This is a genomic window from Allobosea sp. P4_H5 (assembly GCF_056400825.1).
Genome location: NZ_JBFUKM010000023.1, coordinates 1 through 41,012, shown reverse-complemented (window position 1 = coordinate 41,012; position 41,012 = coordinate 1). Strand labels below are relative to the sequence as shown.

Here is a 41,012-nt window from a genome sequence, read left to right as displayed (position 1 = left end):
GGCGCGGTCTTCGACAAGAGCGCGATGGGCGCCGAGAGCGACGACCCCTATGAGCAGGCGGTCGCGGTGGTCCTGCGCGACAAGAAGGCCTCGACCTCCTACATCCAGCGCCGGCTGCAGATCGGCTACAACCGCGCCGCCTCGATCATGGAGCGGATGGAGAACGAGGGCATCGTCGGCCCCGCCAACCACGCCGGAAAACGAGAGATCCTCGTCGAGACAGGGCGCGCAAGGGAAGACGAGGAGTGACGGGCCATTCCAGCAAAACTGCATAGCGGTCTTGCGTCCGGAATTGCGTGGAAGCACAGCGGCCGGTGCGGCCAAATGGCGCGAAACCGGTCCTGAAAATGCCATCAGCCCGGTGCAACCTCGTTGCCTGCTGACGCGTTGAACCCTTGCCGGCCAGCCTTGGCGGCACGATATTCCGCCAGAAGGCCGCCAACCGGACATCCGAGCTCCATGACCAGTCTCTCGCCCATGCCAGCCCTCGCAGCCGCCGCCCTGGCGCTCGCGCTGGCGTCGGGTCCGGTCTACGCCCAGCCGCTCGACATCAAGMCCTCGGCTCAGCCGCCGGCGCCGCGCACCGCCCAGCGGGCGTTCCCCTTGCCGCCGATCCGGCCGGTGGGCCTTGGCCTGCCGCGCACCGACGCCCCGGCACAGCCCACCGCTGCCGCGCCGGCACCAGCCCCGGCGCAAGAACCTGTCGTCACTGCGAACAACGAGCCGCGCGGGGCTGCTCCCGCCAGGTCGTCCAAGCCGAGTGCGCCCCTGTCAAAGGCTGAGGCTGTCGAGCGGTTGAACACCTACTTCAACAGCTTCTCGACACTGCAGGGCGATTTCATCCAGTTCGCTGCCGATGGCCGCCGCTTCGAAGGCAAGCTCTATATCCAGCGCCCCGGCAAGATGCGCTTCGAGTACCGGCCGCCCGTGACGATGGAGGTCGTCGCCGACGGGACTTCGGTGGCGATCCGCGATCGCAAGCTCGCCACCCAGGATCTCTATTCGATCGGCCAGACGCCGCTGAAGTTCCTGCTCAAGGAGCAGATGAACCTCGAGAAGGACTCGACCGTCACCGGCGTCAGCACCAAGGGTGACATCCTGTCGCTCAAGCTTGAGGACCGTTCGACGCTGGGCGGCACCTCGAAGATCACGCTGAACTTCGACCTCTCCGCCAACGCGCTCCGGCAATGGGTGGTGATCGACCCGCAGGGCTATGAGACCTCGGTCTCGGTCTACAATCTCGACACGCAGCGCCGGCCCGACCAGAAGAACTTCGTGATCAACTACGAGCGCGTGCTCTGAGCCAGGGGCATTGCGTTTCTCGTTGCAGTGAGGGAGCGAGAACCCGCCCCCTCACTCCTGTCTAGCTTGCAGCCCCAGTCGCCCGAAACCGCCAGAACAAGGCGCAGTCGGCCTCGGCCGGCAACTCGAGCACGACGATCGTGCCAGTTCCGACACGCCGTCGCAGGGCGTCCGTGCGATCCGACTTGATCCGAAGCACGCAGCGGTCCTCCAGCGCTTGCAGCCGTGCACGCGATACCGCAAATTCGGACGCCAGCAGGCGATCGAGGCGCAGACTCGTTGGCAGCGGGACGACCAGCGCGATCGCGATGGTCGTCGGGGACTGACTGTCGCGCACGATCTCCTTGGCGATGGCGACATCCGCGAACTCGTCAATGCGCGGCGATGCGCGCCTCAAGGCGCCGAGGTTGAAGGCTTCTGCCGAAGCCCATCGCGGATCGTTGGATTGCAGCGCCGCGAGAATCGCAGGATCGATCTCGCGAACGGCCCTGCGTTCGAACAGCGGCCGGTTCCAGCTTTTGTCGCAATCCGTGCAGTTGTAGATGAGCCAGGCGTCGAGCCTGCGACCATTGGCGTTGAGCCTGATCTTTCCGCTGGATCGAAAGGCTCGTGGCCCGCCACATCCACCGCAGGCGATCCAGGGCTCAGGGGCTGTCTTGGCGGTGATGGTCCATCTGACCTGAAGTGCAGCGCACATGATGTCTTGGTCTTCCTCTCGGAAGTTCACCAAGGCGGCGTGCGAGAAAGCCCGAGCGGGCGCGGTATGGCGATGCTTTAGCGGGTCGCAGAGCAGAAACAGCGAGAGCTGTGCTGGCACAACTGGACAATGCCAAACCGGTCTCGCCACCACCCGACGAACATAGTCGAGGCCGGCAGCGCGGCGCTGTCAGCCTGTACGGGTGAAACTGGATCGAGACCGGATTTACTTAGGCAAAGTCTACCTCGGCGGGACCAACGCTCTGCGCGAGCACCGATAGCAGATGATCGGCTTCGGAGGGAGCCTCACGCGAAACGCCAAGGGAGGAGCTGCTGCATGAGATATTTGTGCAACGTCATGCAGCCCGCGAGGGCAGCTCAACTCGCCCAGTGTGCAGCGCGCGGGGGAGGGCTTGCGCAAAGCCTTGCTTTTCTGGAGCTGGCGACCCAGTTTCCGGCTTCCCTTTCCGCCGGAATCCCTGCGTGCAGCTCTCCGTCACCACCTGGAACATCAACTCGGTGCGCCTGCGCATCGGGATGGTCACCGAGTTCCTCAGGAACCACCAGCCCGACATCCTCTGCCTGCAGGAGACCAAGACGCCGGACGAGCAGTTCCCGGCCAAGGCCTTCACCGAAGCCGGCTATGTCCATCAGGCCTTCATCGGCAACAAGGGCTATAACGGCGTTGCCATCGTCTCCAAGCTGCCCTTCTCCGAGAAGGAGGCAATGGCGATGTGCGAGCGCAACGACGCCCGCCACATGACCGTGGTGCTCGACAAGGGCGCCGGCGCGGCGGCCGGCATCGCCATCCATAATTTCTACATCCCGGCCGGCGGCGACATCGCCGATCCCGACGCCAATCCGAAATTCGCCCACAAGCTGCAATTCCTCGACGCCATCGGCGCCTGGGGTGTCGCCCGCAACCCGGCGGGCCGACCCAGCATTCTCGTCGGCGATCTCAATATCGCCCCCTACGAACACGATGTCTGGAGCCACAAGCAGCTGCTCGACGTCGTCAGCCACACCCCGATCGAGACCACGACGCTGGAGAAGCTGCGCAGCGAGCTCGGCTGGACCGACGCCGCCCGCACGCTCCGGCCGGAGCCCGAGAAGCTCTACAGCTGGTGGAGCTACCGCGCCGCCGACTGGCAGGCCTCGAATCGCGGCCGCCGGCTCGACCATATCTGGCTTTCGGACGCTCTGAAGCCGACGCTGCGCGACCTCACCTTCCTGAGCGAGGCACGCGGCTGGGAACGGCCTTCGGATCATGTTCCGGTGACGGTGCAGCTGGAGCTGTGAGCCACCCGTCATTGTGAGAAGCGTCAGCGCAGATCGATCGCCCTGAGCGCGGTCCCGACTGCGGCCAGCTCGCTGTTGAACGCATGCAGCCGCTCTGCGACCGCCGCTGCGATCGCCTGCGCCGAATCCGGTGATTCGCCGAGCACCCGGCGCATCACGCTGCGCGCGAGGCGCATCACCTGGGTCGGCTCGCGCGCGATCGCCGTCACCGGCCGCTCCAGCGCCGTGAACAATGCGAGCTCGCCGATCAGCGCGCCTGGCCCGACGACCTCATCGGCCGGGCGGCCGTCATCCTCGCGCTTCAGCGCCACCGCGCCGGAGATGATAAGAAAGGCCCCATCCGAGCCCTCTCCACGCCGGAACAGCACGTCTCCGGCCCGCAGGGACCTGGTCTCGGCAGCAAAAGCGAGCAGGCGCAAGGCATCGCGATCCATCAGGCCCAGCAGCGGCTGTCGGGCCAAGAGGGCGATGTCGTCGTTGAGCGACATTCAGGACTACGGATTCAGCCGGTAGCCACCGGCGTCGGTGACGAGCAGGCGCGCATTGGCGGGGTCCGGCTCGATCTTCTGGCGCAGGCGGTAGATATGGGTCTCGAGCGTGTGCGTCGTGACCTGCGAGTTATAGCCCCAGACCTCTTGGAGCAGGGTCTCGCGCGCGATCGGTTTGCGGCCGGCGCGATAGAGGAAGCGCAGGATCGCCGTCTCCTTCTCGGTGAGCTTGGTCTTCGAGCCCTTGGCGCTGACCAGCAGCTTGGAACCGGGGTGAAATGTATACGGCCCAACTTGAAAAATGGCGTCCTCGCTCGCCTCGTATTGCCGCAAATGCGCGCGGATGCGCGCCAGCAGCACGGCGAACTTGAACGGCTTCACCACATAATCGTTGGCGCCGGCTTCCAGCCCGAGCACGGTGTCGGCGTCCGAGCCCTGCCCGGTCAGCATCACCACCGGTCCCTTGAAGCCGTTCTTGCGCATCAGCTTCACCGCCTCGCGGCCATCCATGTCGGGCAGGCCGACATCCATGACCACGAGGTCGATGCGCTCGGCCTGCACGGCCTTCAGGCTCGCCGTCGCGTTCGGCGAGGACGACACCTTGAACTCGTCGTAAAGCGCGAGCTGCTCGGCGAGCGCGTCGCGCAGCATCTGGTCGTCGTCGACCAGCAGGATATGATGGATTGCAGACATGAAGGCGATTCAGCCCGTTTGCGTTGGCGCGACATTAGAGCATGTTCGGCAGAAGTGGGAGCCACCTTTGCGAAGCGCCCGCGGTCCAACATATTGAGTTCAGCGCAGATTCTGACGACCCAGCTCAAGCTGGTCAAACGGAAAGAACGCCGGGTGGCCGGAAACGACCGGCAGATCACGCAAGATGGATGAGCTGTGAAAAGACGTGATGATCGCGCTGCGGCGGGCCGGCGGCTGACGAAACTGGTGGTGGTGCGCTCGGTGCATGATCGCCGCAGGGGCTTCCTCATCGCCGGCTCTGCCGCCTTTCCCTGCGCGCTCGGCCGCTCCGGCATCATCGTCGCCAAACGCGAGGGCGATGGCGGCACGCCGCGGGCGAAGCTGCCCCTGCGCCGGGTCTTCTACCGTGCCGACCGGCTGCCGCGCCCCGCGAGCCTGCTGCCGGTCCGTGCCATCACGCCGCGCGACGCCTGGTGCGACGACCAGACCGACCGGCGCTACAACCGCCTGATCGATCGGCCGCCCGGCGAGGCCGAGGAGCGGCTCGCCCGCGCCGACAATCTCTACGACGTCATCGTCGAGCTCGGCTGGAACGATGCGCCGGTGCAACGCGGCCGCGGCAGCGCGATCTTCTGGCACCTCGCCCGGCCTGGCTTCACCCCCACGGCAGGCTGCGTTGCCGTCACCGGCGACATCTTCGGCAAGGTCCTGCCCAGGCTGGCGCGGCGCTGCACGATCGTGGTGCGCTGACCGCTTGCAAGCCGAGCCCGGCTGGAGATACTGGCTGCCGAGCACCGTCTCATCGATCGATTTCAGGAGCGCCGGATTTGAGCGGGCACCGCCCCGTTCAGGTAAGGCCAGCTCCCAGCAAGAGACTGTGCCATGACTGATTCGCCAATGACCGAGATCGGCTTCGGCCGTGTCGCCGCGATGTTCCCCGTCAAGGACATGGAACGCGCCTGCGCCTTCTATATCGGCGTCCTCGGCTTCACCAAGACCTTCGAGAACGGCCAGCCTGTCGGCTTCATGATCCTCAAGCAGGGCAAGGCCGAGATCCATCTGACCTTGCAGAAAGACCACGAGGCCGCGCCCTTCAACATCGCCCATATCATGGTCGATGATGTCGACGCCTTTCACGAGCTCTGCCACTCTCACGGTCTGCGCATCGTCAAGGGCTTGCGCGACAAGGACTACGGCTTGCGCGCCTTCGTCTTCGAGGACCCTGACGGCAACCGCATCGACGTCGGCCAGCCGATCTAGAGCATTTTCGAGCGAAGTGGGCACCAGTTCGCGTGAAGAAAATGCGATAAAACAAGGAGCTAGAGCGCTTCCGCGTTTCTCCGAATCGCGGAAGTGCTCTAGCGGGCCGACGTCACGGCGTCCTCAACCGCGCGCGCCAAAAATCGCGCTGCCCACCCTGACATGGGTGGCGCCAAGCTGGATCGCCGCCTCGTAATCGGCGCTCATGCCCATCGACAGGATCGCCAGGCCGTTACGCTTGGCGATTTTGCCGAGCAGGGCGAAATGCGGCGAGGGAGGGTCCTCGGCCGGGGGAATGCACATCAGCCCCGCGATCGTCAGGCCGTAGCGGGTCCGGCACAGCTCCAGGAAGGCGTCGGCCTCGCCAGGCAGGATGCCGCCCTTCTGCGGTTCGGCGCCGGTGTTGACCTGGACGATCAGCTGCGGCGCCTTGCCGGCGCGCTCGATCTCGCGCGCGAGCTCCTTGGCGAGGCTCTCGCGGTCGAGCGACTGGATCACGTCGAACAGTGCCACCGCGTCGCGCGCCTTGTTCGACTGCAGCGGTCCGATCATGTGCACCCTGGCCTGCGGGAAGCGCTCGCGCAGCGCCGGCCACTTCTCCTTGGCCTCCTGGACATAGTTCTCGCCGAAATCGATCTGGCCGGCGCCCAAGACCGGCACGATCATCTCCGCCGGCTTGGTCTTGGAGACCGCGATCAGCGTCACGGCCTCCGGCTTGCGGCCGAAATCGCGCGCGGCGCGGCCGATCGCGTCCCGCGTTTCCTGAAGTCTTGCCACGACATCCGACATTTCGCCCGTCCTCGCCTCGTGCGCGCCCGCCAAGCCGTTCCGAACATTGACCCGGCGGCTGCGATGGTGTCCTAGTCCGGCCCAGTCCGCTCACGCAAGAACGACACGATCAGCATGGCCGTCGAACGCTACAATCCGAAGGAAGCCGAGCCGAAATGGCGCAAGGTCTGGGATGAGCGCAAGCTCTTCGAGACCCGTAACGACGATACCCGGCCGCCCTACTATGTACTCGAGATGTTCCCCTATCCGTCGGGGCGCATCCATATGGGCCATGTCCGCAATTATGCGATGGGCGACGTCGTCGCGCGCTACAAGCGCGCCAAGGGCTTCTCGGTGCTGCACCCGATGGGTTGGGACGCGTTCGGCCTGCCGGCGGAGAACGCTGCCAAGGCCAACAAGGTCCATCCGCGCGACTGGACCTATGCCAATATCGCGACCATGCGCAGCCAGCTGCAATCGATGGGCCTGTCGCTCGACTGGAGCCGCGAGCTCGCAACCTGCGACGCCAGCTACTACCAGCACCAGCAGAAGCTCTTCCTCGACTTCCTGAAGGCCGGGCTGGTCGATCGCAAGACCGCCAAGGTCAACTGGGACCCGGTCGACGAGACCGTGCTCGCCAATGAGCAGGTCATCGACGGCCGCGGCTGGCGCTCCGGCGCGCCCGTCGAGCTTCGCGAGCTGACGCAGTGGTTCTTCAAGATCACCGCCTTTGGCGAGGAGCTGAACGACGCGCTGGAAGGCCTGACCCGCTGGCCGGACAAGGTCCGGCTGATGCAGAAGAACTGGATTGGTCGCTCGGAAGGCCTGCTTGTTCGTTTCGCTCTCGAATCGAATGCGCTGAGCCAAAGCGAGATCGAGGTCTACACGACCCGCCCCGACACGCTGTTCGGCGCCAAATTCCTGGCGGTCGCCCCCGACCACCCGCTGGCGAAGGCTGCCGCCGAAACGAATCCGGCGCTGCAGGACTTCATCGTCGAATGCAAGAAGACCGGCACGGCGCAGGAGAACATCGACAAAGCCGAGAAGCAGGGTTTCGACACCGGCCTGCGCGCTGCCCATCCCTTTGATCCCAAATGGACCCTACCGGTCTATGTCGCGAATTTCGTCCTGCTGGAGTACGGCACCGGCGCGATCTTCGGCTGCCCGGCGCATGACCAGCGCGACCTCGATTTCGTCAACAAATATGGGCTCGGCAACACCCCGGTCGTCTGCCCGGAAGGCACCGATCCCGCGAGCTTCGTCATCACCGACATCGCCTATGACGGCGAAGGGCGGATGATCAATTCGCGCTTCCTCGACGGCATGACCATTCCGGAGGCGAAAGAAGAGGTCGCCAGGCGGTTGGAGGCTGAAACCCTCGGCAACCGCCCTGTCGCCCAGCGCAAAATCAATTTCCGCCTGCGCGACTGGGGTATTTCGCGCCAGCGCTATTGGGGCTGCCCGATCCCAATCGTGCATTGCCAGGATTGCGGCGTCGTTCCGGTGCCGGAGCAGGACCTGCCGGTCAAGCTCCCGGACGACGTCTCCTTCGACAAGCCCGGCAACCCGCTCGACCATCATCCGAGCTGGAAGCATGTCGCCTGCCCGCAATGCGGCAAGCCGGCCCGGCGCGAAACCGACACCATGGACACCTTCGTCGATTCGTCCTGGTATTTCGCCCGTTTTACCGACCCTTGGCGCACCGATAGCCCGACGGACCGCAAGGCTGTCGACCGCTTCCTGCCGGTCGACCAGTATATCGGCGGCGTCGAGCACGCGATCCTGCACCTGCTCTATTCGCGCTTCTTCACCCGCGCGATGAAGGCAACCGGCCATACCGGGCTGGACGAGCCCTTCGCCGGCATGTTCACGCAAGGCATGGTCGTGCACGAGACCTACCGGGCTGAGGACGGCGCCTGGGTCGAGCCGGGCAATGTCCGGATCGAGACTGTTGGCAATGAGCGCCGCGGCTTCGACGTCGAGACCGGGGCCCCGATCGAGATCGGCTCGATCGAGAAGATGTCGAAGTCGAAGAAGAATGTCGTCGACCCCGACGACATCATCGCCTCCTACGGCGCCGACACCGCCCGCTGGTTCATGCTCTCCGATTCACCGCCGGATCGCGACGTGATCTGGAGCGATGAGGGCGTCCAGGGCGCAGCCCGTTTCGTGCAGCGGCTCTGGCGCCTGGTCGCCGAGATCGGCGAGCGCGTCGGCGGCCAGCCTGCGCGCCCGGCTTCGTTCTCGGAGCCGGCGCTCGCCCTGCGCAAGGCGAGCCACCGCGCTTTGCACGCTGTCGGCGCCGATATCGAGCGGCTCGCCTTCAATCGCTGCATCGCCCATGTCTACACGCTGACCAATGCCATCGGCAAAGCGCTCGATATGGCCGCCGAATCGGCTGACGTCCCGGCCGACATGGCTTTCGCGCTGCATGAATCCGCCATGATCGCGACGCAGCTTGTCGCGCCGATGATGCCGCATCTGGCCGAGGAGTGCTGGCAGGCGCTGAAGCTTCCGGGCCTCGCCGGCGAAGCGTCCTGGCCGCAGACCGAAACGGATTTGTTACAGGATGACAGCAAGATCCTGCCGGTGCAGGTCAACGGCAAGAAGCGGGCGGAGGTGACGGTGCCCGCCGATGCCGATACGGTGGCGGTCGAGGCGATCGTACGCGCCTCCGAGGCTGTCGCCAGGGCTCTGGAGAACCGGCCGATCCGCAAGGTGATCGTGGTGCCGGGGAGGATCGTGAATGTCGTCGTCTGAGACCGGCACCATGACGCGCCGCCGTCCATTGGCGCTTGCAGCTGCTCTCGGCTTCGCCGCGCTCGTCGGCGGCTGCTTCCAGCCGCTCTATGGCGAGGGCACGGTGAGCAAGGTCGGCGGCAATGTCCGCAACGCCATGCTCGGCATCGACGTCCCGGAGATCAAGGGCCTGGTCGGCCACTATCTGCGCAATGAGCTCGTCTTCGAGTTCGACGGCGGCGGCGCCCCCGACCGGCAGAAGATCCTGAAACTCGAAGCGACGACCAAGGAAACGCTCGAGGTGATCACGGTCGACTACGCCAATGGCCGCGCCGATTCAGCAACCCTGATCGCCACGGTCGATTGGCAGCTCCTGCGTGTCGGCTCGAACGAGGTGGTCGCCTCCGGTCAGAGTGTCGTCCGAGCGCCCTATGAGCGCTCGCAACAACGCTTCGCCTCGCTGCGTGCAGCGCGCGACGCGCAGATTCGCGCCGCCAAGAACCTGGCCCAACTGATCAAGGCCCGCGTCGCCGCTGCGCTCGTCGCCGGCTGAGCCGATGGCGATGATCAAGGCGCATGAGGCGGATCGCGCATTGGCGCGTCCCGACCCCGCCTGGCGTCTCTACCTGTTCTATGGCCCTGATGCCGGCCTGATCTCCGAACGGGCTGCCGCACTCGCACGCAGCAGCGTCGACGACCCGCAGGACGCCTTCCAGCTGATTCGCATGGACGGCGACGACATCGCTTCAGACCCGCTCAAGCTGGTCGACGAGGCCAACACCATCGGCCTGTTCGGTGGGCGTCGCGCCATCCGGGTGTCACCGACCTCGCGCCCGCTCGTCGCAGCCGTCGAGCCCTTGCTGGCAACGCCTTCGCAGGACGCGGTCGTCATCATCGAAGCCGGCGACCTGCAGAAGTCCAATCCGCTGCGCACCGCCTGCGAGCGCGCCAGATCCGCGCTCGCCGTGCCCTGCTATGGCGATGCCGCACGCGATCTCGGCACGATCGTCGACGAGATGGCAAAGGCAGCCGGCAAGAGCATCGATCGGAGCACACGCGACCTTTTGACCAGCCTGCTCGGCGGCGATCGCCAGACCTCGCGCCAGGAGATCGACAAGCTCATCCTCTATGCCGGCAGCGATGCAGCTCTGACGGCCGCCCATGTCGAGGCCATCGTCGGCGATACCGCCCAGCGCGAGCAGGCGGGTGTGGTCGACGCCGTCTTCGCCGGCCGCCTGCCGAGCCTCGATCTTGCCCTCGCCAAGCTCACCGGCGAAGGGCTCGATCAGGGTGTGCTGCTCGGCGCGGTCCTGCGCCATACACTCGCCTTGCTGAAGGCAAAACTCGCCATTGAAGGCGGCAAGCCGGCGCGCGAGGCGGTCGGCGCCATGCGCCTGCCCTATCCACGCATTGCCACGGCGGAAGCGGCGCTCAACGCCTGGCCGACAGCGAAATTGCGCGATGCCGTGACGATTCTGGGAACGGCGATGCTGGCCGTGCGCCGCGACGGCGACATGGCCAAGCCGATCGCGGCCCGGACGCTCTGGACACTCAGCCGGATGGGCGGCAAAGGCCGCTGATCAGGCCTTCAGCCGCCGGCAGAGCGCATCGAGCTGCTCCAGCGTCTTGTAGCTGATCCTCATCTCGCCGCCGCCGCTGGCACGATGCTGGATCGAGACGCTGAGGCCGAGGGCTTCCTCCAGCGCCTTCTCAACCGCACGCGTATCCGGATCCTTCTCCGGCTTCGGCGCTGCCGCCCTGACGGGCTTGTTCTCGCTACGCGCCTCATCCTGGCCGAGCCGCTCGATGTCGCGGACCGTAAGTCCTTCCTCGACAATGCGTTTCGCGACCTGTTCCGGTTCCGAAACGGCGAGCAGCGCGCGGGCATGGCCGGCCGAGACCGAGCCTTCGCCGACCATGCGCTTGACCGGCTCCGGCAGCTTGCTCAGGCGCAGCGTGTTCGCCACATGCGAGCGACTCTTGCCGATCACCTTGGCGAGGTCGTTCTGCGTATAGTCGAATTCGGCGATCAGCCGCTCATAGCCGGCCGCTTCTTCCATCGCATTGAGATCGGCGCGCTGGACGTTCTCGACGATGGCGATTTCGAGCGCCTCGCGATCATTGGCCTCGACCAGGATGACGGGGACGTCATGTAGTTCGGCCCGCTGCGCCGCCCGCCAGCGCCGCTCGCCGGCAATGATCTCGTAGGCATCGATCATGCCCGGGATCGAGCGCACGATGATCGGCTGCAGGATGCCGCGCTCGCGTACCGAGGCTGCAAGATCCTCGAGCTCGGCTTCCGCGAAGGCCTTGCGCGGATTGCGCGCATTCGGGCGCAGGAATTCGACGGGAACCTTGCGCTGTCCGCGCGCCCGTTCGAGCGCGCCGATCTCCTCACCGACATCGCCGATCAACGCAGCCAGACCCCGGCCAAGACGCGAACGCCCCTGTTCCTCGACCATTGCCATTCCTCTTGAACCTTTTCTTACCGATCAGGCGGCGCGCAGCGTGCGCTCGCGCTTGATCACCTCCGAGGCCAGCTTCAGATAGGCCTGCGAACCCGCGCAGCGCAGATCGTAGAGCAGCGCCGGCTTGCCATAGGACGGCGCCTCCGAGATCCGCACATTGCGCGGGATCACGGTCTCGTAGACCTTGTCGCCGAGAAAATCGCGGACATCGGCCATGACCTGGCCGGAGAGATTGTTGCGCGGGTCGTACATGGTCAGCACCACGCCCTGAATGATCAGGCGTGGGTTGAGCCCGGCCCGCACCTGCTCGACCGTCTTGAGCAGCTGGCTGAGGCCTTCCAGCGCGAAGAACTCGCATTGCAACGGCACCAGGACCGCGTCCGCTGCCGTCATCGCGTTGATGGTGATCAGGCTGAGCGAGGGCGGGCAATCGATCAGGATATAGGTCAGATCGCTGCAGCGCTGATCGTGAACCAGCTCGTCGATCGCCTTCTTCAATCGCAGCGCGCGGTCTTTGGCACCGGCGATCTCAAGCTCGACACCCAGAAGGTCGAGCGTTGACGGCGCCAGGAACAAATTGGGAACAGAAGTTGCCTGCATTGCCATGCCCAGGCCGATATCGCCGCAGAGCACGTCGTAGGTCGAGGCCTTGCGGCTCTTCCGATCGACGCCCAGGCCGGTCGAGGCATTACCCTGCGGATCGAGATCGATGATCAGCACTTTCTCGCCGATCGCGGCGAGGGCGGTGCCAAGATTGATCGCGGTCGTGGTCTTGCCGACCCCGCCCTTCTGATTGGCGAGCGCCAGCACGCGCGGACGCGTGGGAATGGAAATAGGCTGAGAATCGGTCATCAATCGGCCCGTTTCTCGGCGCCGCCTATCACCAGGATAGCGGCCGCCGAATCCGTCAAGGATGGAAACGTTGTGGCCTGAATCTTCCAATATTTAGACGCGGCGGTCAATTCCGCATCTAGATGTTGTCCCTTGGGAAAGACTCCCGTCACCCCGGTTCTCAACAGCTCTTTGCACCAGTCGAGCAGCAGCGGCAGCGGCGCCAGCGCCCGCGCCGTCACGGCCTCGACCTTGCCGACAAAGCCGTCGACGACATTCTCGATCCGGGCATTGTGCACTGTGACGGACGAGCCGGTCAGGCGCGCGGCATGGCGCAGGAAGGCGCATTTGCGGGCATTGCTCTCGACCAGGTCGATATGCCCGCCGAGCTCGGCAAGCCGGATGCCCAGTACGAGACCGGGAAAGCCGCCGCCCGAGCCGAGATCGAGCCAGCGCCGTGCCTGCGGCGCATGGTCGAGCAATTGCAAGGAATCGGCGACGTGACGGGTCCAGACCTCGTCCAGCGTCGCGCCCGAGACGAGGTTCTTCGCCTGCTGCCAGCGCTTGAGCTCCGCCACCAGAATGGCGAGGCGCTCCTGTGTTTCACGTGAAACAGGCGTCAAGCGAAAAGCGTGCTGCCTATCGGAGTTATCCGCCTTATCAACAGAACTCACAGGGTCATGCCTCGGCATCCGCCATTCGTGCGGCCTGATGCTTACGCGCATGCGCGGCCAGCAAGGTCAAGGCCGCTGGCGTCATGCCCTCGATCCGGCCCGCCTGCGCCAGATTGCTCGGCCAGGCCGCACGCAGCTTCAGCCGCACCTCGTTCGACAGCCCGGAGATGCCATCAAGATCGAGATCGGTGGGTAGCGCCAGCGCCTGGTCGCGCTGATAAGATTCAATCTCGGCCGCCTGCCGGTCGAGATAAACCGCATAGGTCGCGTCTGCGGCGACACGCGCCCGCACCGTCTCGGAAAAACTTCCGAGGTCGGGCCAGACCCGGAGCAGGGCCTCGAAATCGACAGTCGGGTAGGACAGGATCTGGAAGGCCGAGCGCCTGATCCCGTCGCGATTGAGCTCCAGCCCGGCCGCTGCCGCTTCATTTGGCGAGAGAGAGCGTTCGCGTAAGAGTTCGGTAAGCTTAACGATCTCCGACTGCCGGCTTTCGAAGCCCGCCTCGCGAGCGTGACCGACGACACCGACCCCGATGCCCAGCGGTGTCAGGCGCTCGTCGGCATTGTCGACCCGCAGCGATAGTCGGAACTCGGCGCGCGAAGTGAACATTCGGTACGGCTCCGTAACGCCGCGCGTCACGAGATCGTCGACCATCACCCCGATATAGGATTGCGTACGATCAAGGCTGACCGGTTCGCTGCCGCCGGCGCGGCGGGCGGCATTGAGTCCGGCGAGCAGGCCCTGCGCCGCCGCTTCTTCATAGCCGGTCGTCCCGTTGATCTGGCCGGCGAGGAACAGCCCGGAGACCGCCCGCGTCTCCAATGTCGGCTTCAGCGCGCGTGGATCGACATAATCGTATTCGATCGCATAGCCCGGCCGCAGCATCACGGCGCGCTCAAGGCCCGGGATCGTCTTGAGCAGGCCGAGCTGGACGTCCTCCGGCAGCGAGGTCGAGATCCCGTTCGGATAGACGGTGGGATCGTCGAGACCTTCGGGCTCGAGGAAGATCTGATGGCCGTCACGATCGCCGAAGCGGCCGACCTTGTCCTCGATCGACGGGCAATAGCGCGGTCCGCGCCCTTCGATCTGGCCAGAGAACATCGGCGCCCGATGAAGGTTGGCGCGGATCAGCTCATGCGTCGCCAGCGTCGTCCGCGTCACGCCGCAGCTGATCTGCGGCGTGGTGATCGCCTCGGTCATCGCCGAGAACGGTTCGGGCGGCTCGTCGCCGGGCTGCATCTCCAGGCTGGCCCAGTCGATGGTGCGCCCATCCAGCCGCGGCGGCGTTCCGGTCTTAAGCCGCCCGAGCGGGAAGCCGTGCCGTTCCAGCGTCGCGGAGAGGCCAAGCGAGGGCGCCTCACCGACACGGCCGGCGGGGATCTTTGTCTCACCGATATGGATCAGGCCGCGCAGGAAGGTTCCGGTCGTCAGCACGACCGTTCCGCAGGCGAATCGACGGCCATCCGCAAGCACGACACCGGCGACCTGCTCAGAGATGATCTCAAGGTCGAATGCCTCGCCCTCGATCAGGGTAAGACCATCCTGGGCGGCCAGAGCAGCCTGCACGGCCTGGCGGTAGAGCTTGCGATCGGCCTGGACGCGGGGCCCGCGTACCGCCGGTCCCTTGCGCCGGTTGAGCATGCGGAACTGGATGCCGCCCTGATCAGCGCAGCGGGCCATGATCCCGTCGAGCGCATCAATCTCACGAACGAGATGGCCCTTGCCGAGTCCGCCGATCGCCGGGTTGCAGGACATTGCGCCAACGGTGGCAATCTGCTGGGTGATGAGTGCCGTCCTGGCGCCGGCGCGTGCTGCCGCGGCCGCGGCTTCCGCCCCGGCATGGCCACCGCCCACCACGACGACATCGTAGTGCCCATTCGCCTGTGCATTCAACATGAGCAAATCGCTAGCCAAGGCTGGCGGCGCGGTCAATGAAAACCGCCTATTTGCCGATACAGAAGCCGGAAAACAGGCTGTCCAGCACATCCTCGACATCGACCCTGCCGATCAGCCGCTCCAACGCCCGGACGGCAAGACGCAGCTCCTCCGCAATGAGCTCGGGCTGTTCATGCGGGAGCAGGGCGGTCCGTTCGATCGCAGCTGCGGCATCCGCCACCGCGACGCGTTGGCGTTCGCGGGTGACGAGGGCAGGCTCCGCCTGGCCGAGCTTGCCGAGGCGAGACGCGATGAGCTCGACCAACTCCGGTAGTCCTGCCCCGGTCGTGGCGGACACACCGACCTCGCCGGGCCGAGCACTACCACCAAGATCGAGCTTCGTCGCAACAACGATCTCGGTAGTGCCACTGCCTTTTCGTTCCGGCTCCGAATCGGGCGACCGTAGCCGCAGCACGAGGTCGGCATTGTCAGCCCTCTGGCGGGCGCGCCGCACGCCTTCCGCCTCGATTTCATCGGAACTCTCGCGCAGGCCGGCGGTATCGACCAGAACGACCGGAATACCGCCCAGATCCAGCCTGACCTCGATGGCATCCCGGGTCGTACCGGCGATCGGCGAGACGATCGCGACGTCTCTTCGGGCCATCGCATTGAGCAGGCTCGACTTGCCAGCATTTGGCGGTCCGGCCAGGACTACGACAAAGCCCTCACGCACCCGCTCGCCGGCGGCGAAACTACCGAGCGCTACCCGCAGACTACCAAGAACGCCCTGCGCCCCCGCGACAGCTTCGGCGATCAGCGGCCCGGCGACATCGCCTTCGTCGGAAAAGTCGATCTCGGCTTCGAGCAGCGTCATCGCCTTGATCAAAGCGCTGCGCCATTCAGCGGCCGCCTGGCCGAGCGCGCCTTCCATCTGGCGCAGCGCCTGTCTGCGCTGCCATTCCGTCTCCGAATCGATCAGGTCGGCGAGGCCTTCCACCGCCGCGAGATCGAGCTTGCCGGCCTCGAAGGCGCGGCGGGTGAACTCGCCCGCCTCCGCCAGACGCAAGCCTGGCAGGGCCGCGAGCACCGAGAGCAGCCGCGACAGCACCGCACGCGAGCCGTGGACATGGAGTTCGGCGACGTCCTCGCCGGTAAAGCTTGCAGGCGCCGGAAAGAACAGGACCAGACCGTGGTCGATGATCGCCCCATCGCAATCACGCAGCGGCCGATAGGCGGCCTTGCGCGCTTCAGGGACAGACCCGGCAATCGTTTCGACAACGAATCGGACATCCCTGCCGGAGATGCGAACCACCGCGACGCCAGCGCGTCCGGCGCCGGAGGACAGCGCCACGATCGTCGGAGAGGCTTTCACGGCTCGACCCCGTCAAGGCTGGAGTTCCGTGGACGAACCGCCTGAAGCAAGCCAATCCCAATCTGCTGCTGCACCAGGACAATCCCGTCCACTGGAGGGAGTGGGGCGCAGAGGCCGTCGCGGAAGCACGCGCCAGCAATCGCCCCGTCCTCTTCTCGGTCGGCTACGCCGCCTGCCATTGGTCCCATATCATGGCGCATGAGAGCTTCGAGAACCCCGCTATCGCCGCGGTGATGAACGAGCTCTTGGTGAACATCAAGGCCGATCGCAACGAGCGGCGACATCGCCCATATCTGTATGAGCGCTCTGCACGCTCTTGGCCGCGTGGAAGTGCGTGATGATCTCCGGTCTCGTCCGGGCCGGCGGGATCCCTGGCCGTAAGGACTGGATCGAGCTCGCAGCCGCCGTCTTTCGTTTCGTTGCCGAATCCATGGCGGATAGAAACGGCCTGGCCCATTCCTACCGCGCCGGCGAACAGCACTACTTCGGCCTCGCCAGGCGGTGAAGCATGCATACTGATCGGCACTACCGCCAGGCTGACTCGGGACCGCTGCGGAAGATTCGGGCCGACTCCACCGCGCTGCCGGTCGTACCCGGGCCGACTCATACGATGCCGTACCCAATGCCAGCGGCCTGCCCGAGGATCGCGAGCGAGCTGGCCATTTCCTTGCGGCCATACTCGCTCCGGCAGCGCATCCCCGACGACTCATGGCTCGATCCTCAACAATCAACGCCTACGACCTCACCCGCTACGGCGTGGAAATCGTACTCGCCGGTCCGACTCAAGAATCCTTCAGGCAGACCGCCCTGACACTACAGGATCTGACGGTGACCCCCGGTCGACTGCCCCAATCCGGATCGACTGCCGCCTGAGCATGCGGCCGATGCCTATGCCAAGCAGGCGAGGAGAGGCGCCGCCTTCGCCTGCCTGCACGGGCGCTGCCTGTCGCCCGTCACGGATCCGAATCGATTGGCCGAGGTGGTCGCGAGCGCTCGTTAGGTCGCAACCGATATCAACAACAAAAAAGGCTCCGGCATCGTGCCGGAGCCTTTCGAGATCGCCGAGGTGATGATCCCTAGTCAGGTGTTCATCGAATCGAAGAATTCGGAGTTCTGCTTGGTCTGGCGCAGCTTGTCCAAAAGGAACTCGATCGCGTCCTGCGGACCCATCGGGTTGAGGATGCGGCGCAGCACATAGGTCTTCTGCAGATCCGAGCGCGGCGTGATGAGCTCTTCCTTGCGGGTTCCCGACTTGATGATGTCGATCGCCGGGAAGATGCGCTTGTCGGCCACCTTGCGGTCGAGGATGATTTCCGAGTTACCGGTGCCCTTGAACTCCTCGAAGATGACTTCGTCCATGCGGCTGCCGGTGTCGATCAGCGCAGTCGCGACGATGGTCAGCGAGCCGCCTTCCTCGATATTGCGGGCCGCGCCGAAGAAGCGCTTCGGCCGCTGCAGGGCGTTGGCGTCGACACCGCCGGTCAGGACCTTGCCGGAGGACGGCACCACCGTGTTGTAGGCGCGGCCGAGGCGGGTGATCGAGTCGAGCAGGATGACGACGTCGCGGCCATGCTCGACCAGGCGCTTGGCCTTCTCGATCACCATCTCCGCGACCTGGACGTGGCGGGTCGCCGGCTCGTCGAAGGTCGAGGACACGACCTCGCCCTTCACCGAGCGCTGCATGTCCGTGACTTCCTCGGGCCGCTCGTCGATCAGCAGCACGATCAGATAGCACTCGGGGTGATTGGTCGTGATCGACTGTGCGATATTCTGCAGCAGCACGGTCTTGCCGGTGCGCGGCGGCGCCACGATCAGCGCGCGCTGGCCCTTGCCGATCGGCGCGACGATATCGATGACCCGCGGCGAGAAGTCCTTCTTCGTCGGGTCCTGCACCTCGAGCTTGAGCCGCTCATCGGGATAGAGCGGCGTCAGGTTGTCGAAGTGGATCTTGTGCTTGATCTTCTCCGGATCCTCGAAGTTGATCGTGTTGACCTTGAGCAGGGCGAAGTAGCGCTCGCCATCCTTCGGGCCGCGGATCGGGCCTTCGACGGTATCGCCGGTACGCAGGCCGAACTTCCGGATCTGCGAGGGCGAGACATAGATGTCGTCAGGACCCGGCAGGTAGTTCGAATCGGAGGAGCGCAGGAAGCCGAAGCCATCCTGCAGCACCTCGACGACGCCTTCGCCGAGGATTTCGGTTTCCTGAGAGGCGAGCTGCTTCAGGATGGCGAACATGAGCTCCTGCTTGCGCATGGTGCTCGCGTTCTCGACCTCCATGCCTTCAGCGAAGGTGAGCAGCTCGGTCGGCGACTTCGCCTTGAGTTCGTGGAGTTTGATTTCCCGCATGGGGTACCCGGAGTAACAGGCCCGCGATCAGGCAGGCCGGACGGCAGTGGAGGGATCGACGGGACGAAAGGCCTGAAGGCCCACTTGTCAGGAAGTCGTGTCGGCCGAGAAAGCAGCCACGGCACGAGCCGTCGACGATAAGGAAGGACGCGTACGAAAAGCGCAGAGGCTTGATAACCGCTTTCCCTGAATCGCTCAAGCGGGAAACCGCGGCGATTTCAGAACGGCTTGACGATCACCAGGATGACGATAGCCGCCATCAGCAGCGCCGGTACCTCGTTGAGGATGCGATAGAAACGCGCCGGCTTGTCGTTGCGGTCTTCGGCGAAGGCCCTGACCCTGCCGCTGAGATAGCCATGGATGCCCGAGAGGACAAGGACCAGCGCGATCTTGCCGTGCAGCCAGCCGCCCTTGAAGCCGAACGCGCTCCAGGCAAGGTAGAGCCCGAGCACCCAGGTGATGATCATCGAGGGGTTGATGATCCCCTTGAGCAGCCGGCGCTCCATGATCTTGAAGGTCTCGGACTGGATCGAGCCTATCTGCGCCTCGGCATGATAGACCATCAGCCGAGGCAGATAGAGCATCCCGGCCATCCAGGCGATCACCGCCATGACATGGAAAGCCTTGATCCATTCGTAAGCCATGGCGGTAGTCCTTCAGGCTTCAGGCGCGAACCAGTTCGACCAGCCGCTCGACATGAGCGATCGGTGTGTCCGGCAGGATGCCATGCCCTAGATTGAAGACGAAGGGACCTCCGCCGAATGCCGCACGGATCGCCTCGATCTCGCGATCGAGCTCGGTCCCGCCCGCTCGCAGCAGCTGCGGATCGAGATGACCCTGCACCGGCGCAAGCGGCTGGATCGACTCGCGCACGAAACCTCGTTCGATCTCGGTCTCGAGCCCGACAGCGTCGATGCCGGTCTCGCGGACGTAAGTCGGAATGCCGGCCCCGGCCCCGCGCGGGAAGCCGATGATCTTCGCGTGGGGGTGCCGCGCCCGAACAAGATCGACGATCCGCCGGGTCGGCTCGATGCACCAGCGCCTGAAATCCTCAGGGCCAAGCGAGCCCGCCCAGCTGTCGAAGATCTGCACGGCATCGACACCGGCATCGATCTGCGCGTTGAGATAGGCGGCGGAATTGACGACGAGCCGGTCGATCAATCTTGCGAAGAGGACAGGGTCGCGCTGGAACAGGGCCTTGGCCGGTCCCTGGTCGGGGGTGCCGCGCCCGGCGACCATATAGGTCGCGACGGTCCAGGGCGCACCACAGAAGCCGATCAGCGCAGTTCCCTTGGGAAGCGCTGCCCTCACACGCCGGACGGTCTCGTAGACCGGCGCCAGCACGTCGGGATCGATCTCCTCGCGGATCTCACCGAAGCGGGCCGCATCGGCGACCGGCTCCAGCCTCGGTCCTTCGCCCTGTGCGAACCAGAGCTTCTGCCCGAGCGCATGGGGGATCACCAGGATATCGGAGAACAGGATCGCCGCATCGAAGCCGAAACGCCTGATCGGCTGCAGGGTGACCTCGGCTGCCCATTCCGGATTGTAGCAGAGATCGAGGAAGCCCCCGGCTTTCGCGCGAAGCTCGCGATACTCCGGCAGATATCGGCCAGCCTGCCGCATCAGCCAGAGCGGAGGCTTGGGGAGGGTCTCGCCGGAGAGAGCACGCAGGAAAGTGCTTTGGGTCATGAAGCGCACCGGGCTATCCGCCCATCGTCCTAAAAGATTCTTTTATAAGAGAGTCTTCTGTTTAGACTCTTGGATGGGGGCACATAGCCCGCCCCAAGATTGTCCACAACCGGTCCACAGGCCGCACGCAAGCCAGCCGGCTGACCGATATTGGGCCGACCGGCCCTTAAGACTTTCTTAACGAATTGGATTTTGCTTCGGGGCGCGGCCTGGCGCCGCGTCCAAAAATGATTCACGTGAAACATCCGGATTCAGCCCACAGGCCGATGCCTGTTGAGGCTTTGGCCGGGTTATCCCGAGCCGTCGAGACGGATTCCTGGAAGCGCCGGGTTATCCCCAGTTGTCCCAGCTATGTGAATCAGTGGTCCGCCGGCGACTGAAGGATCGAAAAGGGATTCCCAGGCCGGCGGAACAGCTCTAGAGCTGAGCCGAAGAAGAGGCCGGCAGGGGCGACGGAAACCGTGGCGCGCAACTATTTTCACCTGCATCTGGTCTCCGACGCGACCGGCGAGACGCTGATCGCCGTCAGCCGCGCCGCTGCGGCACAATACGAAGCGGTTTCCGCAATCGAACATGTCTACCCGCTGGTCCGATCAGAGAACCAGTTGTCGCGTGTGCTCGCCGAGATCGAAACCTCTCCCGGCGTGGTTCTCTATACGCTGGTCGAGCCGGAATGGGCGGAGCGTCTGGAGAGCTTCTGCCGCGACATAGGCTGCCCCTGCCTGTCGGTACTGCAACCGGTGCTGTCGCTGTTCCAGTCCTATCTCGGCCAGGCTTCCGCACCCCGGCCGGGCGCACAGCATATGCTCAATGCCGAGTATTTCCGCCGCATCGATGCGATGAATTACACGCTGATGCATGATGACGGGCAGCTCGGCGGCGATATCGAGAATGCCGATGTCGTCCTCGTCGGCATCAGCCGGACCTCGAAGACGCCGACCAGCATCTATCTCGCCAATCGCGGTATCAAGACCGCCAACATCCCGCTTGTGCCGAATGTACCGCTCCCGGTCGAGCTCGACGGCCTGAAGAAGCCGCTGATCGTCGGCCTCGTCGCCAGCGCCGAGCGGATCATCCAGATCCGCCAGAACCGCCTGTTGTCGCTGAAGGCTGATGACGAGACGCCTTATGTCGATCCGGATGCGGTCGCGGACGAGATTACCCAGTCGCGCCGGCTTTGCGCCCGCCGGGGCTGGCCGGTGATCGATGTCACGCGTCGCTCGATCGAGGAGACCGCCGCCGCGATCCTCGACCTGCTGCGCGACCACCGCATGAAGTTCATCGCGACGTGACCGGGCAGGCGACATTCTGGCGCGGCGATGCGCCGCTCATCCTCGCTTCCGGGAGCACCACACGGCTGCAGCTGCTCGAAGCGGCAGAGCTTCCGGTCGAGGTGATCAGGCCGGATGTCGACGAACGTGCCATCGAGGCCGATTTCCTCGCTATGGGCGGTCCACCTGCCGGCGTCGCTACGGCGCTGGCGGATGCCAAAGCCCTGTCGGTCTCGCCGCAGCATCCCGGCCGCGCCGTTCTTGCCGCCGACCAGATGCTGGTCTGCGAGGGTCGCCCGTTCCACAAGCCCGAAGGCACGGCAGCGGCCGAGCGGCAGATCACCATGCTCGCCGGTCGCAAGCACGAACTCACCTCGGCCTTCACCCTGGCTCGCGATGGCAAGATCATCGGCCGCGGCGCCAGCAGCGCGGTGCTCGTCATGCGCCCGCTGACCTCCGGCTTCATCAGGGATTACGTCGCACTGGCTGGCGAGGCGGCGACCACCAGCGTCGGTGGCTATCAGCTCGAAGGCCTCGGCATCCACCTGTTCGAGGCGATCGAGGGCGATCATTCGACCATCCTCGGCCTGCCGATGCTGAGCCTGCTCGCCACGCTGCGCGAGCTTGACCTCGTCGCATGATCCTTAGCTCCACGACTGCCATGACCAGACGCTGCTTCATCATCGGACATCCCGTCGCGCATTCGCGCTCGCCGCTGATCCACGGTCACTGGCTCGCCGAGCATGGCCTTGCCGGCAGCTATGAGCGCGTCGATGTTCCGCCGGCCGAAGTGCCGGGCTTCATCGCCGGGCTGCGCGCCGGCGAGTTCGTCGGTGGCAATGTCACCGTGCCGAACAAGGAAGTCGTACTGCCCCTGCTCGACGTGGCCAGCGATACGGCGCGGGCGATGGGCGCGGCCAACACACTCTGGATGGACGGCGGCAGGCTCCACGGCGACAACACCGACGCCTATGGCTTCCTGGCTCATCTCGACGCCTGCGTGCCCGATTGGGCCGGGCGGAGCGGCACGGCGCTCATTCTCGGCGCCGGCGGCGCGGCGCGCGCCGTGATCCATGGCCTCGTCGAACGCGGCGTTGGCCGCATCCTGCTGGTCAATCGCAGCCCGGAGCGTGCGGTCGAGCTGGCAGCTTCGTTTCCGCGAACGGTCGCAGCCCGGCCCTGGCACGACGTCGCCCAGCTCGTCGGCGAGAGCGACCTGATCGTCAACACCACCTCGCTCGGCATGCATGGCCAGCCGCCGCTGGAGATCGACCTCTCCGCTTTGCGCCCTGGCACGATCGTCGACGACATCGTCTATGTTCCGCTGGAGACGCCGCTGCTTGCCGAGGCGCGGCGTCGCGGCGGCCTCCCGGTCGACGGTCTCGGCATGCTGCTGCACCAGGCGGTCCCGGGCTTCGAGCGCTGGTTCGGCGTCCGCCCGCAAGTGACGCCGGAGCTGCGGGCGAAGCTCGAAGTCGACATTCCCCGCGTGTGAGCGCGATGGCGGAGGCGCTGCAATGACCTTCCTGCTTGGCCTCACCGGCTCGATCGGCATGGGCAAGTCGACGACCTCGGCGATGTTCCGTGCCGCTGGCGTACCCGTCCACGACGCTGACCAGGCGGTGCACGATCTCTATGCCGGCGCGGCGGCGCCGCAGATCGAGGCGGCTTTCCCGGGAACGACGGCGAATGGCGTCGTCGATCGGGCCAAGCTCTCCGCCGCCGTGATTGGCCAGCCCGAGGCGCTGGCGAAGCTCGAGGCGATCGTCCATCCGCTGGTGCGCGCCGAGGAGCAGGCCTTCCTGGCACGCGCTCGCAAGAGCGGCGCAACCGTCGCCGTGCTCGACGTGCCGCTATTGCTGGAGACCGGCGGAGAGGTGCGCTGCGATGCCGTCGTCGTCGTCACCGCTCCGGCCGAGGTGCAACGCAAGCGCGTCCTCTCCCGCTCCGGCATGAGCGAGGAGAAGCTCGCCGCAATCCTTGCCCGCCAGATGGCGGATGCTGAGAAGCGCCGCCGCGCCCACTTCCTTGTGGACACCTCACGCGGGCTCGTGGCCGCCGAGCACCAGGTCCGCTCTATCCTGAATGCCGTCGCCGGCCGCTTCGGCCGGACGCAAAGGGCGGGCTGATATGCGCGAGATCGTTCTCGACACGGAAACCACCGGCGTCGAACCGCTGAAAGGCGATCGCATCGTCGAGATCGGCTGCGTCGAGCTGGTCAATCATTGCCCGACCGGCCGCAACTACCATGTCTACATCAACCCCGAGCGCGACATGCCGGATGGCGCCTTCCGGGTGCACGGGCTGTCCGCGGCCTTCCTCTCCGACAAGCCGGTCTTCGCCACCATAGCCGGCGAGTTCGCCGCCTTCATCGCGGATGCCAAGCTGGTCATCCATAACGCCGCCTTCGACGTCGGCTTCATCAACATGGAGTTCGGCCGGCTCGGCCTGCCTGCGATCGTGCCGGCGCTTGTGGTCGACACGCTCGCCATGGCCCGCCGCAAGCATCCTGGCGCCAGCAACAGCCTGGACGCGCTCTGCTCGCGCTATGGCATCGACAACAGCCGCCGTACCAAGCACGGCGCGCTGCTCGATTCCGAGATCCTGGCCGAGGTCTATATCGAGCTGATCGGTGGCAAGCAGACGAGCCTTGGTTTCGGCGGCGCTGTTGCCGGCAAGGCGGGCGCCGGGCTTGCGGTCGCGATCGAGCGCCCGGTGCGCCAGCGGGCGCTCGCGCCGCGGCTGACGCTTGAGGAAAGAGCGGCCCATGAGGCCTTCGTGATGAAGCTCAAGGGGCCGCTCTGGCGCGGTTATCTCGGCGTGCCCGAGGAAGCCTGACACAGAACGTCATTCTCGGGCGAAGCGCAGCGCAGATCCGAGAATCTCTCGACGAGAAGGCTGTTCAGCGCCTCCCCTGCACGAGATGCTCAGGTCGAGCCCAAGCATGACGGTCGCGCTTGCTACTCGCCCTGTTTCCGGCTCGCCCGGCGCGACATCATGTTGAGGCCCTCGATCAGGGCCGAGAAGGCCATGGCGGCGTAGATGTAGCCCTTCGGGATATGGGCGCCGAAGCCTTCGCCGATCAGCGTGCCGCCGATCATCAGGAGGAAGCCGAGCGCCAGCATCACGATCGTCGGGTTCTTGTCGATGAAGCGCGCCAGCGGGTCGGCGGCGAGCAGCATCACCGCGACGGCGACGACGACGGCAATCACCATCACCGGGATATGCTCGGTCATGCCGACGGCGGTGATGATGCTGTCGATCGAGAAGACGAGGTCGAGCAGCAGGATCTGGAAGATCACGCCGCCAAAGGTCACGGCCGCGGCCGCACTGCCGTCGAACATGTCGGGCCCGTGATCCGGATCGACCTTGTGATGGATCTCCTTCGTCGCCTTCCAGACCAGGAACAGGCCGCCGGCGATCAGGATGATGTCGCGCCAGGAGAAGGCCTTGCCGAGGACCGAGAACACCGGCGCGGTCAGCTGCACGATGAAAGCGACGGTCGAGAGCAGGCCGAGGCGCAGGATCAGTGCCAGGCCTATGCCGATCCGCCGGCCGCGCGAGCGCTGATGCTCGGGCAGTTTGTTGGTCAGGATCGAGATGAAGATGAGGTTGTCGATACCGAGGACGACCTCCATGGCGATCAGGGCGCCGAGCGCCACCCAGACTGCTGGGTCGGCGGCGAGCGTCATAAGGGAATCCATGGAAGTCGTGTACCTCGCGGGAACGGCGCGCCGGAATGGCAGCCTCTGGCCCGCGGGAGATGGAAACGCCCGGGCGATTTACAACGGCCAGCCCAACAAAAAAGAGCCCCTGAGGGCTCTTTCCTGTCGAATTCGCGATTTCGGCCTTGGTTCAGGCGTTCGGCGTGCCCTGCTGCGCCTGCATCTCCTCGAGGCGCTGGCGGTAGAGCTGGGCGAAATCGATCGGGTCGATATAGAGCGGCGGGAAGCCGCCATTGCGGACGGCTTCGGCGACGATCGCCCGGGCGAACGGGAAGAGCAGGCGCGGGCAGTCGATCATCACGACCGCATGCAGCTGCTCCTGCGGCACGCCGAGGATGCGGAAGACGCCGGCATAGCTGAGCTCGAACGCGAACAGCGTCTCGTCGTTCAGGGTCGCCTTGCCTTCGAGCGTCAGGATCGTCTCGACGTCGTTCTCGCCGAGCGCGTTGGCGTGGACGTTGACCTGAAGGCCGATCTGCGGCCCGCCCTGCTGTTGCTGCTGGGTCAGTGAGCGCGGAGCATTGGGGTTCTCGAAGGAGAGGTCCTTGATGTACTGGACCAGCGTGTTGAGGCTGGGCCCCTGCTGGTCGGCGGCGGCGCCGTTGCCGTTTTCGTTGGCCATGGGTCCCATCATCATTGTCTAGAAAACCATCGGGAAATTCCGTGCCGTGGCCGGAATTGCCCGGCAAGGCGGCGGCGCCGGGCTCGCGTCGGCTATCATGGCGGCGGGGCCGGCACAAGCGACGCGCGCTTTCGCGCCCTTGTCGCCTCCGGGGGTGGATGTTACGAGCCTCCCTCACCATATCCGTTCGATGACGGGCGACGACGTACGCCTGCGCGGGAACGAGTTTTCGAGGTTCGGATCAGCCGGCGATGCAGAATTTCGATATGACGACCCTGGTCTTCCTGGCCCTGGCCGTTTTCGTCGCCTGGAAACTGCGCTCGGTTCTGGGCCAGAAGACCGGGCACGAGAAGCCGCCGGCCGACCCGTTCGCGCGCCGCGAGACCCCGCCGCTGCGCCCGGATCAGCCCGGCAATGGCGAGAGACGCGACAATGTCGTCCGTTTGCCGGGCGCCGCCAACGACGCAGCGGCTGCCCCCGTGGCCGATGCCGAGCGCTGGAAGGACATTGCCGAGCCGGGCTCAGCCATCGCTGTCGGCCTCGACGCCATCCTCCGCCAGGAACCGCGCTTCGACGCGCCCGGCTTCCTCATCGGCGCGAAATCGGCCTATGAGACCATCGTCACCGCCTTCGCCCGCGGCGACCGCAAGGCCTTGAAGGGCCTGCTCGCCAAGGAAGTCTATGACGGCTTCGAGCAGGCGATCGCCGAGCGCGAGAAGCGCGGCGAGAAGGCCGAGTCCAACTTCGTCTCGATCGACAAGGCCGAGATCGTCGCCGTCGACGTCAAGGGCAAGGCCGCCCAGGTCACCATCGCCTTCGTCTCGCAATTGATCAGCGCGGTCCGCGATGCGCAGGGCAACGTCGTCGACGGCAGCGCCGAGGCGGTCTCCGAGGTCAACGACGTCTGGACCTTCGCGCGCCAGCTCGGTAGCCGCGATCCGAACTGGCTGCTGGTCGCCACCGAATCGGCCGCGTGATCCGTGTCGTCGGTCTCGTTCTGGGGCTGCTGGCCGCAGGTGTATCGATGACCGGCGCACAAGCCTCTCCCCCATCTCTGCCGCAGGGCGCCCGGGTCGAATCCGTGGCGCCCGCTTCGCTTGCCGGCTGGAGCGCCGACGACCAACTCGCTGTGCTGCGCCTGTTCGCGCAGGGCTGCGAGACCGATCCGCCGCTGCGGCAGGGCGCGCCTGCGCCTGCGGCCCTGCCGGCGTTATGCACCAAGGCTGCGGGCCTGCTCGCCGCGGGCGATGTGAGCCCGGATGTGGCCCGCAGCTTCTTCGCGGACAATTTCGCCTTCTGGCGCATCCGTCCTGCCGGCGCCGAACACGGCTTCATGACCGGCTATTTCGAGCCGGAATTCGAGGGCTCGCTCGCCCGCTCCGACGCCTTCCCGACGCCGCTCTATGGCCGCCCGGCCGATCTCGTGACCAGGATGCCGGGCGATGACTGGTCCGGTCTCGATCCGGCGCTGACCTCGGCGCGCCGGACGGCCAAGGGGCTGGAGCCCTTCCCGGATCGCGCCGCGATCAAGGAAGGCGCGCTCGCCGGCCAGGGGCTCGAGATCCTCTTCATGCGCGATCCCGTCGATCGCTTCGTTCTGCAGGTCCAGGGCTCGGGCCGGATCCGCCTGCCTGACGGCAAGGTGACGCGCCTGGTCTATGCCGGGCGCAACGGCCACCCCTACACCTCGCTCGGCCGCGAGCTCAGCCGGCGCGAAAACATCCCGCCCGAGCAGATGACGATGGACAAGCTGATCGCCCGGCTGAAGGCCGATGCCGGCTTTGCCCGCGACCTCATCCGGCTCAACCGCTCCTTCGTCTTCTATGCCCGCAACGACGATCTTCCGCCCGGTTCGGGCCCGATCGGCGGGGCCGGCCTGCCGCTGACGCCGCTGCGCAGCGTCGCGGTCGACCGCTCGCTCTGGCCTTATGGCATGCCGGCCTGGATCGAGACCGAGATCCCCGACGGCAAGGGAGGCAGCGAGAAACTGGCCCGGCTCATGCTGGCGCAGGATACCGGCACCGCGATCGTCGGCCCGGCGCGGATCGATCTCTTCGTCGGCTCCGGTGCGGAAGCGGGGCATCGTGCCGGCCTGATCCGGCATCCCGTCGATTTCGTCGTGCTTTGGCCGCGCTGAGCCATGCGCCGGCGCGGCAAGCTTCTTTCCGAGGCGGAACTCGCACTCTGGCGCCAGGTCGCGCGCACGGTGAAGCCGCTGGCCGGCCGTGCGCCGGTCGAGCCTGAACCGGAAGCAGCACAGGCCAAACCCGCTCCGATTGCGGAGAACGCTTCGCCTCCAGCGATGCTGACACCAGCCCGGCCTACCAAGCCGGCACCGCCCCCATTGGTGCCGCTGGAACGGCGCATGCGCACGCAATTGCGCCGCGGCCAGCAGGGCGTCGAGGCTGTCATCGACCTGCACGGCCTGCGCCAGGACGAGGCGCATTCGGCCTTGCGCGGCTTCCTGCGCTTGCAGCAGCAGCGCGGCGCCAAGCTCGTGCTGGTGGTGACCGGCAAGGGCATAGCCGGCGATGTTCCTTATGGCGAGGAACGCGGGATCCTGCGCCGCAATGTGCCGCATTGGCTGCGCTTGCCCGATCTGCGTCCGCTGGTGCTCGGCTTCGACGAGGCCGAGCAGCGCCATGGTGGCACCGGGGCGCTCTATATCCGCCTGCGCCGCAGCCGGGAGCTCGACTGATGACCCCCTTCGGCCGCCGCGTCCGTGAATTGCGCGCCGCCCGCGGCGTCACACTGGCGCAGATGGCGCAGGCGCTCGGCGTCACCCCGGCCTATCTTTCGGCGCTGGAGCACGGCAAGCGCGGCCAACCCACCTTCACCCTGATCCAGAGCGCAATCCATCATCTCGGCGTGATCTGGGACGAGGCCGACGAATTGATCCGCCTCGCCGAGCTCTCCCATCCGCGCATCGTCATCGACACCGCCGGCCTCGAACCCGAGGCAACCCTGTTCGCCAATCGCCTTGCCCATGAGGTACAGTGGCTCGGCCCGTCGGACCTGGCGGCACTGATCTCGATCCTCGACAGTGCCGCGCGCCGGCGCGGAAGCGCTTGACCTGACCTGCCGGCAATGCAACACGCCGCCATCCTCCCGCCATTACGGATCGTTTCATGACCTCCAAGCGCTATGACGTGCTCGCCTTGGGCAATGCCATCGTCGACGTCTTCGCTTCGGCGGAGGAAGACTTCCTGATGAAGTACGAGCTGGTCAAAGGCTCGATGGCGCTGATCGACGAGCCGCGGGCCGAGCTGCTCTATGGCGCGATGGGTCCGGGCAAGGTGGTCTCGGGTGGCTCGGCCGCCAACACCATCGCGGGCCTCGCCTCCTTCGGTGGCAAGGGCGCCTTCATCGGCAAGGTCAAGGCCGACGAGCTCGGCAAGCTCTACCGTCACGACCTGACCTCGCTCGGCGTCGCCTTTGATACTGCCGCGGCGAATGAGGGCCCGGCGACGGCACGCTCCTTCATCATCGTCACGCCCGATGGCGAGCGCACGATGAACACCTATCTCGGCGCCTGCCAGGGCCTGTCCCCGGCCGATGTCGATCCGGCCACGGTCGAGAACGCCGACATCGTCTATCTCGAAGGCTATCTCTGGGATCCGCCGGCGGCCAAGGACGCCTTCCGCAAGGCCTCGGAGCTCGCCCACAAGGCCGGCGGCCGCGTCGCGATCACCTTGTCCGACTCGTTCTGTGTCGACCGTTATCGCGACGAGTTCCTCGGCCTGATCCGCAATGGCCTGGTCGACCTCGTCTTCGCCAATGAGCATGAGTTGAAGAGCCTCTACCAGAGCGCCGATTTCGACACGGCGCTGGCGGCGCTGCGGGCCGAGAACGTCCTTGCGGTCATCACCCGCTCGGAGAACGGCGCGCTGGCGCTGACGCCGGACGGCGTCGTGGCCGAGCCGGTCTTCCCGATCGAGCGCGTCGTCGATGCGACCGGCGCCGGCGATCTCTTCGCCGCCGGCTTCCTGCATGGCCTGACCTCCGGCCGCGAGGCCCGCGACTGCCTGCGCCTCGGCGCGCTCGCTGCCGCCGAGGTCATCAGTCATGTCGGCGCGCGCCCGGACGTCAATCTGAAGACGCTTGCCGGCAATAACGGTCTGCTCTGAGCACTCCACCGTCATTCCGGGGCAGGCCGCAGGCCTGAGCCCGGAACCGATGCCCTGTTCAAAGAAGCCTGCACACGGCAGCGCTATCACTGCAACCGTATCGGTTCTGGGTTCCGGGCTCGACGCTACGCGTCGCCCCGGAAAGACGGCAGCGCTCAAGCCGCCCGCTTCAGCCCCACCGCGCTCCAGATCTCGCTGAGCGCGCCGACTAGCGTGGCGATGTCCTCATCCGAATGCAGTGGCGTCGGCGTGATCCGCAAGCGCTCGGTGCCGCGCGCCACGGTCGGGTAGTTGATCGGCTGGACGTAGATCGCAAAGCGCTCCAGCAATTCGTCGCTGATCCGCTTGCACAGCGCGGCGTCGCCGACCATCACCGGCACGATATGGCTGGGATTGGCGAGATGCTGGATACCGGCCTGGTCGAGCTGCCCACGCAGCTTGCGGACCCGGTCCTGCTGCCCCTCGCGCTCGGCCGAACTCGTCTTGAGATGTCGGATCGCCGCGAGCGCACCGGCGGCGAGCGCTGGCGGCAGCGAGCTCGAGAAGATGAAGCCGGAGGCGAAGCTGCGGATGAAGTCGCAGAGCGCCGCAGAGCCGGTGACATAGCCGCCCATCACGCCGAAGGATTTCGCCAGCGTGCCCTCGATCAGGTCGAGCCGATGGGTCAGCCCGTCGCGCTCGCTGACGCCGCCGCCGCGAGCGCCGTAGAGCCCGACGGCATGGACCTCGTCGACATAGGTCAGCGCCCCGAATTCCTCGGCGAGATCGCAGAATTCGGTGATCGGCGCGATGTCGCCATCCATCGAATAGACCGATTCGAAGGCGATCAGCTTCGGCCGTGCCGGATCGATCATCTGCAACTTGCGGCGCAGATCCTGCGCGTCGTTATGGGCGAAGATCAACTTCTCGGCCCGTGAATGCCGGATGCCCTCGATCATCGAGGCATGATTCGCGGCATCGGTCAGCACGACGCAGCCGGGAATGCGCGCGGCCAGCGTCGAGAGCGAGGCCCAGTTCGACATGTAGCCGGAGTTGAACAGCAGCGCCGCCTCCTTGCCGTGCAGGTCGGCGAGCTCATGCTCCAGCAGGACATGATAGTGGTTGGTTCCGGCGATGTTGCGGGTGCCGCCGGCACCGGCGCCGCAGGCATCGAGCGCCTCGCGCATCGCGGCGAGGACGGCAGGATGCTGGCCCATGCCGAGATAATCGTTCGAGCACCAGACGGTGACCTCGCGCGGCCCGTCCGGACCGTGGAAGGCGGCGCGGGGAAAGCGGCCGGCGCGGCGTTCGAGATCGGCGAAGACGCGGTAGCGGCCCTCGGCCTTGAGGCCGTCGAGCTCGCTGCGGAAAAAGGCCTCGAAATCCATTGGGCAGCCTCCTGGCGCCACCTTTGAGGGATTCCAAGCACAGGGTAAAGGCGCGCCGATGTCGCGCCGCTGCAGGGCCGTGGCGGATCGATGCCAGGGCCGGCCGCGCCGCATCGTGCAAGGTGCTTTTCGTTTCCGGCAGGGAATGGGCCTTTCCCTTTGGCACGCCGGGCCTTTAGATCGTCGGCAAAGCTGACGAGGAACAGGCCATGGCGGTAACGATCGACGGACGGACCCTGAAGGGCAGGCAGGTGCTGCGCGTGGCCCGGCCGGGTGCCTCCGGCCGCTATGAGAAGGCGACGCTGGCCAAGTCGGCGCGCGAGGCGATCGCGGCGACGCGCGCCCATATCGACGCCAATTTCATGAACGACGAAGCTCCGTTCATGTACTCCTTCAACACCGGCGTCGGCCTGTTCAAAGACCAGCGCGTGCTGATGTCGGAGATGACCCAATATCAGCGCAAGAGCGTCTACGCCCACGCCACAGGCATCGGCGAGCCCTTCGCGGAGGATGTGACGCGCGCCACCATGCTGCTGCGCGCCAATGCCTTCGCCTCGAACTATTCCGGCCCGCAGGTCGCCTTGGTCGAGCGCCTGCTCGCCTGCCTCAATGCCGGCATCCACCCGGTGATCCCGCAGAAGGGCTCGGTCGGCGCTTCCGGCGACCTTGCCCCGCTCGCTCATATGTCGGCCGCGGTCTGCGGCTTCGAGGAGGCGGAGGCGTTCTACAAGGGCAAGCGGATGAAGGCCCGCGAGGCCCTGGCCAAGGCTGGGCTCGAGCCCGATTTCAAGCTCGGCGCCAAGGATGCCTCGGCCCTGATCAACGGTTCGACGGTGTCGCTGGCGCTCGGTGTGCTCGCGACTGAAGACGCCAAGCGTCTGATCAAGGCCGCCGATATCGGCCTTGCTCTCTCGCTCGAAGCCATGCGCGGCGAGCTCGCCGCTTTTGATCCGCGCGTCCATGCTGCCCGCCCGCATCCCGGCCAGGCGCTGGTGGCGCGCAACCTGCTCAAGATCACGCAAGGGTCGAAGCGCTGCTCGGCCTCGGCCCGCGAGACGATCTATCCCGACGAGATCGGCCGCACGCCAGGCAAGCCGCCGGCGCCGCGCGTCCAGGACGTCTATTCGCTGCGCTGCGCCCCGCAGGTGCATGGCCCGGCTCGCGAGGCGCTCGATTATGTCTCGCGCATCATCGCGACCGAGACCAATTCGGCGACCGACAATCCGCTGATCTTCCCCGAGGATGACGGCTACCGCGTCATCTCCGGCGGCCATTTCCACGGCCAGTATGTCGCGCAGGCGATGGACCTGCTCGCCATCGCCATGACCGATCTCGGCTCGATCTGCGAGCGCCGCCTCGCCCGGCTGGTCGACCCGACCATGAGCTACGGCTTGCCGCGCAACCTGCTCGCCGGCAAGCGCGGCCTCAATACCGGTTTCGCCACCGTGCAATGCTCGATGTCGGCGCTGGTGATGGAGAACCGCACGCTGTCCTCGCCCGGCTCGGTCGATTCGATCCCCGGCAAGTCCAACGCCGAGGACCATGTCTCGAACTCGACCTGGTGCGGTCGCAAGGCGCGCACCGTCGTCGAGAATGTCGAGATGATCATCGCCGCCGAGATCCTGATGGCCTGCCAGGCGCTCTCGCTGATCGCCGAGACGGCCAAGGCCCATCCACTCGGCAAGGGCACGCAGGCGGCGCTCGACGCGCTGCGCGAGACGATCCCGCCGGCGCTCGACGGCGACCGCTGGTACGCCGCCGAGATGAACCAGGCGACAACGCTGGTCCGCTCCGGCGCGATCGTCGAGGCGGTCGAGGCGGCGGTGGGGGGACTGGAGTGAGGCTCTGGAGAACCCCTCTCCTGGAAGGAGAGGGGCAGGGGTGAGGTGTTCGGATTGGAAACGTGAGCTTGAACCGGACTGCGCGGTCAGGGCTCACGGCGCTGGTCGGATAGCCTACACCTCACCCTACCCTCTCCTTACAGGAGAGGGTTCCCGCGCTTGCTGGTCACGGTGGGGGCGTTCCGCCCGAGACTGACGGCTCTCAGTACAACGTCGCCCTGACCCGCTCAGGCAGCGCTTTGTCATAGGCCTCGCCGTCGAAGGCCTCCGCGGCCGCCCGTGCCGAGATGTCGCGCAGGATCGTGCCCGCGCTCGGCAGGGAGCGCTTGTCGACCTGCGCCGCCGGGTTCCAGAGGTCGGCGCGCACCACCGCCCGCGAGCACTGGAAGTAGGCGGCTTCGACGGTGACGACGATCACGCAGGCCGGCAGCTTGCCCGCCATGTCGAAGCGCGCACACAGTTCGGGATCGGTCGAGAGCACTGCGGTGCCGTTCACGCGCAGGGTTTCGCCGTAACCGGGAATCAGGAAGAGCATTCCGATTCGATTGTCGGACAGAAGATTATTCAATGAATCCAGACGGTTATTGCCTCTTCGGTCCGGAATCAGCAGCGTTTTCGCGTCGCTCGCGGTGACAAAGCCCGGCAGATCCCCGCGCGGTGAGCAATCCAGGCCATCAGGACCATTGGTCGCGAGCACGAAAAACGGCGAGGCCGCGATCAGCGCGCCGTAGTTGGCGTCGATGTGATCGATCTCCTTGATGACCGAGGCCGGTGCGGCCGGGTTCGGATAGAGCACGGCAAGCTGTTCGGGCGAGGTTATGCGATGCGCGGTCATGCTAGCCTCCGGAGACAATAAGTCTAGACTATTCTTTCTCGCTGCGTTGCACCAGAGGGACCCCCAAAAGAAAACGCCCCGCACCATCAGGTGCGGGGCGTCTGATTCACGTGAAACGCAGATCGCGGATCAGTCTTCCGCGCCCTGACGCTCGCGGGACTTCTCGGCGTCGCGCTCGGCCTTCAGCTTCTCGGTGATGTCCTCGCCGGTGGTCTGGTCGACCACCTTCATCGACAGGCGCACCTTGCCGCGCTCGTCCATGCCGAGGAACTTGACCTTGACCTTGTCGCCTTCCTTGACGACGTCCTGCACCTTCTGGACTCGGCGCGGGGCCAGCTCCGAGATGTGGACGAGACCGTCCTTGGCGCCGAAGAAGTTCACGAAGGCGCCGAACTCCATGACCTTCACGACGGAGCCGTCATAGATCATGCCCGGCTCGGCCTCGGAGACGATCGACTTGATCCACTTGATCGCCGCTTCGATCGACTTGCCGTCGGCCGAGGCGATCTTGATGGTGCCGTCGTCCTCGATGTTGACCTTGGCGCCGGTCTTCTCGACGATCTCGCGGATGACCTTGCCGCCCGAACCGATGACTTCGCGGATCTTGTCGACCGGGATCTTCATCGTCTCGATGCGCGGCGCATACTCGCCGAGCTGGCCACGCGAGGCCGACAGCGCCTTGTTCATCTCGCCGAGGATGTGATCACGGCCGCCCTTGGCCTGGTCGAGGGCGACCTTCATGATCTCCTCGGTGATGCCGGCGATCTTGATGTCCATCTGCAGCGAGGTGATGCCCTCGGCGGTGCCGGCGACCTTGAAGTCCATATCGCCGAGATGGTCCTCGTCACCGAGGATGTCGGAGAGCACCGCGAAGCGCTCGCCTTCCAGGATCAGGCCCATGGCGATGCCCGCGACCGGCGCCTTCAGCGGCACGCCGGCATCCATCAGCGCCAGCGAGGTGCCGCAGACGGTGGCCATCGACGAGGAGCCGTTCGACTCGGTGATCTCCGAGACGACGCGGATCGTGTAGGGGAACTCCGACTTCGCCGGCAGCATCGGGCGAATGGCGCGCCAGGCGAGCTTGCCATGGCCGATTTCGCGACGGCCGGGCGAACCCATGCGGCCAGCTTCACCCACCGAATAGGGGGGGAAGTTGTAGTGCAGCAGGAAGGTCTCCTTGTAGGTGCCTTCCAGCGAGTCGATGAACTGCTCGTCATCGCCGGTGCCGAGCGTGGTCACGACCAGCGCCTGGGTCTCGCCGCGGGTGAACAGCGCCGAACCGTGGGTGCGCGGCAGGATGCCGGCTTCCGAGACGATCTTGCGCACCGTCTTCAGGTCGCGGCCGTCGATGCGGACGCCGTCGTCGAGGATGGTCCAGCGCACGACCTTGGCCTGCGCTTCCTTGAACTGGCCGCCGACCTGCTCCTTGGTGAAGGTGGTCTTGCCGTCCGGCGTCTCGGAGACGAGCGCCTGAACCTTGGCCTTGGCGGCGTCGAGAGCCTTGTAGCGCTCGGCCTTGGTGGTGATCTTGTAGGCGGCGCGGATATCCGCATCGACCAGCTTGAGCACGGCTTCGAGCACGACGGAGTTGTCGGCCGGCACGTAGTCGCGCGGCTCCTTGGCGGCCTTCTCGGCCAGGCGGATGATGGCGTCGATCACCGGCTGGAAGTGCTTGTGGCCGAACATCACGGCGCCGAGCATGATCTCCTCGGAGAGCTGCTTGGCCTCCGACTCGACCATCAGGACGGCGTCGGGCGTGCCGGCGACGACGAGGTCGAGCTGCGATTCCTTGATCTCGTCGACCAGCGGGTTGAGCTTGTAGGCGCCGTCGAAATAGCCGACGCGGGCAGCGCCGACCGGGCCCATGAACGGCACGCCGGACAGCGTCAGCGCGGCGGAGGCCGCAACCATGGCGACGATGTCGGGGTCGTTCTCGAGGTCATGCTGCAGCACGGTGCAGACGACCTGCGTCTCGTTGCGATAGCCTTCGACGAAGAGCGGGCGGATCGGCCGGTCGATCAGGCGGGAGACCAGCGTCTCCTTCTCGGTCGGGCGTCCCTCGCGCTTGAAATAGCCGCCGGGAATGCGGCCGGCGGCAAAGGTCTTTTCCTGGTAGTTCACGGTCAGCGGGAAGAAGTCGATCCCGGCCTTGGGCGATTTGGCGGAGACGACGGTCGCGAGCACGACGGTCTCGCCATAGGTGGCGAGCACGGCGGCATCAGCCTGGCGGGCGATCTTGCCGGTTTCGAGCACGAGCTTGCGCCCGCCCCAGATCAGCTCTTCGGTCTGTACATCGAACATGGATATGTCTTTCGGTCGGATGCGATCCGTCCGGCGTCGATCGTGCCCATGGGCAAGACGGCGAAACGTCCGGGAGGTGCTTGCAGGAAGCGCGCCCGGGCGCTCGGCGATCCTGCCATGGACGTCACTGACGCCGGCGGATCATGCGGGAAGCCGCCCCATGCGGTTGCCGCACTGGAATGGGAGGTCGCGTCATTGCGGCACTCCCGGAATGAGGCCGATGACACGGCCTCTAGCAGAACCGCCCGGAGCAGCGAGGCACCGGGCGGAATTCCGTCTCGATCAGCGGCGGATGCCGAGCTTCTCGATCAGCGTCTTGTAGCGCGCCTCTTCCTTGCCCCTGAGGTAGTCGAGCAGGGAGCGGCGCTGCGAGACCAGCTTGAGCAGGCCGCGACGCGAGTGGTTGTCCTTGGTGTGGGACTTGAAGTGGCCGGTCAGGTTGTTGATGCGCTCGGTGAGGATCGCAACCTGGACTTCCGGCGAGCCGGTGTCGTTCGGCTTGGTGGCGTGTTCCTTGATGAGCGCGGTCTTGCGCTCGGCAGTGATCGACATCGTCATGTCCTTTGGTTCGGGTGTTGATCTGGCGGGCCAGGCCGGGATGTCGTCCAGCAAGGTCCGAAGCCCGCATCCGCTTCATCGCGGAAGGGATGCGCAGCCGGCTGTCGAGCCGGTTGCCCGGGCATATACACGAAATCTGGCGAAACGCTAGGGTGCTGCATCGCAGCACGGGGAAAGCGTAGCTTCCGGAACCTCCGTTGGCTCCGCAGGTTGACTTGCCCCAGGTTTCCAAACCCGGGAGTCGCGTATCATGCCCGCTCTGCCGAAGGACCGCCTCATCGCCGCGCTCGGCGCCCAGCTCCGGGCCGAGCGCGAGACACGTGCCGCGCTCCGCGACGTGATCGCCAATGGCCAGCTCGACCGCGAGGTCCTGCTCGCCATCCTCTCAGATCCCGTGCCGGTCGTGACCTGCGACGAGATCGTCCGGGCCGAAGCCTGGCTGCGGGGCCTGCCACCAGCCTTCCCGCCTCGTCCTGCGCTCAAGGCAGCCTGATCAGGCGGCGATCTCACCACGATCATAGCGGCGCTGCGCCGCCTCGATCTCGCCGATATGAGCCTCCGCCCATTGCGTCAGCGCCGCGACCGTGCCGGCGAGCGTGCGCCCGAGCGGTGTCAGCGAATATTCGACCGTGACCGGCACGGTCGGGAAGGCCCGGCGCGAGATCAGCCCGTCCCGCTCCAGGCTCTTCAGCGTCTGAGACAGCATCTTCTGCGAGATGGAGTCGATCCGCCGGCGCAATTCGTTGAAGCGCAATGTCTCCTGCTCCAGCAGGATCAGCACCAGAACCGCCCATTTGTCGCCGATGCGGTCGAGCACCTGCCGCGTCGGGCAGCGCGCGTTGAAGGCGTCGGGGCGGTGAAGCATGGCGGTTTCCAGCAGGTGACCTTGTGGCGTTAAAGTGCCTTCTTGAGAGAAAGTCGCATGGCTGCCATCTGGTGTCTATTGGGATGTAGGTTCCCACCAGATACTGGGGAAGATCACCATGAAGATTGCTCTCATCGGCGCCACCGGCTTCATCGGCTCGCGCCTGCTCGCCGAGCTGACCAGCCGCGGCCACCAGGTCACCGCCATCGTCCGCAATCCCGAGAAGGTGCCGCAGGGCGCCGGTATCGTGGCAAAGAAGGGCGATGTCTACGACAAGGACGGGCTCGCGGCCCTGCTTGCCGGCCATGACGCGGCGATCAGCGCCGTGCACTACACCGCCAGCGATCCGGCGGTTCTGCTCGCGGCGGTGAAGCAGTCCGGCGTGAAGCGCTATCTCGTCGTCGGCGGCGCCGGCAGCCTCGAGGTCGCGCCGGGCGTGAAGCTGTTCGACACCAAGGAATTCCCGGCGATCTATCTCGACGAGGCCAGGAAGGGTGGCGCCTATCTTGATCAGCTGAAGGGCGAGAGCGACCTCGACTGGACCTTCCTCTCACCCTCCGCCTTGATCGAGCCGGGCGTGCGCACCGGCCAGTTCCGGCTCGGCAAGGACCAGCTCCTGGTCGACGGCAAGGGCCAGAGCCGGATCTCGGCCGAGGACTATGCCGTTGCCTTGGTCGATGAGCTGGAGAAGCCGGCGCATACGCGCCAGCGCTTTACGGTCGGCTACTGAGACGGGACCTAGCGTCCCGTCTCAGCATCGCGTGAGATTACCGGTCAGATTGAATCAGTCTGGCCGGGTCCAGCTGCAGGGTCCGGCGGAAGCGCTTCTCGCCAAAGGCGAGCTGGCCGCGGCGCAGTTCGCCGCTCCAGACATGGCCGGCGTCGCTCTCGAAATAGAGCTGCGACGCATCCACCTCGTAGCGGCCGCCATGACCCGGCGCCTGATCGCGCTGCTTACCGAAGCGGCCATTGGGACGAAGATCGAGCCGGATGGCGCCGTCTTCGCTGACCCAGCGGCCGAGCACGGCGAGCTCGGCCTTCGTCAGCGGCTCCGGAAGCTCGAGATCGATCTCGAGCGGACGAACCGACGGCTTGGCCGGCACGATGATCGACGCGATCGCGCCGAGCGACTGGAAGACCTGGTTGAAGGGCATGATGATCTCCTTTCGTTCAGGCTGTTGGGCGGTGCAGATAGCGCCGCCTTTGACAGGAATATGTCAGTAGCAACCGGCTCGGGGCGCCAGGGCATTCCGCTCCTGGGTCCGTTGGTCGACGACGCTGCCGGTATGCTGGGACAATGCACCGGTGCGGCCGGAGAGCGGTAGACCGATCCGCCGCGATCATTGCCTGATCCTCCAGCACTGCAGCCCACCCATGGCAAAGCCCCGCCACTTCCTTATATGGAACTCCAGGCATCCGGGTCGGCTTCCAGCGACCTGCCAAGGAGGTCGGCACATGTCCCAGGTCGAGGAACTCGCCAGTTTGATCGCGCGCTTTGCGCCGAGTGACGGCGTCCACCAGACCGCGATCCCGCGCTTGAAGGTCGTCCGTCTCTCGCAACCCAGCGAGCCGATGCACGGCCTGCACGAGCCGGCGCTCTGCATCATCGCCCAGGGCGCCAAGCAGGTGATCCTGGGCGACCAGATCTATCGCTACGACGCCGCCCATTGCCTCGTCGTCTCGCTCGACCTGCCGGTCATCGGCCAGGTGATCGAGGCGACGCCGGAAGAGCCCTATCTCTGCGTCAAGCTCGAGCTCGATCCGGCCGCCATCGGCGCTCTGATGCTGGAAGCGCCGCCGCTCACCGAGCGGGAATTGTCATCCGGCCCGGGTCTGACGGTCGGTCCGATGACGCCGGCCTTGCGCGACGCCGTGATCAGGCTGACCGGCTTGCTGAAGGCTCCAGCAGACATTGCGGTGCTCGCGCCGCTGGTCGAGCGCGAAATCCTCTATCGCCTGCTGACAGGAGAGCAGGCGGCGCGCCTGCGCCAGATCGCGGTGGCGGAGAGCAAGCTGCAGCAGGTCAATCGCGCCATCGCCTGGATCAAACGCAATTACCGCAGCCCCTTCAGCGTCGAGATCGTCGCGGCGGAGGCACGGATGAGCCCTTCGGCGCTGCACCAGCATTTCAAGGCGGTGACGGCGATGAGCCCGCTGCAATACCAGAAGCAACTGCGACTGCAGGAAGCGCGGCGGCTGATCCTGGCCAGGGCGCATGACGCTGCCTCGGCCGGATTCCAGGTCGGCTATGAGAGCCCCTCGCAGTTCAGCCGGGAATATAGTCGCCTGTTCGGTGCCCCGCCGCTGCGCGACGTCGCGCGCCTGCGCGGCTCCTCGGCGGCCGACGCCGCCTAGAACTCTTCCCATCCGGTCTCGTTTGCGCGCCCGTTTGCGGCCTTGCGGGTCTGGGCTGGAGCGCGCTGGGGCGCAGCGGCCTTGCTCTGGGCGAAGGCGGCCTCGGCGAGTTGGCGCAGGCGCTCCGGCTCGGGCGCCTGGCCGCTGCTGCGATGGGTAGGGCCAGCAGCATGCGGCGCGATGCCGGCGGGGCGTGCGGGCGCGCGCATCGCAGGCATCGCAGCAGATCTGGCAGCCGGGCGCGTCCCGGGGCCGGCGAAGGCCGGCGCAGGCGCCATCACGCCCTGTGTCGCGTTCCCGGTGCGGAAGCTCGCCACCAGCGTGTTGAGCTCGCCGATCCGGCCCGCCAGCGCCCCGGCCGAGGCGGCGCTCTGTTCGGCCAGCGCCGCGTTGGCCTGCGTCATCTCATCGAGATGGGCGACCGCCTGACTCATCTCCTCGATGCCGTTCGCCTGCTCGCCCGCCGCTGCCGAGATCTCCTGGATCGTGCCGGTGACCTTCTGCGAGGCCGCCAGGATCGTCTCCAGCGACTCGCCGGCCCGGCGCACCAGCTTCACCCCGGCCTCGACCTCGGCATTGGAGGACGAGATCAGCGTCGAGATGTCCTTGGCCGCATCGCCCGAGCGCTGTGCCAGGGTGCGCAC

44 protein-coding genes and 1 pseudogene are annotated in these 41,012 nt (G+C 66.0%); 24 read left to right on the top strand and 21 right to left on the bottom strand.

The window, feature by feature from the left end; translation table 11 throughout:
- Together AC1DS0_RS29920 and AC1DS0_RS29915 are read left to right on the top strand one after the other, a co-directional pair.
- The coding region (locus AC1DS0_RS29920; RefSeq protein WP_476817846.1) for a DNA translocase FtsK at positions 1-249 on the top strand (249 nt) is incomplete at its 5' end.
- A 210-nt stretch (positions 250-459) separates the two neighbouring features.
- Positions 460-1,302 (top strand): LolA family protein, encoded by an 843-nt coding sequence (locus AC1DS0_RS29915; protein WP_476817845.1) that lies wholly within the window; start codon positions 460-462, stop codon positions 1,300-1,302.
- A 61-nt stretch (positions 1,303-1,363) separates the two neighbouring features.
- Here AC1DS0_RS29915 and AC1DS0_RS29910 read toward each other — a convergent pair whose 3' ends face one another.
- A complete protein-coding gene (locus AC1DS0_RS29910) occupies positions 1,364-1,999 on the bottom strand; it encodes a DUF1062 domain-containing protein (RefSeq protein ID WP_476817847.1) in 636 nt (211 codons plus the stop codon).
- Positions 2,000-2,481: 482 nt separating this feature from the next.
- Here AC1DS0_RS29910 and xth point away from each other — a divergent pair, with 482 nt between their 5' ends.
- Positions 2,482-3,297: an exodeoxyribonuclease III gene (xth, locus tag AC1DS0_RS29905; protein ID WP_476817844.1), complete on the top strand. Its 816-nt coding sequence runs from the start codon at positions 2,482-2,484 to the stop codon at positions 3,295-3,297.
- Between the two features lie 23 nt (positions 3,298-3,320).
- Here the strand turns inward: xth and AC1DS0_RS29900 are convergent, their stop codons facing one another.
- On the bottom strand, positions 3,321-3,785 hold the full coding sequence (locus AC1DS0_RS29900; protein WP_152013257.1) for a cyclic nucleotide-binding domain-containing protein: 465 nt from the start codon (positions 3,783-3,785) through the stop codon (positions 3,321-3,323).
- Positions 3,786-3,791: 6 nt separating this feature from the next.
- On the bottom strand, positions 3,792-4,478 hold the full coding sequence (locus AC1DS0_RS29895) for a response regulator transcription factor (protein WP_476817843.1): 687 nt from the start codon (positions 4,476-4,478) through the stop codon (positions 3,792-3,794).
- A gap of 195 nt (positions 4,479-4,673) precedes the next feature.
- Here AC1DS0_RS29895 and AC1DS0_RS29890 point away from each other — a divergent pair, with 195 nt between their 5' ends.
- Together AC1DS0_RS29890 and AC1DS0_RS29885 are read left to right on the top strand one after the other, a co-directional pair.
- Positions 4,674-5,228, top strand: coding sequence for a L,D-transpeptidase family protein (locus AC1DS0_RS29890; protein WP_476817842.1), 555 nt, complete (start codon positions 4,674-4,676; stop codon positions 5,226-5,228).
- 132 nt (positions 5,229-5,360) lie between these two features.
- The gene (locus AC1DS0_RS29885; protein ID WP_476817841.1) at positions 5,361-5,738 is read left to right on the top strand and encodes a glyoxalase superfamily protein; all 378 of its coding nucleotides are present in this window, start codon (positions 5,361-5,363) and stop codon (positions 5,736-5,738) included.
- A 123-nt stretch (positions 5,739-5,861) separates the two neighbouring features.
- Here AC1DS0_RS29885 and AC1DS0_RS29880 read toward each other — a convergent pair whose 3' ends face one another.
- Positions 5,862-6,527, bottom strand: coding sequence for a YggS family pyridoxal phosphate-dependent enzyme (locus tag AC1DS0_RS29880; RefSeq protein WP_476817840.1), 666 nt, complete (start codon positions 6,525-6,527; stop codon positions 5,862-5,864).
- Between the two features lie 114 nt (positions 6,528-6,641).
- Here AC1DS0_RS29880 and leuS point away from each other — a divergent pair, with 114 nt between their 5' ends.
- Genes leuS through holA form a run of 3 tightly spaced genes read left to right on the top strand, consistent with a single transcriptional unit; the run spans position 6,642 to position 10,825 of the window.
- Positions 6,642-9,266 (top strand): leucine--tRNA ligase, encoded by a 2,625-nt coding sequence (gene leuS, locus AC1DS0_RS29875; protein WP_476817839.1) that lies wholly within the window; start codon positions 6,642-6,644, stop codon positions 9,264-9,266.
- Positions 9,253-9,798: an LPS assembly lipoprotein LptE gene (gene lptE, locus AC1DS0_RS29870; protein WP_476817838.1), complete on the top strand. Its 546-nt coding sequence runs from the start codon at positions 9,253-9,255 to the stop codon at positions 9,796-9,798. Before leuS ends, lptE begins: the two co-directional genes overlap by 14 nt.
- A 4-nt stretch (positions 9,799-9,802) precedes the next feature.
- Positions 9,803-10,825 (top strand): DNA polymerase III subunit delta, encoded by a 1,023-nt coding sequence (gene holA, locus AC1DS0_RS29865; RefSeq protein ID WP_476817837.1) that lies wholly within the window; start codon positions 9,803-9,805, stop codon positions 10,823-10,825.
- Here holA and AC1DS0_RS29860 read toward each other — a convergent pair whose 3' ends face one another.
- From AC1DS0_RS29860 to mnmE, 5 genes are read right to left on the bottom strand one after another with little or no spacing between them, the layout of a single operon-like run.
- Positions 10,826-11,707, bottom strand: a complete 882-nt coding sequence (locus AC1DS0_RS29860) for a ParB/RepB/Spo0J family partition protein (RefSeq protein WP_152013249.1) — start codon at positions 11,705-11,707, stop codon at positions 10,826-10,828.
- A 30-nt stretch (positions 11,708-11,737) separates the two neighbouring features.
- Positions 11,738-12,565 carry a ParA family protein gene (locus tag AC1DS0_RS29855; protein WP_476817836.1) on the bottom strand — a complete coding sequence of 276 codons (828 nt, stop codon included), beginning with the start codon at positions 12,563-12,565 and terminating at the stop codon, positions 11,738-11,740.
- A complete protein-coding gene (gene rsmG, locus AC1DS0_RS29850; RefSeq protein ID WP_476817835.1) occupies positions 12,565-13,236 on the bottom strand; it encodes a 16S rRNA (guanine(527)-N(7))-methyltransferase RsmG in 672 nt (223 codons plus the stop codon). The genes AC1DS0_RS29855 and rsmG overlap by 1 nt, the downstream gene beginning before the upstream one ends.
- A complete protein-coding gene (gene mnmG / locus AC1DS0_RS29845; RefSeq protein WP_476817834.1) occupies positions 13,223-15,115 on the bottom strand; it encodes a tRNA uridine-5-carboxymethylaminomethyl(34) synthesis enzyme MnmG in 1,893 nt (630 codons plus the stop codon). The genes rsmG and mnmG overlap by 14 nt, the downstream gene beginning before the upstream one ends.
- Before the next feature lie 46 nt (positions 15,116-15,161).
- A complete protein-coding gene (gene mnmE / locus AC1DS0_RS29840) occupies positions 15,162-16,466 on the bottom strand; it encodes a tRNA uridine-5-carboxymethylaminomethyl(34) synthesis GTPase MnmE (protein ID WP_476817833.1) in 1,305 nt (434 codons plus the stop codon).
- Between the two features lie 41 nt (positions 16,467-16,507).
- Between mnmE and AC1DS0_RS29835 the strand changes: the two are divergent.
- Together AC1DS0_RS29835 and AC1DS0_RS29830 are read left to right on the top strand one after the other, a co-directional pair.
- Positions 16,508-16,787: pseudogene (locus AC1DS0_RS29835) on the top strand (DUF255 domain-containing protein); the annotation flags it as partial.
- A gap of 16 nt (positions 16,788-16,803) precedes the next feature.
- Positions 16,804-16,971, top strand: coding sequence for a hypothetical protein (locus AC1DS0_RS29830; protein ID WP_476817832.1), 168 nt, complete (start codon positions 16,804-16,806; stop codon positions 16,969-16,971).
- A gap of 575 nt (positions 16,972-17,546) precedes the next feature.
- On the opposite strand, the gene rho is transcribed toward AC1DS0_RS29830, so the two are convergent.
- The 3 genes from rho to hemE all read right to left on the bottom strand — a co-directional run bounded on the left by rho (position 17,547) and on the right by hemE (position 20,501).
- Positions 17,547-18,812: a transcription termination factor Rho gene (rho, locus tag AC1DS0_RS29825; RefSeq protein WP_126114687.1), complete on the bottom strand. Its 1,266-nt coding sequence runs from the start codon at positions 18,810-18,812 to the stop codon at positions 17,547-17,549.
- A 218-nt stretch (positions 18,813-19,030) separates the two neighbouring features.
- Positions 19,031-19,456 carry a protoporphyrinogen oxidase HemJ gene (gene hemJ / locus AC1DS0_RS29820; protein WP_476817831.1) on the bottom strand — a complete coding sequence of 142 codons (426 nt, stop codon included), beginning with the start codon at positions 19,454-19,456 and terminating at the stop codon, positions 19,031-19,033.
- A 19-nt stretch (positions 19,457-19,475) separates the two neighbouring features.
- Positions 19,476-20,501, bottom strand: a complete 1,026-nt coding sequence (gene hemE / locus AC1DS0_RS29815) for a uroporphyrinogen decarboxylase (RefSeq protein WP_476817830.1) — start codon at positions 20,499-20,501, stop codon at positions 19,476-19,478.
- Between the two features lie 461 nt (positions 20,502-20,962).
- On the opposite strand from hemE, the gene AC1DS0_RS29810 reads away from it, so the two are divergent.
- The 5 genes from AC1DS0_RS29810 to dnaQ are packed head-to-tail and all read left to right on the top strand — an operon-like array spanning position 20,963 to position 24,610.
- Positions 20,963-21,793 carry a pyruvate, water dikinase regulatory protein gene (locus AC1DS0_RS29810; RefSeq protein ID WP_152013243.1) on the top strand — a complete coding sequence of 277 codons (831 nt, stop codon included), beginning with the start codon at positions 20,963-20,965 and terminating at the stop codon, positions 21,791-21,793.
- Complete coding sequence (locus tag AC1DS0_RS29805) at positions 21,790-22,413, top strand: Maf family protein (protein ID WP_476817829.1); 624 nt, start codon at positions 21,790-21,792, stop codon at positions 22,411-22,413. The genes AC1DS0_RS29810 and AC1DS0_RS29805 overlap by 4 nt, the downstream gene beginning before the upstream one ends.
- 20 nt (positions 22,414-22,433) lie before the next feature.
- Positions 22,434-23,267 (top strand): shikimate dehydrogenase, encoded by an 834-nt coding sequence (locus tag AC1DS0_RS29800; RefSeq protein WP_476817828.1) that lies wholly within the window; start codon positions 22,434-22,436, stop codon positions 23,265-23,267.
- Between the two features lie 22 nt (positions 23,268-23,289).
- Positions 23,290-23,901, top strand: a complete 612-nt coding sequence (gene coaE / locus AC1DS0_RS29795) for a dephospho-CoA kinase (protein ID WP_476817827.1) — start codon at positions 23,290-23,292, stop codon at positions 23,899-23,901.
- Position 23,902: 1 nt separating this feature from the next.
- Positions 23,903-24,610 (top strand): DNA polymerase III subunit epsilon, encoded by a 708-nt coding sequence (gene dnaQ, locus AC1DS0_RS29790; RefSeq protein WP_476817826.1) that lies wholly within the window; start codon positions 23,903-23,905, stop codon positions 24,608-24,610.
- Between the two features lie 122 nt (positions 24,611-24,732).
- Here dnaQ and AC1DS0_RS29785 read toward each other — a convergent pair whose 3' ends face one another.
- Positions 24,733-25,476 (bottom strand): TerC family protein, encoded by a 744-nt coding sequence (locus AC1DS0_RS29785; RefSeq protein ID WP_291673115.1) that lies wholly within the window; start codon positions 25,474-25,476, stop codon positions 24,733-24,735.
- Between the two features lie 151 nt (positions 25,477-25,627).
- Positions 25,628-26,128: a protein-export chaperone SecB gene (secB, locus tag AC1DS0_RS29780; RefSeq protein WP_476817825.1), complete on the bottom strand. Its 501-nt coding sequence runs from the start codon at positions 26,126-26,128 to the stop codon at positions 25,628-25,630.
- A gap of 242 nt (positions 26,129-26,370) precedes the next feature.
- Between secB and AC1DS0_RS29775 the strand changes: the two genes are divergently transcribed.
- From AC1DS0_RS29775 to AC1DS0_RS29755, 5 genes are read left to right on the top strand one after another with little or no spacing between them, the layout of a single operon-like run.
- Entirely contained in the window at positions 26,371-27,096 is a 726-nt protein-coding gene (locus tag AC1DS0_RS29775; protein ID WP_476817824.1) for a Tim44/TimA family putative adaptor protein, read from the top strand.
- Positions 27,093-28,256: a murein transglycosylase A gene (mltA, locus tag AC1DS0_RS29770; RefSeq protein WP_476817823.1), complete on the top strand. Its 1,164-nt coding sequence runs from the start codon at positions 27,093-27,095 to the stop codon at positions 28,254-28,256. The genes AC1DS0_RS29775 and mltA overlap by 4 nt, the downstream gene beginning before the upstream one ends.
- A gap of 3 nt (positions 28,257-28,259) precedes the next feature.
- The gene (locus tag AC1DS0_RS29765) at positions 28,260-28,817 is read left to right on the top strand and encodes a Smr/MutS family protein (protein WP_476817822.1); all 558 of its coding nucleotides are present in this window, start codon (positions 28,260-28,262) and stop codon (positions 28,815-28,817) included.
- Positions 28,817-29,191: a helix-turn-helix domain-containing protein gene (locus AC1DS0_RS29760; protein ID WP_476817821.1), complete on the top strand. Its 375-nt coding sequence runs from the start codon at positions 28,817-28,819 to the stop codon at positions 29,189-29,191. Before AC1DS0_RS29765 ends, AC1DS0_RS29760 begins: the two co-directional genes overlap by 1 nt.
- A 56-nt stretch (positions 29,192-29,247) precedes the next feature.
- Positions 29,248-30,246: an adenosine kinase gene (locus tag AC1DS0_RS29755; protein WP_476817820.1), complete on the top strand. Its 999-nt coding sequence runs from the start codon at positions 29,248-29,250 to the stop codon at positions 30,244-30,246.
- 155 nt (positions 30,247-30,401) lie between these two features.
- Here the strand turns inward: AC1DS0_RS29755 and hemA are convergent, their stop codons facing one another.
- The gene (gene hemA / locus AC1DS0_RS29750) at positions 30,402-31,613 is read right to left on the bottom strand and encodes a 5-aminolevulinate synthase (protein ID WP_476817819.1); all 1,212 of its coding nucleotides are present in this window, start codon (positions 31,611-31,613) and stop codon (positions 30,402-30,404) included.
- Between the two features lie 209 nt (positions 31,614-31,822).
- Between hemA and AC1DS0_RS29745 the strand changes: the two genes are divergently transcribed.
- Positions 31,823-33,454 (top strand): HAL/PAL/TAL family ammonia-lyase, encoded by a 1,632-nt coding sequence (locus tag AC1DS0_RS29745; RefSeq protein ID WP_476817818.1) that lies wholly within the window; start codon positions 31,823-31,825, stop codon positions 33,452-33,454.
- Between the two features lie 202 nt (positions 33,455-33,656).
- On the opposite strand, the gene AC1DS0_RS29740 is transcribed toward AC1DS0_RS29745, so the two are convergent.
- The 3 genes from AC1DS0_RS29740 to rpsO all read right to left on the bottom strand — a co-directional run bounded on the left by AC1DS0_RS29740 (position 33,657) and on the right by rpsO (position 37,142).
- Positions 33,657-34,289: a pyridoxamine 5'-phosphate oxidase family protein gene (locus AC1DS0_RS29740; protein WP_476817817.1), complete on the bottom strand. Its 633-nt coding sequence runs from the start codon at positions 34,287-34,289 to the stop codon at positions 33,657-33,659.
- Positions 34,290-34,418: 129 nt separating this feature from the next.
- Positions 34,419-36,590, bottom strand: coding sequence for a polyribonucleotide nucleotidyltransferase (pnp, locus tag AC1DS0_RS29735; RefSeq protein WP_476817816.1), 2,172 nt, complete (start codon positions 36,588-36,590; stop codon positions 34,419-34,421).
- Positions 36,591-36,872: 282 nt separating this feature from the next.
- Complete coding sequence (gene rpsO / locus AC1DS0_RS29730; protein ID WP_152013229.1) at positions 36,873-37,142, bottom strand: 30S ribosomal protein S15; 270 nt, start codon at positions 37,140-37,142, stop codon at positions 36,873-36,875.
- 256 nt (positions 37,143-37,398) lie between these two features.
- On the opposite strand from rpsO, the gene AC1DS0_RS29725 reads away from it, so the two are divergent.
- Positions 37,399-37,641, top strand: a complete 243-nt coding sequence (locus tag AC1DS0_RS29725) for a hypothetical protein (RefSeq protein WP_476817815.1) — start codon at positions 37,399-37,401, stop codon at positions 37,639-37,641.
- On the opposite strand, the gene AC1DS0_RS29720 is transcribed toward AC1DS0_RS29725, so the two are convergent.
- Entirely contained in the window at positions 37,642-38,013 is a 372-nt protein-coding gene (locus AC1DS0_RS29720) for a winged helix-turn-helix transcriptional regulator (protein ID WP_476817814.1), read from the bottom strand.
- Positions 38,014-38,131: 118 nt separating this feature from the next.
- Here AC1DS0_RS29720 and AC1DS0_RS29715 point away from each other — a divergent pair, with 118 nt between their 5' ends.
- The gene (locus tag AC1DS0_RS29715; protein ID WP_476817813.1) at positions 38,132-38,743 is read left to right on the top strand and encodes an NAD(P)-dependent oxidoreductase; all 612 of its coding nucleotides are present in this window, start codon (positions 38,132-38,134) and stop codon (positions 38,741-38,743) included.
- A 37-nt stretch (positions 38,744-38,780) separates the two neighbouring features.
- Here AC1DS0_RS29715 and AC1DS0_RS29710 read toward each other — a convergent pair whose 3' ends face one another.
- Positions 38,781-39,167, bottom strand: coding sequence for an Atu4866 domain-containing protein (locus AC1DS0_RS29710; RefSeq protein WP_152013223.1), 387 nt, complete (start codon positions 39,165-39,167; stop codon positions 38,781-38,783).
- Positions 39,168-39,468: 301 nt separating this feature from the next.
- On the opposite strand from AC1DS0_RS29710, the gene AC1DS0_RS29705 reads away from it, so the two are divergent.
- Complete coding sequence (locus AC1DS0_RS29705) at positions 39,469-40,368, top strand: AraC family transcriptional regulator (RefSeq protein ID WP_476817812.1); 900 nt, start codon at positions 39,469-39,471, stop codon at positions 40,366-40,368.
- Here AC1DS0_RS29705 and AC1DS0_RS29700 read toward each other — a convergent pair.
- Positions 40,365-41,012: methyl-accepting chemotaxis protein (locus tag AC1DS0_RS29700; protein ID WP_476817811.1), on the bottom strand; the 648-nt coding region annotated here is incomplete at its 5' end. The two genes, AC1DS0_RS29705 and AC1DS0_RS29700, sit on opposite strands and share 4 nt — an antisense overlap.

Coding starts and splice junctions, on each gene's coding strand:
- AC1DS0_RS29740 (WP_476817817.1), bottom strand. CDS start 34,289: ATGACCGCGCATCGCATAACCTCGCCCGAACAGCTTGCCGTGCTCTAT.
- coaE (WP_476817827.1), top strand. CDS start 23,290: ATGACCTTCCTGCTTGGCCTCACCGGCTCGATCGGCATGGGCAAGTCG.
- secB (WP_476817825.1), bottom strand. CDS start 26,128: ATGGGACCCATGGCCAACGAAAACGGCAACGGCGCCGCCGCCGACCAG.
- AC1DS0_RS29785 (WP_291673115.1), bottom strand. CDS start 25,476: ATGGATTCCCTTATGACGCTCGCCGCCGACCCAGCAGTCTGGGTGGCG.
- AC1DS0_RS29895 (WP_476817843.1), bottom strand. CDS start 4,478: ATGTCTGCAATCCATCATATCCTGCTGGTCGACGACGACCAGATGCTG.
- AC1DS0_RS29775 (WP_476817824.1), top strand. CDS start 26,371: ATGCAGAATTTCGATATGACGACCCTGGTCTTCCTGGCCCTGGCCGTT.
- dnaQ (WP_476817826.1), top strand. CDS start 23,903: ATGCGCGAGATCGTTCTCGACACGGAAACCACCGGCGTCGAACCGCTG.
- AC1DS0_RS29710 (WP_152013223.1), bottom strand. CDS start 39,167: ATGCCCTTCAACCAGGTCTTCCAGTCGCTCGGCGCGATCGCGTCGATC.
- AC1DS0_RS29725 (WP_476817815.1), top strand. CDS start 37,399: ATGCCCGCTCTGCCGAAGGACCGCCTCATCGCCGCGCTCGGCGCCCAG.
- AC1DS0_RS29760 (WP_476817821.1), top strand. CDS start 28,817: ATGACCCCCTTCGGCCGCCGCGTCCGTGAATTGCGCGCCGCCCGCGGC.
- AC1DS0_RS29765 (WP_476817822.1), top strand. CDS start 28,260: ATGCGCCGGCGCGGCAAGCTTCTTTCCGAGGCGGAACTCGCACTCTGG.
- rsmG (WP_476817835.1), bottom strand. CDS start 13,236: ATGCCGAGGCATGACCCTGTGAGTTCTGTTGATAAGGCGGATAACTCC.
- rpsO (WP_152013229.1), bottom strand. CDS start 37,142: ATGTCGATCACTGCCGAGCGCAAGACCGCGCTCATCAAGGAACACGCC.
- AC1DS0_RS29830 (WP_476817832.1), top strand. CDS start 16,804: ATGATCTCCGGTCTCGTCCGGGCCGGCGGGATCCCTGGCCGTAAGGAC.
- holA (WP_476817837.1), top strand. CDS start 9,803: ATGGCGATGATCAAGGCGCATGAGGCGGATCGCGCATTGGCGCGTCCC.
- AC1DS0_RS29880 (WP_476817840.1), bottom strand. CDS start 6,527: ATGTCGGATGTCGTGGCAAGACTTCAGGAAACGCGGGACGCGATCGGC.
- pnp (WP_476817816.1), bottom strand. CDS start 36,590: ATGTTCGATGTACAGACCGAAGAGCTGATCTGGGGCGGGCGCAAGCTC.
- hemA (WP_476817819.1), bottom strand. CDS start 31,613: ATGGATTTCGAGGCCTTTTTCCGCAGCGAGCTCGACGGCCTCAAGGCC.
- hemJ (WP_476817831.1), bottom strand. CDS start 19,456: ATGGCTTACGAATGGATCAAGGCTTTCCATGTCATGGCGGTGATCGCC.
- AC1DS0_RS29800 (WP_476817828.1), top strand. CDS start 22,434: ATGACCAGACGCTGCTTCATCATCGGACATCCCGTCGCGCATTCGCGC.
- rho (WP_126114687.1), bottom strand. CDS start 18,812: ATGCGGGAAATCAAACTCCACGAACTCAAGGCGAAGTCGCCGACCGAG.
- AC1DS0_RS29900 (WP_152013257.1), bottom strand. CDS start 3,785: ATGTCGCTCAACGACGACATCGCCCTCTTGGCCCGACAGCCGCTGCTG.
- AC1DS0_RS29745 (WP_476817818.1), top strand. CDS start 31,823: ATGGCGGTAACGATCGACGGACGGACCCTGAAGGGCAGGCAGGTGCTG.
- AC1DS0_RS29910 (WP_476817847.1), bottom strand. CDS start 1,999: ATGTGCGCTGCACTTCAGGTCAGATGGACCATCACCGCCAAGACAGCC.
- lptE (WP_476817838.1), top strand. CDS start 9,253: ATGTCGTCGTCTGAGACCGGCACCATGACGCGCCGCCGTCCATTGGCG.
- mnmG (WP_476817834.1), bottom strand. CDS start 15,115: ATGTTGAATGCACAGGCGAATGGGCACTACGATGTCGTCGTGGTGGGC.
- hemE (WP_476817830.1), bottom strand. CDS start 20,501: ATGACCCAAAGCACTTTCCTGCGTGCTCTCTCCGGCGAGACCCTCCCC.
- AC1DS0_RS29720 (WP_476817814.1), bottom strand. CDS start 38,013: ATGCTTCACCGCCCCGACGCCTTCAACGCGCGCTGCCCGACGCGGCAG.
- AC1DS0_RS29885 (WP_476817841.1), top strand. CDS start 5,361: ATGACTGATTCGCCAATGACCGAGATCGGCTTCGGCCGTGTCGCCGCG.
- AC1DS0_RS29705 (WP_476817812.1), top strand. CDS start 39,469: ATGTCCCAGGTCGAGGAACTCGCCAGTTTGATCGCGCGCTTTGCGCCG.
- AC1DS0_RS29855 (WP_476817836.1), bottom strand. CDS start 12,565: ATGACCGATTCTCAGCCTATTTCCATTCCCACGCGTCCGCGCGTGCTG.
- AC1DS0_RS29755 (WP_476817820.1), top strand. CDS start 29,248: ATGACCTCCAAGCGCTATGACGTGCTCGCCTTGGGCAATGCCATCGTC.
- leuS (WP_476817839.1), top strand. CDS start 6,642: ATGGCCGTCGAACGCTACAATCCGAAGGAAGCCGAGCCGAAATGGCGC.
- AC1DS0_RS29860 (WP_152013249.1), bottom strand. CDS start 11,707: ATGGTCGAGGAACAGGGGCGTTCGCGTCTTGGCCGGGGTCTGGCTGCG.
- AC1DS0_RS29715 (WP_476817813.1), top strand. CDS start 38,132: ATGAAGATTGCTCTCATCGGCGCCACCGGCTTCATCGGCTCGCGCCTG.